Annotated in this window: 60 protein-coding genes and 5 tRNA genes (2 of these 65 cut by a window edge); 38 read left to right on the top strand and 27 right to left on the bottom strand. The window is 33.6% G+C overall.

Annotation, left to right across the window (positions count from 1 at the left end; genetic code table 11):
* The 4 genes from NTHER_RS08185 to NTHER_RS15935 all read left to right on the top strand — a co-directional run.
* On the top strand, positions 1-215 hold the 3' end of the coding sequence (locus NTHER_RS08185) for a glycine betaine ABC transporter substrate-binding protein (protein WP_012448062.1). 667 nt of this gene lie to the left of the window's left edge; only the last 215 of its 882 coding nucleotides appear in the window; its start codon lies off the left edge, out of view; it ends in the stop codon at positions 213-215.
* A gap of 207 nt (positions 216-422) precedes the next feature.
* Entirely contained in the window at positions 423-626 is a 204-nt protein-coding gene (locus NTHER_RS08180) for a hypothetical protein (RefSeq protein ID WP_012448061.1), read from the top strand.
* Between the two features lie 790 nt (positions 627-1,416).
* Positions 1,417-2,685, top strand: coding sequence for a group II intron reverse transcriptase/maturase (gene ltrA / locus NTHER_RS08175; RefSeq protein ID WP_012447437.1), 1,269 nt, complete (start codon positions 1,417-1,419; stop codon positions 2,683-2,685).
* Positions 2,686-2,880: 195 nt separating this feature from the next.
* Positions 2,881-3,054, top strand: coding sequence for a hypothetical protein (locus NTHER_RS15935; RefSeq protein WP_012448060.1), 174 nt, complete (start codon positions 2,881-2,883; stop codon positions 3,052-3,054).
* 79 nt (positions 3,055-3,133) lie between these two features.
* Here NTHER_RS15935 and NTHER_RS15930 read toward each other — a convergent pair whose 3' ends face one another.
* Positions 3,134-3,307, bottom strand: coding sequence for a hypothetical protein (locus tag NTHER_RS15930; protein WP_158438238.1), 174 nt, complete (start codon positions 3,305-3,307; stop codon positions 3,134-3,136).
* Between the two features lie 143 nt (positions 3,308-3,450).
* Between NTHER_RS15930 and NTHER_RS08170 the strand changes: the two genes are divergently transcribed.
* The 7 genes from NTHER_RS08170 (at position 3,451) to NTHER_RS08140 (ending at position 11,846) form a co-directional block, all read left to right on the top strand.
* Positions 3,451-5,043 (top strand): WD40/YVTN/BNR-like repeat-containing protein, encoded by a 1,593-nt coding sequence (locus NTHER_RS08170; protein WP_012448058.1) that lies wholly within the window; start codon positions 3,451-3,453, stop codon positions 5,041-5,043.
* A gap of 132 nt (positions 5,044-5,175) precedes the next feature.
* The gene (pta, locus tag NTHER_RS08165; RefSeq protein ID WP_012448057.1) at positions 5,176-6,174 is read left to right on the top strand and encodes a phosphate acetyltransferase; all 999 of its coding nucleotides are present in this window, start codon (positions 5,176-5,178) and stop codon (positions 6,172-6,174) included.
* 161 nt (positions 6,175-6,335) lie between these two features.
* Complete coding sequence (locus tag NTHER_RS08160) at positions 6,336-7,103, top strand: SurA N-terminal domain-containing protein (protein WP_012448056.1); 768 nt, start codon at positions 6,336-6,338, stop codon at positions 7,101-7,103.
* 166 nt (positions 7,104-7,269) lie between these two features.
* Positions 7,270-7,878 (top strand): hypothetical protein, encoded by a 609-nt coding sequence (locus NTHER_RS08155; RefSeq protein WP_012448055.1) that lies wholly within the window; start codon positions 7,270-7,272, stop codon positions 7,876-7,878.
* Between the two features lie 201 nt (positions 7,879-8,079).
* The gene (locus NTHER_RS08150) at positions 8,080-9,561 is read left to right on the top strand and encodes a spore germination protein (RefSeq protein ID WP_012448054.1); all 1,482 of its coding nucleotides are present in this window, start codon (positions 8,080-8,082) and stop codon (positions 9,559-9,561) included.
* Between the two features lie 141 nt (positions 9,562-9,702).
* Positions 9,703-10,974: an ATP-grasp domain-containing protein gene (locus tag NTHER_RS08145; RefSeq protein ID WP_012448053.1), complete on the top strand. Its 1,272-nt coding sequence runs from the start codon at positions 9,703-9,705 to the stop codon at positions 10,972-10,974.
* Between the two features lie 68 nt (positions 10,975-11,042).
* The gene (locus tag NTHER_RS08140; protein WP_012448052.1) at positions 11,043-11,846 is read left to right on the top strand and encodes a nitrilase-related carbon-nitrogen hydrolase; all 804 of its coding nucleotides are present in this window, start codon (positions 11,043-11,045) and stop codon (positions 11,844-11,846) included.
* A 78-nt stretch (positions 11,847-11,924) separates the two neighbouring features.
* Here NTHER_RS08140 and NTHER_RS08135 read toward each other — a convergent pair.
* Positions 11,925-12,001 (bottom strand) — tRNA-Pro (locus tag NTHER_RS08135).
* A 151-nt stretch (positions 12,002-12,152) separates the two neighbouring features.
* Entirely contained in the window at positions 12,153-13,016 is an 864-nt protein-coding gene (locus tag NTHER_RS08130) for a glycine betaine ABC transporter substrate-binding protein (RefSeq protein ID WP_012448051.1), read from the bottom strand.
* A 343-nt stretch (positions 13,017-13,359) separates the two neighbouring features.
* Here NTHER_RS08130 and NTHER_RS08125 point away from each other — a divergent pair, with 343 nt between their 5' ends.
* From NTHER_RS08125 to NTHER_RS08110, 4 genes are all read left to right on the top strand, one after another.
* Complete coding sequence (locus NTHER_RS08125; RefSeq protein WP_012448050.1) at positions 13,360-14,751, top strand: MATE family efflux transporter; 1,392 nt, start codon at positions 13,360-13,362, stop codon at positions 14,749-14,751.
* Between the two features lie 88 nt (positions 14,752-14,839).
* Entirely contained in the window at positions 14,840-16,375 is a 1,536-nt protein-coding gene (locus NTHER_RS08120) for a phytoene desaturase family protein (protein WP_012448049.1), read from the top strand.
* A gap of 146 nt (positions 16,376-16,521) precedes the next feature.
* Positions 16,522-16,941 carry a nucleoside-diphosphate kinase gene (ndk, locus tag NTHER_RS08115; RefSeq protein WP_012448048.1) on the top strand — a complete coding sequence of 140 codons (420 nt, stop codon included), beginning with the start codon at positions 16,522-16,524 and terminating at the stop codon, positions 16,939-16,941.
* A 45-nt stretch (positions 16,942-16,986) separates the two neighbouring features.
* Positions 16,987-17,769, top strand: a complete 783-nt coding sequence (locus NTHER_RS08110) for a CheR family methyltransferase (RefSeq protein WP_012448047.1) — start codon at positions 16,987-16,989, stop codon at positions 17,767-17,769.
* 84 nt (positions 17,770-17,853) lie between these two features.
* Here the strand turns inward: NTHER_RS08110 and NTHER_RS08105 are convergent.
* The 6 genes from NTHER_RS08105 to NTHER_RS15630 form a co-directional block, all read right to left on the bottom strand.
* Positions 17,854-17,928, bottom strand: a tRNA-Gln gene (locus NTHER_RS08105).
* A 70-nt stretch (positions 17,929-17,998) separates the two neighbouring features.
* Positions 17,999-18,086 (bottom strand) — tRNA-Tyr (locus NTHER_RS08100).
* Between the two features lie 21 nt (positions 18,087-18,107).
* Positions 18,108-18,184 (bottom strand) — tRNA-Thr (locus tag NTHER_RS08095).
* Positions 18,185-18,188: 4 nt separating this feature from the next.
* Positions 18,189-18,265: transfer RNA gene (locus NTHER_RS08090), tRNA-Asp, on the bottom strand.
* Positions 18,266-18,377: 112 nt separating this feature from the next.
* Complete coding sequence (locus NTHER_RS08085) at positions 18,378-20,000, bottom strand: Mur ligase family protein (protein ID WP_012448046.1); 1,623 nt, start codon at positions 19,998-20,000, stop codon at positions 18,378-18,380.
* 36 nt (positions 20,001-20,036) lie between these two features.
* Positions 20,037-20,192 carry a DNA-directed RNA polymerase subunit beta gene (locus NTHER_RS15630; protein WP_012448045.1) on the bottom strand — a complete coding sequence of 52 codons (156 nt, stop codon included), beginning with the start codon at positions 20,190-20,192 and terminating at the stop codon, positions 20,037-20,039.
* A 184-nt stretch (positions 20,193-20,376) separates the two neighbouring features.
* On the opposite strand from NTHER_RS15630, the gene NTHER_RS08080 reads away from it, so the two are divergent.
* The 7 genes from NTHER_RS08080 (at position 20,377) to NTHER_RS08050 (ending at position 28,245) form a co-directional block, all read left to right on the top strand.
* Complete coding sequence (locus NTHER_RS08080; RefSeq protein ID WP_012448044.1) at positions 20,377-21,444, top strand: tetratricopeptide repeat protein; 1,068 nt, start codon at positions 20,377-20,379, stop codon at positions 21,442-21,444.
* A 138-nt stretch (positions 21,445-21,582) separates the two neighbouring features.
* On the top strand, positions 21,583-22,404 hold the full coding sequence (locus NTHER_RS08075) for a ComEC/Rec2 family competence protein (RefSeq protein ID WP_158438236.1): 822 nt from the start codon (positions 21,583-21,585) through the stop codon (positions 22,402-22,404).
* Between the two features lie 72 nt (positions 22,405-22,476).
* Positions 22,477-23,781 carry an amidohydrolase gene (locus NTHER_RS08070; RefSeq protein ID WP_012448042.1) on the top strand — a complete coding sequence of 435 codons (1,305 nt, stop codon included), beginning with the start codon at positions 22,477-22,479 and terminating at the stop codon, positions 23,779-23,781.
* A 32-nt stretch (positions 23,782-23,813) separates the two neighbouring features.
* Positions 23,814-24,593 (top strand): 5'/3'-nucleotidase SurE, encoded by a 780-nt coding sequence (gene surE / locus NTHER_RS08065; protein ID WP_012448041.1) that lies wholly within the window; start codon positions 23,814-23,816, stop codon positions 24,591-24,593.
* A gap of 20 nt (positions 24,594-24,613) precedes the next feature.
* Positions 24,614-25,276 (top strand): deoxyribose-phosphate aldolase, encoded by a 663-nt coding sequence (deoC, locus tag NTHER_RS08060; protein ID WP_012448040.1) that lies wholly within the window; start codon positions 24,614-24,616, stop codon positions 25,274-25,276.
* Between the two features lie 283 nt (positions 25,277-25,559).
* Positions 25,560-27,278 carry an ABC transporter substrate-binding protein gene (locus tag NTHER_RS08055; protein ID WP_012448039.1) on the top strand — a complete coding sequence of 573 codons (1,719 nt, stop codon included), beginning with the start codon at positions 25,560-25,562 and terminating at the stop codon, positions 27,276-27,278.
* A gap of 184 nt (positions 27,279-27,462) precedes the next feature.
* Entirely contained in the window at positions 27,463-28,245 is a 783-nt protein-coding gene (locus NTHER_RS08050; protein WP_012448038.1) for a prolyl oligopeptidase family serine peptidase, read from the top strand.
* 170 nt (positions 28,246-28,415) lie between these two features.
* On the opposite strand, the gene NTHER_RS08045 is transcribed toward NTHER_RS08050, so the two are convergent.
* Positions 28,416-28,787 (bottom strand): hypothetical protein, encoded by a 372-nt coding sequence (locus tag NTHER_RS08045; protein ID WP_012448037.1) that lies wholly within the window; start codon positions 28,785-28,787, stop codon positions 28,416-28,418.
* 303 nt (positions 28,788-29,090) lie between these two features.
* Entirely contained in the window at positions 29,091-29,417 is a 327-nt protein-coding gene (locus NTHER_RS08040) for a phage holin family protein (protein ID WP_012448036.1), read from the bottom strand.
* A 144-nt stretch (positions 29,418-29,561) separates the two neighbouring features.
* On the opposite strand from NTHER_RS08040, the gene NTHER_RS15625 reads away from it, so the two are divergent.
* The 3 genes from NTHER_RS15625 (at position 29,562) to NTHER_RS08015 (ending at position 32,070) form a co-directional block, all read left to right on the top strand.
* A protein-coding gene (locus tag NTHER_RS15625; protein WP_414628104.1) for an IS3 family transposase occupies positions 29,562-30,703 on the top strand; the annotation gives its coding sequence in 2 pieces (ribosomal slippage) (positions 29,562-29,802 and positions 29,802-30,703; 1,143 coding nt in all).
* A gap of 737 nt (positions 30,704-31,440) precedes the next feature.
* The gene (locus NTHER_RS08020) at positions 31,441-31,629 is read left to right on the top strand and encodes a hypothetical protein (RefSeq protein WP_012448034.1); all 189 of its coding nucleotides are present in this window, start codon (positions 31,441-31,443) and stop codon (positions 31,627-31,629) included.
* A 24-nt stretch (positions 31,630-31,653) separates the two neighbouring features.
* Positions 31,654-32,070 carry a magnetosome magnetite crystal formation protein family gene (locus NTHER_RS08015; RefSeq protein WP_012448033.1) on the top strand — a complete coding sequence of 139 codons (417 nt, stop codon included), beginning with the start codon at positions 31,654-31,656 and terminating at the stop codon, positions 32,068-32,070.
* Positions 32,071-32,163: 93 nt separating this feature from the next.
* On the opposite strand, the gene NTHER_RS08010 is transcribed toward NTHER_RS08015, so the two are convergent.
* On the bottom strand, positions 32,164-32,364 hold the full coding sequence (locus NTHER_RS08010) for a cold-shock protein (protein ID WP_012448032.1): 201 nt from the start codon (positions 32,362-32,364) through the stop codon (positions 32,164-32,166).
* Positions 32,365-32,587: 223 nt separating this feature from the next.
* On the opposite strand from NTHER_RS08010, the gene NTHER_RS15925 reads away from it, so the two are divergent.
* Complete coding sequence (locus NTHER_RS15925) at positions 32,588-32,749, top strand: hypothetical protein (RefSeq protein WP_012448031.1); 162 nt, start codon at positions 32,588-32,590, stop codon at positions 32,747-32,749.
* A gap of 71 nt (positions 32,750-32,820) precedes the next feature.
* Here NTHER_RS15925 and NTHER_RS08005 read toward each other — a convergent pair whose 3' ends face one another.
* Positions 32,821-33,045: an alpha/beta-type small acid-soluble spore protein gene (locus NTHER_RS08005; protein ID WP_012448030.1), complete on the bottom strand. Its 225-nt coding sequence runs from the start codon at positions 33,043-33,045 to the stop codon at positions 32,821-32,823.
* A gap of 540 nt (positions 33,046-33,585) precedes the next feature.
* Between NTHER_RS08005 and NTHER_RS08000 the strand changes: the two genes are divergently transcribed.
* On the top strand, positions 33,586-33,789 hold the full coding sequence (locus NTHER_RS08000) for a cold-shock protein (protein WP_012448029.1): 204 nt from the start codon (positions 33,586-33,588) through the stop codon (positions 33,787-33,789).
* 101 nt (positions 33,790-33,890) lie between these two features.
* Here the strand turns inward: NTHER_RS08000 and galU are convergent, their stop codons facing one another.
* Genes galU through NTHER_RS07985 form a run of 3 tightly spaced genes read right to left on the bottom strand, consistent with a single transcriptional unit; the run spans position 33,891 to position 37,040 of the window.
* The gene (gene galU / locus NTHER_RS07995) at positions 33,891-34,757 is read right to left on the bottom strand and encodes a UTP--glucose-1-phosphate uridylyltransferase GalU (protein ID WP_012448028.1); all 867 of its coding nucleotides are present in this window, start codon (positions 34,755-34,757) and stop codon (positions 33,891-33,893) included.
* A gap of 16 nt (positions 34,758-34,773) precedes the next feature.
* Positions 34,774-35,739, bottom strand: a complete 966-nt coding sequence (locus NTHER_RS07990; protein ID WP_012448027.1) for an NAD-dependent epimerase/dehydratase family protein — start codon at positions 35,737-35,739, stop codon at positions 34,774-34,776.
* Positions 35,736-37,040, bottom strand: coding sequence for a UDP-glucose dehydrogenase family protein (locus NTHER_RS07985; protein ID WP_012448026.1), 1,305 nt, complete (start codon positions 37,038-37,040; stop codon positions 35,736-35,738). Before NTHER_RS07985 ends, NTHER_RS07990 begins: the two co-directional genes overlap by 4 nt.
* Positions 37,041-37,188: 148 nt before the next feature.
* On the opposite strand from NTHER_RS07985, the gene NTHER_RS07980 reads away from it, so the two are divergent.
* Entirely contained in the window at positions 37,189-38,151 is a 963-nt protein-coding gene (locus NTHER_RS07980; RefSeq protein ID WP_012448025.1) for a phosphotransferase, read from the top strand.
* A gap of 40 nt (positions 38,152-38,191) precedes the next feature.
* On the opposite strand, the gene NTHER_RS07975 is transcribed toward NTHER_RS07980, so the two are convergent.
* The 6 genes from NTHER_RS07975 to NTHER_RS07950 all read right to left on the bottom strand — a co-directional run bounded on the left by NTHER_RS07975 (position 38,192) and on the right by NTHER_RS07950 (position 44,059).
* A complete protein-coding gene (locus NTHER_RS07975; protein WP_012448024.1) occupies positions 38,192-38,764 on the bottom strand; it encodes an AarF/UbiB family protein in 573 nt (190 codons plus the stop codon).
* 23 nt (positions 38,765-38,787) lie between these two features.
* Complete coding sequence (locus NTHER_RS07970) at positions 38,788-39,798, bottom strand: glycosyltransferase family 2 protein (protein WP_012448023.1); 1,011 nt, start codon at positions 39,796-39,798, stop codon at positions 38,788-38,790.
* 1 nt (position 39,799) lies between these two features.
* On the bottom strand, positions 39,800-41,194 hold the full coding sequence (locus NTHER_RS07965; protein WP_012448022.1) for a YheC/YheD family endospore coat-associated protein: 1,395 nt from the start codon (positions 41,192-41,194) through the stop codon (positions 39,800-39,802).
* Positions 41,195-41,260: 66 nt separating this feature from the next.
* Positions 41,261-42,400, bottom strand: a complete 1,140-nt coding sequence (locus tag NTHER_RS07960; RefSeq protein ID WP_012448021.1) for a YheC/YheD family endospore coat-associated protein — start codon at positions 42,398-42,400, stop codon at positions 41,261-41,263.
* Positions 42,401-43,039, bottom strand: a complete 639-nt coding sequence (locus NTHER_RS07955) for an LbetaH domain-containing protein (RefSeq protein ID WP_012448020.1) — start codon at positions 43,037-43,039, stop codon at positions 42,401-42,403.
* A gap of 48 nt (positions 43,040-43,087) precedes the next feature.
* Positions 43,088-44,059, bottom strand: coding sequence for a DUF2156 domain-containing protein (locus NTHER_RS07950; RefSeq protein WP_012448019.1), 972 nt, complete (start codon positions 44,057-44,059; stop codon positions 43,088-43,090).
* 206 nt (positions 44,060-44,265) lie between these two features.
* Here NTHER_RS07950 and galE point away from each other — a divergent pair, with 206 nt between their 5' ends.
* On the top strand, positions 44,266-45,252 hold the full coding sequence (galE, locus tag NTHER_RS07945) for a UDP-glucose 4-epimerase GalE (protein ID WP_012448018.1): 987 nt from the start codon (positions 44,266-44,268) through the stop codon (positions 45,250-45,252).
* On the opposite strand, the gene NTHER_RS07940 is transcribed toward galE, so the two are convergent.
* Positions 45,233-46,195, bottom strand: a complete 963-nt coding sequence (locus NTHER_RS07940) for a glycosyltransferase family protein (RefSeq protein ID WP_012448017.1) — start codon at positions 46,193-46,195, stop codon at positions 45,233-45,235. The genes galE and NTHER_RS07940 overlap by 20 nt on opposite strands.
* Before the next feature lie 23 nt (positions 46,196-46,218).
* Positions 46,219-47,247, bottom strand: coding sequence for a glycosyltransferase family 2 protein (locus NTHER_RS07935; protein ID WP_012448016.1), 1,029 nt, complete (start codon positions 47,245-47,247; stop codon positions 46,219-46,221).
* Between the two features lie 217 nt (positions 47,248-47,464).
* Here NTHER_RS07935 and NTHER_RS07930 point away from each other — a divergent pair, with 217 nt between their 5' ends.
* The 4 genes from NTHER_RS07930 (at position 47,465) to NTHER_RS07915 (ending at position 50,836) form a co-directional block, all read left to right on the top strand.
* A complete protein-coding gene (locus NTHER_RS07930; protein ID WP_012448015.1) occupies positions 47,465-48,301 on the top strand; it encodes a sensor histidine kinase in 837 nt (278 codons plus the stop codon).
* Between the two features lie 17 nt (positions 48,302-48,318).
* Positions 48,319-49,047, top strand: coding sequence for a LytR/AlgR family response regulator transcription factor (locus NTHER_RS07925; RefSeq protein WP_158438233.1), 729 nt, complete (start codon positions 48,319-48,321; stop codon positions 49,045-49,047).
* Positions 49,048-49,206: 159 nt separating this feature from the next.
* A complete protein-coding gene (locus NTHER_RS07920; protein ID WP_012448013.1) occupies positions 49,207-50,112 on the top strand; it encodes an ABC transporter ATP-binding protein in 906 nt (301 codons plus the stop codon).
* Positions 50,105-50,836 carry an ABC transporter permease gene (locus NTHER_RS07915; protein WP_012448012.1) on the top strand — a complete coding sequence of 244 codons (732 nt, stop codon included), beginning with the start codon at positions 50,105-50,107 and terminating at the stop codon, positions 50,834-50,836. The genes NTHER_RS07920 and NTHER_RS07915 overlap by 8 nt, the downstream gene beginning before the upstream one ends.
* 69 nt (positions 50,837-50,905) lie before the next feature.
* Here the strand turns inward: NTHER_RS07915 and NTHER_RS07910 are convergent, their stop codons facing one another.
* The gene (locus tag NTHER_RS07910) at positions 50,906-51,415 is read right to left on the bottom strand and encodes a hypothetical protein (protein WP_012448011.1); all 510 of its coding nucleotides are present in this window, start codon (positions 51,413-51,415) and stop codon (positions 50,906-50,908) included.
* 306 nt (positions 51,416-51,721) lie between these two features.
* Between NTHER_RS07910 and NTHER_RS07905 the strand changes: the two genes are divergently transcribed.
* The 4 genes from NTHER_RS07905 to NTHER_RS07885 all read left to right on the top strand — a co-directional run bounded on the left by NTHER_RS07905 (position 51,722) and on the right by NTHER_RS07885 (position 54,394).
* Positions 51,722-52,087 carry an InlB B-repeat-containing protein gene (locus tag NTHER_RS07905; protein ID WP_012448010.1) on the top strand — a complete coding sequence of 122 codons (366 nt, stop codon included), beginning with the start codon at positions 51,722-51,724 and terminating at the stop codon, positions 52,085-52,087.
* 377 nt (positions 52,088-52,464) lie between these two features.
* Positions 52,465-52,767, top strand: a complete 303-nt coding sequence (locus NTHER_RS07895; RefSeq protein WP_041367007.1) for an alpha/beta fold hydrolase — start codon at positions 52,465-52,467, stop codon at positions 52,765-52,767.
* Between the two features lie 120 nt (positions 52,768-52,887).
* Entirely contained in the window at positions 52,888-53,511 is a 624-nt protein-coding gene (locus NTHER_RS07890; RefSeq protein WP_041367005.1) for an FMN-binding protein, read from the top strand.
* 262 nt (positions 53,512-53,773) lie between these two features.
* Positions 53,774-54,394 carry a flavodoxin family protein gene (locus tag NTHER_RS07885; protein WP_012448008.1) on the top strand — a complete coding sequence of 207 codons (621 nt, stop codon included), beginning with the start codon at positions 53,774-53,776 and terminating at the stop codon, positions 54,392-54,394.
* 127 nt (positions 54,395-54,521) lie between these two features.
* Here NTHER_RS07885 and NTHER_RS07880 read toward each other — a convergent pair whose 3' ends face one another.
* Positions 54,522-55,940 carry a sodium/glutamate symporter gene (locus NTHER_RS07880; RefSeq protein WP_012448007.1) on the bottom strand — a complete coding sequence of 473 codons (1,419 nt, stop codon included), beginning with the start codon at positions 55,938-55,940 and terminating at the stop codon, positions 54,522-54,524.
* A gap of 245 nt (positions 55,941-56,185) precedes the next feature.
* Positions 56,186-56,767 carry a restriction endonuclease gene (locus NTHER_RS15230; RefSeq protein WP_012448006.1) on the bottom strand — a complete coding sequence of 194 codons (582 nt, stop codon included), beginning with the start codon at positions 56,765-56,767 and terminating at the stop codon, positions 56,186-56,188.
* Positions 56,768-57,074: 307 nt separating this feature from the next.
* Here NTHER_RS15230 and NTHER_RS07870 point away from each other — a divergent pair, with 307 nt between their 5' ends.
* Positions 57,075-57,671: the 5' portion of a nitroreductase family protein gene (locus NTHER_RS07870; RefSeq protein WP_012448005.1), read on the top strand. Its footprint extends 267 nt past the window's final position; 597 of the gene's 864 nt are visible here — the first part of the coding sequence; the start codon lies at positions 57,075-57,077; the stop codon falls past the right edge of the window.

Here is a 57,671-nt window from a genome sequence, read left to right as displayed (position 1 = left end):
ATGTATACGGAGAAGAAGAACATATAGCTGCAGTTGCAAGACAAGGGCTAGAAGATGATGCCCCAGATGTTTACGAATTCCTTGATAACTACATCATGGATGACGATCAGATTGGTGAGGTAATGGGTATGATTGAAGAAACTGATGACCCTGAAGCATCTGCCGAAGAATGGGTTGAAGAGAATCAAGATGTTGTTCAAGAATGGTTAGATTAATCTAATCAAATTAATAAAAAAAGCTGGCCATTAGGCCAGCTTTTTTTATTATAATATTTTATAAATTAATGTGGTTTGAGGTGTTTGAATTTTGATAACTGTAAAATATCAATTACACTCAAATAACAGACTTTAAATTAAAAAGAGGAAATTACTAGTCTTTATAGAATATAGTATAGTAAGTAATAGATTAAAGGCGGTGATAGTATGCCCTATAGTGTAATGGTAATTATATTCTTGGTGATAATCGGTGTTTTTTTATTTTTAAGATTTTCGGCTCATTTCAATGCTTGTCGGAGAGTTTCCGAAAAACATCCCGGAGAAAATATAGAAGGTTGTCCTAATTGGACTTTAATAGACGAATCTGGAGAAAAAACTCAGGAAGAATATGAAGATGAAGATAAGGAATGAAAAACTCCCTGGAATATTAATAAAAGGCTCCATAAACGGGGCCTTTTTTATTTGTTTGCCCGGCATGCCTGCCGCGCCGATGGGTTGAAAGAAACCCTGTCACCTAACCAGCAGGAAGACAACCATAAGGCAAGGGCGTCACCGGTGACGGTGGAGTCTGAAGGAAGCTGAAGGGGGAATTTGGAACATAGTGAGAACAAACCGAGGATGGCCTTTTAGGTGGGTAACCTTGCAAATTATGGGAAAGCCCGAAAGCTGGATAACCTAAAAGGTTAGGACGGATGCGTTCAAATTCAGGCAAGCAGACTTAACCGGGGAGATACCTGTATTGTCTTGTGACGACAAGTAAAGTTAAGACAAGTGGAAACATGAGTTTTAACTAAAGCAGTGCAGGAGGCAGATGAACCCGTAGTAGTGAAGAACTTTCGGCCAAAGAAAGCTGGTAACAGTCTGGAGGATAAAACCGAAAGGACACTACACCTGGTTGTAGTGGTGCATAATGACCGAAAGGGGAATTATGTAGTGTGAAGGGGTGAAAGTAGACCAAAGAGTGTAGCAAGAACTCGAGTAGACACTTTAGGTAGGAAGAAAACTGAAGCTGAAATGCTAAAGGGAACGGAAAGTCAGGTGGTGACGAGCTTACTTGCTTTACCGTCCGCCTAGTGGAAGTAGAGCGTACCCTGATAGGTAAGATTGCCAAAGAGCTAGAGACACCGTTAAGCACGTTCAAAGAAACCACAACTAAAAGTGTAGAAAGAGGGAAGGCACACAGCGAAAGAAGGTGCAATTGATGAAGAAATGGTACAGTTTAATAGACAAGATTTATTCCAAAAAGAATCTAGAAGACGCCTACCGCAGGGTCAGAGCTAACAAAGGTAAACCCGGCATAGACCAGGTAACCGTGGAGGCTTATGGCTCCAACCTAGAAGAAAATCTGGAAACCCTTCATCATGACCTTAAAATTGGCGCATACAAACCACAACCTGTGAGGCGAGTTAAGATACCCAAACCAGATGGAAGTACTCGCCCATTAGGGATTCCAACCGTAAAAGACAGGGTAGTCCAACAAGCAACCTTAAATATACTTCAACCGATTTTTGATCCAGACTTCCACCCGTCAAGCTACGGATACAGGCCTAATCGCTCATGTCACAAAGCAATAGCTAAATCAGAACAGTTCATTAATAAATACAATCTAAGACATGTAGTAGATATGGACCTATCTAAATGCTTTGATAAATTAAACCATGAGTTGATTATCGAAGAAGTAGCCAAGAAAGTTAGTGATGGAAGTGTTCTCAAATTAATAAAGAAGTTTTTGAAGTCCGGAGTAATGGAAGATGGAGCCATAGAAGACACAGAAATAGGGAGCCCTCAAGGTGGAGTGATATCACCACTACTAACCAACATTTACCTAGACAGATTTGATAAAGAAATGAAGAGTCGCAATATCCGAATAGTAAGATATGCCGATGATATTTTAATATTCGCCTACACACCAAGACAAGCGAAAAGATATAAAGATATAGCTACTGAAATATTAGAAGACGAATTAAAACTAACAGTTAATAAAGAGAAAACTCACATAACAAATGACCGCAAAGGTGTTCCCTACCTAGGAGTTATCATAAGGAGTCAAAACATATCCATCCAGCCTGAAAAGATACAGAAATTCAAAGAAAAAGTCAGAACTCTTACACCAAGAAATCATGGTAGAAATCTATCCGAAATCATAAAAGAGCTAAATCCAGTATTAAGAGGATGGGCAAATTACTTCCGAATAGCCAATTGTAAGAAACAATTTGAGAACTTAATGAAATGGATTAGAAGAAGACTTAGGATGAAGAAAATGCGAGAATGGAAAAGTTGGAAACAACTACACAAAACTCTTCGCAGAAAAGGCTACAAAGGGGAATTTGAGAAAATCTCCATGAATAAATGGAGAAACTCATCAAGTCCTCTCATAAGTTTAGCACTACCCAATAAGTGGTTTGACGAGATAGGTCTAATTAATATTAGTACCTATCAAGTTGGTATTTTGCATCACTTTAGAAAGTGATCGAGGTCTACTAGGAGCCGTGTACGTGGCCCGTAAGCACGGTTCTGTGAGAGGAACGAAGCCACAGCTAATTACTGTGGCTTCTACCTACTCGATTAACTTTTTTTATTTTTTGCTTTTTATACTTCTCGAAAAAGCCAATGTATTCATATAATAAATTAACTTAATTTTAGTTTAATCGAGGGGGGAGAAAGGTTGAGTAAAGCGAAATGGGAGTTGGTATTATTAGGACGACTTGGTTCAAGAGAAAGAGTAATTGAATCCGGACTTTCTTACAATAAAGCATGTAAAAAATATAACTTCTTAAAAAGTCGTATCAATAAAAGTGGAACAATTATCGTGAGAAAGCAAAATAATAATGTAGTCTAAATATTTAAATGGGGTGAGTACCGATAAATACTACATTTAATATGTAAGTCCGGGGTTAAAACCCCGGAACCATTGATTTTTAACGCCAAGGTGATCTGGCTTTATCAAGCATACCTAACACAATGTGGGCCAGACCAAATCCTACAAGGCCAGCACCAAGTTTACCGCCCAGTTTTTTACCGACACCTGAAACGATAGAACCTAATGCAATTACAACTTTACTTGTATTCATCATGTTCATCATGGTACTCACCCCTGTTTTTAGTTTAACTCAAAAAACTATATCTAATTACCCCAAATGTTGACATACTTAAACTTGTCAATAAAAGTATATTAATGTAATATTTATTGTGAATTTGCTAATAAATACAATAAATGTAAAAGGAGGTATTAAAATTGGACAAGCCATCTAAATACTTATTTTTTTTATTAGTATCCCTTATTATAACTGTACCTATTAATACAGTTATTTCCACAACAGACACGGAAAATGAAATTAAATCCTATGAAATGGCTAAGTTAACTAATGGAGCTATATCACTATATCAACGACCTTTTTACCGACTTATAACAGGTACAACAAACAGTTTACATAAATGTGATTTCTCTGAGAAAAATATACAAGTAAAGGATAAAAATAATGAAGTATCTTATACTAAAAATCTTGAAGCAAATATCACAGAACAATCATATACAATTGATGAAGAGGAATTCGGTTCTGTTACTATTCAAAACAACGATTTAGAAATACCTGTAGAAATCTCTATAGATGAGAGTTTTATAGATTCAAAGGAGAGTCTGGATAATCAATCAAAGATTTTTGAAATTAAACCTGGGGATGCTATTACAATCAATAATGAACCAGAAAGAATTTATTATCGGTCTTTGGCTGCTACTGTAGATATTCAAATGATTGTTGGAGGAGAAATAGATATTAACAGTACAACAGAACATCAACCTGTTTTTAATGAAATCAGACCTGTACAATTTGATGTTATGGCTGTAGACCGACAATCTTCCAAAGTCTTTGCATCTAGAGGGGATGCAATCTATAAGAATAAGGATAGTGGGGATTATGGTAGTTGGATTAAGAAAGCTACCTTTGAAGATAAACTAGTACAATCTATGTTCTATACAATGGATGGCTCATTATTAATTACAACAAGTGAAGGGAATGTTCTAAGGAGTACTGATGATGGCAAAAGTTTTGAGACAGTATTAACGGATATTGTTAGGTGGCGAGCTTTTGATTCTATTCATCAGAACTCAGAAACTGGTACAATAATTTTTGGTGAATATCCTAGTTTTACTGGTCCAGATGGCGAAATTAGTTTATATAAGTCAACAGATGACGGAAGGAATTGGGAACAAGTTTTGACTAGGACCGGTGATGATATCCGTCATTGGCATTCTGTACAAGTTGACCCTTACAGTGGTAATTGGATTGCCACCACAGGAGACTTGGATAATGAAATTGAGTGGTGGGAATCAACTGATGATGGTGACACATGGGAAGCAATTTTAGGAGCTGATTCACCTAATGAAGGAAATCAAGATTACCGAACGTTAGGATTACTATTTTCACAAGACCAATACATATGGGGATCAGATAATCCTCTTTGGGGCTATGGTCAAAATTTTATTAGCTCCGTAGATAAGGATAACCCAGAAAATATTAGTAAAGATTTTCGTTTACCGGCTCCAGCTTATGTTTATTGGCAGTTTAGCGATATTTGGGGAATTGGCACATTGGCAGAAGGAACTACAATGGAAGACCAAAATGCCAGAATATACACATCCGAAAATCGAGGACAAACTTGGCAAGAAACTATTAGCTGGCCAATTGAGGCCTCAAAAAACTCAGGAGGTTTCACTAGTGTCAGTCACCCTAATGGTGATGGGTATATCTTTGTTAGGTTCAGTAGTGAATTAGTTGGTGCCCATGAAGAACCTTACGACTACCGAACTATGCGTTTAAAGCGACGCTAAAGACAAATATGTGTAAATTTTCTTTAATTAATTAAAAATGTGAAATTAGGTTCATGAGGAAGGATAATAACGACTAATCTAGAAAAATTTATGAGTGACAAAATAAAATGATTAAATAGGAGGGTACTTTAAATGAGTGAATTGTTAACACAAATCAAAAATAAGGCTTCTCAACAAAAGAAAATGATTGCTTTACCTGAGGCAACTGAACCTCGAATGGTAAAAGCAACTCAACAAATTTTACAGGAAGGTTTTGCAGATATCACCTTAATAGGTGATCAAGATGAAATTGAAAAAGTGGCAAATAATGAAGGAGTAGACTTATCTGGAGCCGAAATTTTAAATCCTAAAGAAACTGATAAGAATGATGATTACGCTGAAAAGTTATTTGAGTTAAGACAACATAAAGGAATAACCATGGAAGATGCACAGAAAATTGTAGAAGATCCTCTCTATTTTGCTGCATTGATGGTCAAAGCTGGCGATGCAGATGGATATGTAGGAGGGGCAGTAAATACCACTGGTGATACTTTTAGGCCGGCTTTACAAATTATCAAAACCGCACCAGGAATCTCTGTAGTTTCAAGTAGTTTTATCATGCTAGTTCCTGATTGTGAGTACGGTGATAATGGAGTATTTGTATTTTCTGATTGTGCTTTGAATCCAAATCCTGATAAAAACCAGATGGCTGAAATAGCTATAACAACTGCTGAAACTGCTAAAAATCTAGCTGGAATTGATCCTAAGGTTGGTATGCTATCCTTCTCTACCAAGGGAAGTGCGGATCATGAACTAGCACAAAAGGTCGTTGAAGCAACAAAAATTGCTAAAGATAAAGAGCCAGATATGATGATAGATGGTGAACTACAATTGGATGCTGCTATTATGCCTTCAGTAGGTGAGAAAAAAGCGCCTGGCAGTGAAGTTGCTGGAAATGCTAACACTCTAATATTCCCTGATCTACAATCAGGTAATATTGGATACAAATTAGTTCAAAGGCTTGCAGGTGCTAGAGCGGTTGGTCCAGTAACTCAGGGATTTGCCATGCCCGTAAATGACTTATCAAGAGGTTGTAGTGTTCAAGATATAGTTGACATTGCAGCAATAACTTCAGTGCAAGCTCAAGGTTAAAACTTAAACAAATGTTTACTTTTTGTTGATTGACACCGGCTCAACCTTTCTGTTATTGTAAATCTCGACTACTAATTAAGGGAGGGTTGAAGTCAGCATTTTATATAAGTAACTTGATTTCTACAACAACTATTTTAAATAATATTATGGGAGGTATTTTTTTGAAATTACGAAAATTAATATTGACTGCACTGTCGTTAATCATTCTAGTAACCTTTGCAGCATGTGGAGAAGAAGCACCTAAAGATGAAGCAGAGCCTAAGGAATCTCAAGATGTAGAAGGAGAAATAGAACAGGATGTAGTAGCCGTTGTTAATGGAGAAGAAATTATGTACGAAGAACTTAGCCAAACCAAAGAACAGTTGGCATTTCAAATGCAAATGCCCATTGATCAGCTAGAAGAACAAGACGATGAAATGATGAATGAACTTCGTGATATGGCTATGGAAGAACTTATTGGAGGAACTCTTCTAGCACAAGAAGCTGAAGCAGAAGGTTTAACGCCAGATGAAGAAGAAGTTGAAAAGAACCTTGAACAATATACTGCTCAATTTGGCGAAAGTGAAGAAGAGATTGAAGAAAACTTAGCCCAAGAAGATTTAACAATGGAAGATTTAAGAGAAGATGTAACACAATCTTTAATGATCACAGAAATCATGGATGAGAAGATAGAAGTTGATGAAGATGTAGATGTATCCGAAGAAGAAGTTCGAGAAGTATATCAACAACAACAAGCTCAAATGCAGATGATGATGGGAGAAAAAGAAGAAGATGCCGACTTACCAGACTTCGAAGATTTAGAAGAAGAAGAACGTCAAGAGATGGAAGAAATGGCTGAACAACAAAAAATACAACAACTAGAACACGAAAAATTAATGGAATACATTGACGAATTAAGAGAAGAAGGAGAAGTTGAAGTTAAAATATAATAAAAGAGAACTGAATACGATTAACTTAGAAGAGTTCTATAAGATCGTAAGATTGTAAAAAGCCAGCCTGATCCAGGTTGGCTTTTTTTTATTAACCCCAGTATACGACAGTATATTTTTGGTAACAATAAATTGTAACTTATCAAGATAATAGGAGGTATGAAAATTGAGAAAGATAGGGGTATTAATGATCGCCCTGATCGTTTTGATCACGCCAATTATGATGGGTTGCGAACCAGAAGAAGATGTACCACCTGAAAACGATGCTAATAAAGAGGATTATGCTGGTGTTAATGAAGACGAAGAAGAACAAAACAATGAAGACGAAGCTCTACCTCCTGAACGGAAAGGTGTTTATCCTGATGGTACATATCGCGGTGCCTTTCACGACAGGGGTACATATTTAGGTGATCAAATCGGAATACAGCAAGTGGGCGTTCAATTTACCTTAGAAGATAATGAAATGCAAGACTTGGAATTTAGGGTTTTAGCCTGGGGTGGAGATAACTACATGGTACCAGATGATCCAAATAATGAATGGCCTAAAGAAGATTTAGATGTTTTACGAGAACAGTATGAAGAGGCTTTGGAATATTTAGAAGGTCGACATATTACTGATATAACTGATCTATTTGAACCAGGTGATGTAGCTGAAGATAAGGAAGGTACTGGGGAAATATTAGACACATGGACTGCGGCGACCATGAGGGCTAACAAAATTACTCATGCCATTCGAGATGCTTTAAATAAAGGGGTTTATGTTCCTGAAGATTAATATTATATAAAATTCATTAGGTCCAATCCCGATTACTCAGATAAGTAGTCGGGATTTTTTTAAAATAAATTTTCACATTAACTTTTTAAATGAAATGGCAAAACTTTCTATAAACTAGGAGTAAACTATTGTGATAATAATATGATTAAACTGGGACAATAAAACTAGACAATAAGTCTGTAAATTAAGGAGGAAGGCATTTTGAATGAGTTAAAGGATACCTCAATTCACAAAGATATAGAAAAAAACGTAGACACTCTGAAACAGTATCTGGGTACTGAAGAGAGTTTTGATGTTGTTATAAGAGAGTTTGAAATTGGCGACAATAAAGCAGCTCTTTGTTATATTGATGCCTTCGGAGATGATCAAATAGTAACCTTGATTATGCAAAACCTAGTCAAGGTTGAACGTAAAGAAATTGTTCCTAATACACACGATAAAATTCTTCAAAAAACCATCCCATACACCGAAACAGAAGTTTTAACCGATTTGCAGGATGCAGTTGACGAAATGCTCGCAGGTCAGATGTTGCTGTTTAATGATGGCGAAGATAAAGTGATAGTGTTAGATACAAGATGGTATCCAGCAAGAGACCCAGAAGAACCTGAAGTAGAAAGAATAACAAGAGGGTCTAGAGATGGTTTCGTTGAAACTATCATGTTCAATATAGGCCTTATAAGAAGAAGAATTAGGGATCCAAGACTTAGAGTTAAGCCATACAGGATAGGGCGACGTTCCAAAACAGATATTGCTTTACTGTACATGAACGACATTACTAATCAGGAATTGATAGAGAATATTGAAGATGAGATAAATAGTATTGATATAGACGGTATTCCAATGGCTGAAAAAACCGTAGAGGAATATATTACTCGTGAATTTTTAAATCCGTACCCTCAGGTCCGTTATACAGAAAGAGCGGATGTAGCAGCAATACATCTTATGGAAGGCCATGCGGTTATCTTAGTGGATACTTCACCATCTGCAATTATCGCACCTACAACTTTGTTTTCTCATATGCAACATGCCGAAGAGTATAGACAAAACGCTTTAGTTGGAACTTATCTTAGATGGATTAGATATATCGGAATTTTCATTAGTTTATTTCTTGCACCACTTTGGCTAATGTTTTCACTAGAACCTGATTTATTGCCAGAAGCTCTTGCTTTTATTGGACCAGAAGAAGTGGGACCCATTCCCATAGCAATTCAATTTATTATGGCTCATGTGTTTGTCGATTTAGTAAAACTAGCATCTGTACATACTCCAACACCTTTAGCTACAGCCCTGGGACTGGTAGCGGCAATTTTGATAGGGGAAATTGCAGTAGATGTGCAAGTATTTGTTCCTGAAGTCTTATTGTATATCAGTATTGCCGCTGTTGGTATGTTTTCTACACCAAGTCACGAGTTTCAAATGGCAAACAGAGTTTCACATTTAGTTCTCTTAGTTTTAATAGGATTATTTAGCTATTACGGGCTCCTAATTGGTCTCTTAGGTGGTTTAATTTTCTTGGCAACAACTAAATCTTTCGGAGTCCCTTATTTATGGCCTTTAATTCCTCTGAATTGGGATGCTTTAACAGCGATCCTGTACAGAAAACCAGTACCCATGAGAAATTTTAAACGTCCTCAAGCATTAAAGTCTAAAGACAAATACCGAAAAGACAAAGATAATAATTAAGTTTTAAAATTAAATATATTAAATAGCATTAAAAGCGCCTAAAAGAGGGCGCTTTTATTATTTAAAAAAAAGATTTACTTTTCATCCAAATGCTGCTAAAATTAATATATTAATTAAGCTTTTTTGAGAGGATGAAGTGTAATGACTAATTTTAAAAAAAAGAAAGTGTTGATTTTATGCCAGGAAAGTGAAGTACCTATTGTTGAGGAAAGTTTATCACAAATTGAAGAGTACGAAGTGGAGACAGAAACAACTGAAGATATATTTTTAAGGGGACCAGAAGAGTATTTAAAAGAAATGATAGATACAATCAATGAAGATAAGTCAATATTTGACGGTGTTATAGGAACCAGGGATGTAACTAGTGTTTTTGCCAATGTTATATGTGAGATGACAGGCAAACCTGCAACTTCCATAGAAAGTATGATAAATTGTCAAAACAAATATATATCAAGAACAATCCAAGCTAAATACATACCAAATAGTACGCCTGATTTTTGGCTGGATTCTAATTTTTTGAAAGAATTTCCATTAGTCCCTCCATTTTTTGCAAAGCCTGTTCGTGCAAATGTGTCCTATTCAAGTAAAAAATGTCATGCTTACGATGAATTGAGGGAATTAATCAGATCCAACACAGCACAATTATCAGAATATAATCAATACTATCTAGATTCTTTAGCAGTTTCTTCTCATTTAAAAAATCAGTTGAATCTTGAAACTTATAATAGATTCATCTGTGAAGAAGTTATCGCCGGTGAACAAGCCACAGTTAACGGTTATATTTATAACGGGGAGATAAACTTATACGGTATAGTAAAAGCTGTTTTTCATGAAGATAAAATCAGCTTTAGCCATCATGAATGGCCCTATGAAAATCTCTCAAAAGAAATGGAAGCACAAATCCAAGATACAGTATCGACACTTGTGAAGGGATTACAACTAGATAACACCTTCTTTAATGTAGAACTAAGAATAGAAGAAGATTTAGAAAAAATCAATATTATTGAGGTGAACAGTAGAGCAGCCTTTCAATTTGCGAAAATGACCGAAGCGATTATGGGAATTAATTATATTCAGTGGCTCTGTGATCTGGCAGTAGGAAAACAACCTCGAAATATTAAAGAAGGAGAGAATTTAACCTACAAACATTGTTACAATTTTGAACTGCGCGAATTTAGCGATAAAGAAATTGTCAGAGTCCCAATGACATCAGACTTAGAACAACTTAAAAGAATGTATCCTGAAGTTACAATAAAAAACCTTGTAAATGCTAACACCAGGCTTTCAGATTATAAACAGAACCTAGAAAGCTATAGATACTGTATTTTAGACATACCTGGCAATAGTCAAAAAGAAGTATTAGAAAAATATGAAGAGGTAACCAGCCAACTAGGCTATGAATTTAGAGATTAACTCCTTTAAGAATCTAAGAGACTATGATACCATTGATGAGAGTATTGGGGTTCAAGGAGGTGCATAATATGTTCCAAGTAGCTGCTATTCAAATGACTCCCATTATGAATGATGTAGACGGAAATATAAAAAGAGGAGTACATTTGGCAAAAAATGCGATTGCAGAGGAAGCTGATTTAATCGTATTTCCAGAACTATGGACTACTGGATATCATCTTTCGAGAGAATCATTTCGTGCCTTGGCCGAAAAACCTGATGGTAAAACAGTATCAACTTTTCAAGAAATCGCCAAGCAGGGAGAAGTATCAATAGTATGTCCCTTCGTTGAGGAAGCAGGGGATAAAATTTATATAGCTGCTGCTGTAATAGATACAGAAGGGGAAACTAGAGGAATAGTCCGTAAAAGTTTACTTTGGGGAAGAGAACAACAAATATTTAATGCTGGTGTAATGGAGTATCCGACTTTCGACTCCAAAGTTGGCAAAATAGGTATCCTAATCTGTTATGAAATGGAATTCCCTGAAACAAGTCGTTTATTAGCACTAGAAGGGGCTGAAGTAATAGTTTGTCCGTCAGTATGGAGTATGTCTGCTGCCCATAGATGGGAAATTCAACTACCGGCAAGGGCTCTAGATAATACAGTTTTTGTCCTGGGTGTTAATACAGTAGGAAACAATAGCTGTGGTAAAAGTAAATTATTAAGCCCAATGGGAGATGTTTTGGCAGAAGCTTCCGGCAGAAAAGAAGAAATTTTAATAAGGGCTATCGACAAAGAAGCACTACTATGGGCGAGAGACGAAGTTTCTTATTTAGAAGATTACAAAACAAAGCTAACTCCCGGAGGAGAGGAAATACCCACTCCGATATGGTAGCTTATACTTTTCAAAAAAGAAAAGTATTATATTAAAAAACCGCTGGTTAGAAACCAGCGGTTTTTTATGGTTGTTGTATGGTCGGAGCGGCGAGATTTGAACTCGCGACCTCTACACCCCCAGTGTAGCGCGCTACCAAGCTGCGCCACGCCCCGACGTGCATTTTGTATTATACACTATCACAACTGACTTTTCAAGGGTTTAGATAAACTTTTACATACTATTATTTAAAAAGCCCCTTTAACCAATGTGTACTTCGGTTAAAGGGGAAATTCTACTAATCTATATAAAATTCATCTAACTGAATTAGGGAATCCACTGTGAAACTTGATCTTCGTATTTTTCCATCCATTCTTTTACTGAACCTGCTTCATCACCTGATTCAGAAATCATTCCCATTAGTTCACCTAATTCTTCATCAGTTAAAAACATATTTTCTAATAATTCAACTACTTCTGGCATATCCTCTTCTAGATCTGTTCGTGCCATGACACGAATATCTTCAGCTTCACCGTAAATACCTTCTGGGTCATCCAAGAATTTTAAATCCCATTCTGCAAATTTCCAGTGAGGTGTCCAGCCTGTAACTACAACCCAATCTTCATTTTGAATAGATCTTCTTAGTTCAGCTGTCATTCCAGAATCACTGCTGGTAATGAGTGAATAATCTTCTAGACTCTCATAAGCTTCTTGGGCGTTTTCTGTAGCTTCCATAATTCCTGCGCCAGAATCAATTCCAATAATTTCACCATCAAATTCAGCAATGTATTCTTTCAATTCATCAATTGAGTCGATGTCAACGTAATCAGGTACAACTAACCCTATTCTTGCGCCTTCAAAGATAGCACCTAAATCTGATAAGTTCTCTCCATGTTCCTCGTAATAACTACCATGAGTTACTGGTAACCAGGCTGCTACATAAAAATCTTGATTTCCTCTTGCTAGGTCTGTATAAACTACTCCAGGGTCTGCCATAGTTAATTCTACTTCATATCCCATCTCTTCTAAGATACCAGCTACTAAATGTGTTTTAGCTGAAGCACAAGCCCAGTCTACGTACGGTATCTTAACTTCTTGAACTTCTTCTGCCTCACCTTCACTACATGCTACAATCACCAACAAGCCAATAATCATAACAGCTACTAACATAAAACCTAATTTTGTTTTCAAAACTTTCCCCTCCTATAAATCGTAATTATTTTTTGTTTCGAAAGTGTAGATTTTTGCTTATTTAGCTAGAAATCACTAGTTTAACGAACTAGTGTTTTAAAAAAATTAGTTTTCAAGTAAGACTATTATATACTTGATAGCAATAAAAAGCAATTTCTGGAAAACTCCTTTAACCTGATTAAACAAGATTAGAAAGAGTTTACTCTTGTTTAATAACTATTTCAATGTGATTAAAAAATAACAATTATGGTTTTTAAATAAGTATAATATGGAAAATTAATAAATAATGATAGTTTTAGAAAGTGAGGAATTAGAAAAAATAGGTTTAATGGGAGAGGCGTAAATGAGATTTGATTTAGGCGAACAAAAGAGAAGAAATTTAATCTTGGAAGGCAATCTATTAAAAGTACTTTGGTTTCTTTCATGGCCTGTAACTATCCAATTAGTAGTGAACAATGTTGTTAGAGTTACGGGTACTAAAATGGTAGGTGTCTTAGGGTCTGATGCAATTGCTGCAGTAGGAATTGCACAACAAGTCCTTATGGGTGTATCTGTACCAGCTATGGGGTTATCTATGAGTGCTACTGCAGTTGTTGCAAATTATTTCGGAGAAAAAAATTACACAGGAACTTTATATGCAATTGGACAAATTATATTAATAGCTCTATTATTATCTGGTTTTACAACTTTTATCGGTTTAAAATACGGTGACAATATTTTATTATTACTCGGAGCAGAAGAACAATTATTACAATTAAGCCATAACTATTTAAAAATTTTGTTTGCAGCTTCCTTTGTTCTAATAACCAAGTTTCCACTTTGGGGGATTTTTCAAGGATTAGGTGATACAAGGATTCCGATGAAAATGGATCTTTTTTCTAATGCTTTGAATGTATCAGGAAATTATACTTTTATTTTTGGCCTTGGTCCAATCCCTTCTCTGGGATTAACGGGTGCTGCAGTTGGTAGTGTATTGGCTGATGCGGTTATACTTGTGAGAGCTATAGGAGAATTAGCCAAAAAAATCTCGGGATTAGTTCTCAGCTTTTATGATTTATTTAAGATACGTTTGGCAATTATGAAGAAAATAATTAAAATTGGTGTACCAGCTACTTTACATGGTTTTATTCAGATGAGTAGCAATATTTTACTTATCATGATGATGACTCGTATCCCGGGAGGTACTGATGTGGTGTCTGCATATTCAGTAGGAATGGTTGTATTTGGCTTAACTACATTTCCTGCAGCTTCAATAGCAACTGTAGCAGCTTCAATGGTAGGTGTTAATTTGGGGAATTCAGATCAAAACAGGGCTATCTCTAGTGGTTTTACCTGTGCAATTACCGGTGCAATGGTTATTACTTTCACAGCTATTCTTACACGAGTTTTCGCACCTGAACTATTAAAGTTTTTCGTTAAAGATTTATCTGTAATTAAAATCGGTGACTCATTATTAAAAACACTTTCTCTTGTTATGCCTGTTCATGCTTTGGGAATTGTCTTTTCAAGAGGAATGCAAGGAGCCGGGGACGCAAAAACACCTTTTATAATTGCTGCATTAACAGGAGTAGGAGCTAGAGTGCCTCTGGCATACATTTTTACTTTCAGTATGGGGATGCAAAGTAAAGGTATTTGGTTAGCCATTGCAGTTACACAAGTTATCTCAGCTGTTATTCTGACTTATAAATTTAAAACTGTAGTGAGGAAAAGAGCCGAAAATATTAAAAATTACTAGCATAAGTGGTATAATTTAACTTGAGATGTCATTGACATTTTTAATGATTATTGTATCAAGTGTTAAAAATTATGGAGGAGAGATTTCTTTGCGTGTTGGTATTGTTGGAGCAGGTCCAAGCGGTTTAGCTGCCGGAATGTTATTAGCTTCAAAAGGTTTTCAAGTATCTATCTATGAAAAAAATACTCAGATTGGTGGAAAATGTAGTGTTATGAATGACCAAGACGGAAAATTCACCTTTGATTTAGGCCCAACTTATTTTATAATGCCTTTTGTTCTTGAAGATATTTTTTGGCAGTGCAATAAAAATCTGCATAATTATGTAGATTTAAAGTTATTAGAACCTTTTTATCAGATAATATATCAAGATGGTTCCAGGTTATATCCTCGCAGAAACTATAAGCGATTAAAAGAAAATATTCATCAGTTTAGCAGTGCCGATGTTTCCGGACTGGATAAATTCTTAGATGACAATAGTAAAAAATATGAAAATCTTTTTTATGCTCTCAGAGCTGGTTACTCTAATTTTAAAAACTTACCAAAATGGAATTTAATTAGTAATTTTGCACATCTCAAACCATTCACTAATTTTTGGAAAGATTTAGAACAGTATTTTGAGAATGACAAGGTAAAATTTGGTTTTACATTTCAGACTAAATATGTTGGTAGATCCTTTCATAAATGCCCTTCATTATATAGCATTCTCTCATATCTTGAATATAGTATGGGTGTTTTTCATGTGATGGGAGGGCTAAATAAATTATCAAAAGCTATGGGAAAGGTCATTGAAGAGTTGGGAGGGCAAATTTATTTAAATTGTGAAGTAAAACAAATAAACACAAGTGACAATCAAGCTAAGGAAATTGTTTTAAAAGACGGTTCGTCCAAAGAGCTCGATGAAGTGATATGTGCTACAAACGATTTGAATCATATAATGAAGTTAGTCAATAAGTCGGAAAGAAAAAAGGATCTGAAAGTGTCTAGTGATGTAAACTATTCATACTCAAAAATGGTTATGTACCTGGGATTATCAAAAACTTTCTATAATCTCATGCATCACAGCATAATTGTCCCTGAAAATTTCTGGGATACCTTTGAAGAACTTAATAAAGGTGAGATACCAGAAGATCCTATTATATCCGTCCAAAACCCTTGTGTAACAGATCCTAGTTTGGCAGAGGGCGATAGGTCTGTAATGCAGTTGTCCGTCGCTGTACCTAATTTGAACACTAATATTAACTGGAATGAAATATTGATTAAAAAATTACAAACTAAGATAATTAACTGTGTTGAAAAACATTTAGAAATCAAAGACATTGAAAAGTATATTGAGTTTCAAGATATTAAGTCTCCCCAAGATTGGTACGAAAACTTTAATAGCCCCTATGGGGCATGTTTCGGTAAAATTTCAAATTTAAAAGAAATACTTGGTATAAATGTGAATAATAACCTCACGTTTTGGAACAATTTATGGATAACAGGCTCTTTAGCTATATCTGGAAATAACCTGGCTTTAACTTACGAAGCTGGTCGAAGTGTAGCGCACGAAATAATAAAAAAATATGGGATTGAACCACCTGAACTAGTAAATCCACCGGTTTCACATTTCCAAGAAGAAGATTAAAAAAGACAATGGTGATTAAGAATATTTGCAGGTACATAAAAAATGAGTTACAATTTAATGAAACACTATTGGTTATAATTATTAAAAAGACAGCGAGACACAATTTTAAACACTAATCCTACATAACAGTTAAGGAGGTTTTTTGAATGTCATCACAAAATGAACAAACCTTTGTTATGGTTAAACCCGATGGGGTAGAGAGGGGATTAGTCGGAGAGATAATTTCTCGACTAGAGAATAAGAGATTGAACTTAAGGAAGATAACCATGTTAGAAGTCTCTAAAGAGTTAGCCCAAACCCATTATCAAGAACATAGGGACAAACCCTTTTTTAACGATTTAATCAATTACATAACAAGTGGACCAGTGGTTGCTATGGTATGGGAGGGAGATAATGTCATTGAGGTTGTTCGTAAGTTGATAGGGGATACGGACCCTAAAAAAGCTGCACCAGGTACCATTAGAGGTGATTTAGCTTTAGATATAACTTATAACTTAGTTCACGGGTCTGATAGTGAAGATACTGCAAAAAGAGAAATTAATTTATTTTTTCGACCGACGAACTAATGCATAGAACTGAGTATGATCAGTAGGGAGAGGAGAGATTCATAATTGACTGATACAGCTTTTGAAACATTTAAATCTAAAGTTTATCAAAAAACAGGAATTGATCTTAATCAATATAAACAAAAACAGATGAAAAGGCGATTAACAACATTAATGAGTAAACGAGGATACTCATCTTATGATGACTATTGGTTGGCATTACAAAGGGACGAAAAACTTTATAGAGAATTTTTAGATCGGATTACAATTAACGTATCAGAATTTTTTAGGAATCCCCAAAGATGGAATGTATTAGAAGAAACTATCTTACCTAAAATAATTAAACAAAAGGGGAAGGATGAGAAATTAAAAATTTGGAGTGCTGCATGTTCGACAGGAGAAGAGCCATATTCTCTGGCGATGGTTCTAAAAGAGTTTTTTCCACCATCACAATTTGATATTTTAGCTACTGACCTAGATGAAACTGTTTTGAATCAAGCACGTAAAGGAGTTTATTCAGAAGAAAGAATTAAAGAGGTGAACTCTGACAGATTATTTAAATATTTTAATCAAGAAGATAAACTATATCACGTTAAGGACGAAATAAAAAAATGTGTCAATTTTAAAAAACACAATCTCTTAAAAGACCCATATGATAAAAACTTCGATCTCATACTTTGTCGTAATGTTATGATCTACTTCACGGAAGAAGCAAAAAGCATTCTATATAAAAATTTCTACCAAGCTTTAGCTCCCGGGGGAGTCTTATTTGTAGGGAGTACTGAACAAATATTTAACGCCAGTAAATTAGGATTTCAATCAATAGCCACATTTTTCTATCAAAAATAAGTTTTGAATTCACTACTAAAAATAATATTTAAACATAAAAAAATAGCCCGGTAATCGGGCTATTTTACGTTTAGTATAATTAATTGGCTGGGGCGGCAGGGATCGAACCTGCGAGTCCGGGGACCAAAACCCCGTGCCTTACCACTTGGCTACGCCCCAACGATTTAGTATACATTAGATATTATAATCTATATTTTTAATTTTATACTTTTGTTAGTAATTAAATTAATGGTGGAGAGGGGAGGATTCGAACCTCCGAAGGCTTGCGCCAGCAGATTTACAGTCTGCCCCCTTTGGCCAAACTCGGGTACCTCTCCAAATAAATTTAAAATAAAAAATGGAGCTGACGGTGGGACTCGAACCCACAACCTGCTGATTACAAGTCAGCTGCTCTAGCCAATTGAGCCACGTCAGCTTGTTGGCGGGGCTGACGGGATTCGAACCCGCGGTCTCCGGCGTGACAGGCCGGCGTGTTGAGCCACTTCACTACAGCCCCATATTGTTGTTGTCTTGCCGCAGAATTATTTTATCCCGCCGCGACATTTATTAGTATAACTCATGCAATAAATATAGTCAAGGGATTTATTGAATCAAAAATTTTAAAAAAATTATATCGGCTTAGAAATATTACAATTCATACCTGCGACCCTATGCTTTAAAGGCGCTAAGATCTCGTCACCCCAGTATTTTTGCTGATTTTTGGTTAGTCTATTGTATATTAAATTTAAAACTAGTCTAGCACCCGGATCCATACCTTGACATCCAGCTAGTAAGAGAACATCGCCAGTTTGTAAATGTCTTTCAATAATAACAGACTTAATAGCTGATCTTAGTTGAGAGAAATATCTAACCCTTATTCCAGCTGATTTCAAAAGAGAAAGGGTGGTATCTCTTTCTGTCATCGTAACTTTATTCTCAATTCCCACTATTTCATCACTTGATGTTACATAAACTTCTTGAAGGTTTAATTTTTTTAGCCATTTAATTAAAGCCTTAGTATTTTCCTCATTAACAGTCTTACCTCTACCACCTCTAATGGCATATAAAATTTTTAGGTTATTAAAATCCATCTTTCCTAGGGTTTCCATGGTGACTTCAATATTTCCGGGATTGGCAAAGTGATCATCTATAATTTTGAATTTTTTGTCAAATATCAGTTGGAATCTGCGTTCTACACCTGAAAATTTAGCCAGCTCTGACTGTATCCGAGTTATAGGTTCATCCAATAATAATGTCGATATAGCAGCAGAAGTAGCATTATAGACATTATGAAGGCCCAATACTTTTAATTTGATTTTAAATCGACCTGGTTTTATCCATTTGCCCGATAGAGTAGAGAAACCTCTATTGATAACTAGATCAAAACTGGCACTTCCTGATGATAAATCCAGATTGTCAATTCCAATTGTAGCATCTATGCCTTTTACACTATAAGTTATAACTTTCGCTTTAGTGTAATTAATCATTTTACAGGCATTTTCACAATCAACATTAATAACAGCCCTTTTATCTTCCTGAATTTCTTCTACTAAACGCTGTTTAGCTGCAAAATAGTTTTCGAAAGAGCCGTGTTGGTCAATATGGTCCCTCGAGATGTTATTAATTATAGCGATATCATAGTCCACGGCAGAAACCCGTTCCAGTTCTAATCCTGAAGAAGATACTTCCATAGTACAATAATTGATATTTTTTCTTTTCATAGAAGCTAAGTATCTTTGGAGATCTAAAGATTCAGGGGTGGTTAAATCCGATTCCTTTGTCTCTTCTCCTAATTTTACTATAACAGTTCCCAATAAGCCCGTGGGTTTGTTGCTGCTAAGAATTTGATCAATCATGTAAGTGGTAGTTGTTTTACCATTAGTAGAAGTAATTCCTATCATATTCATAGACTTGGAAGGATGTTGATAAAACTTAGCACTAAGATGAGAAAGGGCTCGTCTTGAATTTTCAACTACTACTTGCAAGAGAGGAATATGGGGGATTTCTCGCTCAACTATTAATGCAACTGCCCCTTTGTTGTAGGCTTTTTCTGCAAAAGCATGGCCATCGTATTGATGGCCCGTTAAACAAAAAAATAACTCATTTTGGGAAACATTTTGGGAATGATAATTTAAACCGGATATTTTGATATCGTCTAGGGCTTGCTTAATATTTCCAGAATTACCAGGCATGACTATGCTTTTTATAGGATAATTTTCTATTAAAGCCCTTAAACTAACATTATCAGGCATATTATTCACCTCAGAGTATAATAATCTTCGTTGAGTTTAAAAAGATCTCAACCTATGAATAAAAGTTCTCCAGGTTTCAGGGTCAAAAAGCCCTGCTGGACTATCTCCAATGTAACTAAAACCGACTAGAAAACCTATACCAAAAGCAGCTACTATTAAAATTAAGACTATAATCAAATTTGAAATTTTCATTTGCATCACTCCAATAACAAATATCCCTGGCTACTGATAAATGTAAATATTATTAGATACTTTCAAATCGTAATTGAATTTTTTAGTATTAATTGTTCTTTGATTTATCACGATTATATAAGATTTAAAGAGTAAAATCAATTAAGAAGTATGTAGTATATATTGACAAATAGGGGGATTAGGATTGTTTGAATTTGAACATGAGTTTGAAAAGATTTTCGATGAGTTATCAAAAATAGAAGAGCATATAGAACAGGATCCCGAGAAAAAGGATGATAATGATATTACTGAGCGGTTGTTAAAATTAAGAAGAGAAATAGATAAGTGTATAGGGTACTGGTTACAATTTGAAGAAAAACTTTGGTATCTACAAGACGAATACGGGATTGATATTCCTGATCAACTGGATGATAGTTTGATTTCAGCATATTTAGGTATTTCTAATGAAGAGGTTTCTAACTTAGAGTTATTAAATTCCTTTTCTAAAAGTACCGAAGAATATGATGAGGAACTGGTTGATAAATTGTCAAGTATGAAAGAGGCTTATAGAAATAAAGACCACGAGAAAAATCATTCCAATGAAGTTAATTCTGAGCAAAATAAAGATAATAAAAGTATTCATTCTTTTAGAAAAGGTCTTGGTTATTTTAATTTAGCCATGTTAGAAGAGGCCAAAAACGAATTTGAACAAGTAGTATCCGAAGAACCAAATATGATTATGGGTCATTATTTCTTAGGATTAGCGTATTTTTATAAGAGTGAATATGATAAAGCCTTAAAAAAATTTCGCCTAGTTGTTGAATTGGTAGAGGATGAGGAAATCCTAGCATTAGCCTATAACGCCATAGGTAACATATATGTGGATAAAGAAGAACAAGAGAAAGCACTTACTAATTACCTTAGGGCATGTGACTATACTGAGAGTTTTCCGGATATCTATTTTAATTGTGGTGCTATTTATTTTAATCTTGGAGACTTTCTTCAAAGTGTAAAATACTTTCAAAAAGCTTTACAGATAACGTCAAATAATAGCGATTGGGAACTTCACTTATATATAGGAAAAGCATACACCTACTTAGGGGATCTAGATAAAGCATTAAAACATCTTAAAAAGGCTTTAAGAATAGAACCCAAAAATGAAGAAATTCACTTTGAATTAGGTCTCATTTATCAACTCAAACAGGAGCAATATCTAGCCGCAAAAGAGTACGAAAGGGCAAAACAACTATCCCAGAAAAAATCTGAGCAATAAATTTTTAAAGAAAAGTTATTAAAGTCAAAGCACATTTCAAAAATATTATAGAACAAAGATATACAGGGGTGTGATAAGTTGTTATTAATAACGTCAGGGATTAGGTACTTTTTCTTGTTTATAACCATGATAATATCGATGCTAATTATTTTTTCTTCACCGCTTAAAGCTAGTTGTGAAGACAATTTCATTGAAAGATTCGAAAAACGAGAAGAAGTTATGGAAGTTCATTTCCCAGATGTAAAAAATGGAGAAGTTAGCATAATTAGATTACCTAAAAGTGATAAAGTTTTTGTAATCGATACTGGCTCACCAGAAGAAAATAAAACAATAGTAGACTATTTAGAGGAAATTGATGTAAACACCATTGATGCGTTAATTATTACTAATCCCTATTCAAATTATATTGGGGGAGCACCTAAGATAATTGATAGATTTGATGTTAAAAAAACAATCGATAGCGGGACTGCTTTAAAAACAAATTATTTTAGAAAATATTTAACAGCTGCTACAAAGGAGACGGACTTTCACATTGCCAGAAGGGGAGATGAATTATATCAATCTGAAATAGCCAAACTTGAAATTATATATCCAGAAAAAATCTTATTTAATGATCCCAGAGAAAATTCTTTAGTTTTACATCTACAATATGGTCAAATAAATTTTCTTTTTACTGGTGGTTTAGGTTTAAAAGGAGAACAAAGACTAAATTTTGACCAGAACATTGATATTTTGAAAATAGCTCGTATGGGGGATACCAGTGGAACATCAGGAATGTTTTTAGAATCTATAGAGCCCGAAGTGGGAGTGATATTAGGAGGTTCAGACAATAAACGCAATCTTCCTAAACAGGAATTACTTGAGAAACTTGACGAAAAAAATATTCATATAGAGAGAACTGGCCAATCAGGCACGATAATTTTTAGAACTAATGGTCAAAAAATCAATTGGAATTTATGACAAAAAAGGAATTTTATATTTAATAACGAAGTTATATAAACAGCTTGCATTTAAAAAGGGGGAAGATAGTTAATGACTAAAGTTACATTAATTGAAAATGCAGTTGTCATTACTATGGACAAGGAGGATATTTTAAACCCGGGATATATTCTCATTGAAGGCGACAAAATAAAAAAAGTCAGTTCTGAACCCTTTGATGAAGAAACCAAGAAAACTGCTCACGAAATTATTGATGCCCAAGGAAACTTCGTTTTACCAGGACTAATAAACACCCACACACATGCAGGAATGAGTTTATTAAGAAGTTACGCGGATGATATGTCATTGATGGATTGGCTAGAAAATAAAATTTGGCCTGCAGAAGGAAACTTAACAAGTGAAAGTATTTACTGGGGTACATTACTATCTATAGTAGAAATGATTAAAAGTGGAACCACTACCTTTGCTGATATGTACTTTTTTATGGATGATGTGGCTAGAGCCGTTCAAGAAAGTGGTATGAGAGCTTCACTATCCAGAGGGATGATTGGATTTAAAGGTGATGACAGCTTATATGAGGCTAAAGAATTTGTTAAGAAATGGCATAATGGCGCAGAAGGAAGAATAACTTGTATGCTAGGACCTCATGCTCCGTATACATGTCCTCCTGAATTTTTGAACAAAACTTTGTCAATGGCTCATGAACTTGAAATGCCTATACATATCCACCTTTCAGAAACGGAAGGTGAAGTTACAGATAACTATAAAGAATATAATAAATCACCAGTAGAGCATCTTAATGAGTTAGGAATATTTGATGTTCCAACTTTAGCTGCTCACTGCGTACATGTTAACGATGAAGATATCAGGATATTAGCGGATAATAACGTCTCTGTCAGTCACAACATTGGCAGTAATTTAAAATTGGGATCTGGAATTGCACCAATTGATAAAATGTTATCAGAAAATGTAACAGTTTCTTTAGGGACCGATGGAGCTTCATCCAATAATAATCTCGACCTTTTAGAAGAAGTTAGACTAAGTTCTTTGGTACAAAAAGGATTTCATGAAAATCCAACTTTAATTAATGCTTACACTGCTTTAGAAATGGCAACAATAAAAGGAGGAGAAACTCTAAAATTACCAGAGGTAGGTAAGTTAGCTCCCGAATATAAGGCAGATATTATTGTAATTGATAAGAACTCAGCCGAGTTATATCCAAGACACGATCCTATCGCTAATATTGTTTATTCATGTAATTCTAATAATGTTTCAACTGTAATAATTGATGGGAAAATAGTAATGAAAGACGGAAATTTACAAACTATCGATGAAGAAAAAGTTTATCATGAAGCTGATAAACATGCAAAAATGATTACTGATCAAGATAAGAATTAAATTGATTCAGACTTGGAACTGGAGGGAAGACTATGAAAGTTTTACTTACTAATGACGATGGAATTTATGCACCTGGTATATTTGCAATGGCTAAAGAAATAGCTTCAAGGGATGAGTTTGAGGCTGTTGTAGTAGCTCCTGACCGAGAGCAAAGTGCTACTGGTCATGCTATTACTGTTCATAAACCATTAAGGGTGAATAATGTTAAAAAACTTGGAGAGAAACTGGAAATACCATTTTATTCGGTTAATGGAACGCCGTCCGACTGTGTCAAACTTGCTGTAGAATCTGTCATGGATGAAAAACCTGATTTGGTTATTTCTGGCATTAATCGAGGGGCAAATCTGGGGACTGATGTGCTTTATTCTGGTACTGTATCTGGCGCCATGGAAGCTGCTATTTTGAATATTAAATCCATCGCTGTTTCACTAGTAGATTACGATTACGAGGATTATTCTACTGCTGCATCTTATACAGCATACATTGCCAATATTATAAAGGATAATCCTGAGGAGTTTGAAAATGGTACTTTATTAAATGTTAATGTACCAGCAGTAGAAGCAAATCAATTAAAAGGAGTAAAAATTACCAGGCAAGGATTTAGACAGTATGAAAATATTTTTGAAAAAAGATTTGACCCCCGAGGAAAAGCTTACTACTGGATGGCAGGAAAAGTAATTGAAGATACATCAGATATTAAGACAGATGTTGCATCTGTAAAAGAAAATTATGTATCTGTAACACCAATTAAATATGATCTGACCGATTACAATCTATATAATAGCCTGTCTAATTGGGAATTTGATGACTAATAATAAGGAGGCAAGTTTTGATGACTATTAATAATATTAATTCTTTTATTGATCATACTCAATTAAAGCCCGAAGCAACACCAGGTCAAATTGAAAAATTATGTCAAGAAGCTATTGATTATAAGTTTAAAGCTGTATGTGTAAACCCTGTTCATGTTAATTTAGCTGCCAATCTTTTAAAGGACTCAGAAGTCGAAATTGCTTCTGTAGTAGGGTTTCCCCTGGGGGCTAGTGCTACCGATGTCAAAGAATATGAGGCCAAAAAAGCTGTAGAACATGGTGCTAGTGAAATTGATATGGTAATCAATATAGGATTATTAAAAAATGAACAGGACATGGAAGTGATTGAAGATATATCCAGCGTTGTTAACACCGTTCCAGTTGGCATTGTAGTAAAGGTTATTATCGAAACCTGTTTATTATCAGATGAAGAAAAAATCAAAGCCTGTGAACTGGCTAAAAGAGCTGGTGCCCATTATGTGAAAACCTCCACTGGTTTCAGTAGCAGTGGAGCTACAGTAGAGGATGTCAAGATAATGAAAAAAACAGTTGGTGAAAAACTCGGTGTGAAAGCTTCAGGCGGAATAAGGGACTTAGAAACCGCTCAAAAGATGATTGAAGCTGGGGCTACTAGAATTGGGGCAAGCAAGAGTGTTGAAATAGTTAAAAGCCAGAGTAATTAAGCTCTAACAAAATAAAAATTATAGATGATCATAAACAAGCCTTCACAATAAAGAAGGCTTGTTTTTTTATGACAAAAAATCAGATAAATATCAAAATTATTGTAGAATTTTTTTAAGTATTGAATACAATAAAGCAAATAGTAAATATTCAAAAAAAGATACTATCAATTAATGATATAAAAAAAGGGAGGTGATAGTAAAATATCTGATAAATTCATTATTGAACATGATTGTAGTCTTGAAAGGAGTGGGTTAGATTATTTTAGGAGGGGGAAACCTTATAATGTCAAGTCGAAAAATATTTGTTTTGTTTATTGCTTTTCTCCTTACAATGGGAGTGGCTTTGAGTGCTTGTGCACCTCCAGAAGAGGCTAAAGATGAAGAAGTGGAAGAAAAAGAAGACGAAGAACCCGTAGTTGAAAACCCTGCAGTTGAACGTCCTAATGAATTAATTATCGGAGGAACTGATTTAGATGGAATTTTTAATCCAGTTCTTTACTCTACGGCATATGATGCTTGGGTTATAGGAATGATGTATGATACATTGCTTACAGTAGACGAAAATGGTGAATTAACGACGGATCAGAGATCCATAGCTAAAGACTATGAAATTTCCGACGATGGTTTAGAATACACTTTTTATCTTAGAGAAGGATGGAAATTTCACGATGGAGTAGAAGTAACTGCGGAAGATGTTGCATTTACCCTTGAAGTAACTGCTCATCCAGATTACGATGGGCCACGTGCCAGCTGGTCAGATAATATTGTAGGTGTTGATGAATACAGAGCAGGAGAAACTGATGAATTAGAAGGTGTTATTGTTGAAGATGATTATACTCTCACTGTAAAATCCCAAGAACCCGATGCCGGTGATATATTTGATTACTCAACTTATGCTCTTCCAAAGCATTATTATGAATTTGATGACTACGAAGAAATTCACGATTTAACAAATGATCCTATGGGAAGTGGACCTTTTCAATTAGTAGAGTATAGCCCGGATGAACACGCTATTTTAGAACCTTTCGAGGATTATTATCATGGTGAACCCGAGTTAGATCGTATAATTTACGAAGAAATTGAAACGGAACAGCAGATCCCTATGGTTGAAACGGCAGAAGCAGATATTGTGGCAGTATCATCAACTCCCGAAAATTATGAGATGCTACAAGAAGAAGATCATCAAGAAACAATTACTTTCTTAGATAACTCTTATTCCTATATCGGACTTAACCATCAAAATGAACATTTACAACATCAAGAAGTCAGGCAAGCCTTGGCTTATGCCATAGATATTGAATCATTCATTGAAGGAATGTACGGGGAAGAACTGGCAAGACCTATGGCAACGCCATTTTCACCTGTATCTTGGGCTTATCCTAATGAAGACCAATTAAATTTTTATGAATATGATCCGGATAAAGCCAATGAATTGCTTGAGGAAGCAGGATATGAATGGGATGAAAATGAAGAATATCGCTACAATGAAGATGGTGAACGCTTAAGTATTGTGTGGGAAACCTTAGCAGATAATGAATGGTCTGAGCATTTAACAACCCTTGCCTTAGAACAGTGGCCACAAATAGGTGTGGATTTGGAACTAGAGTCGTATGAATTTAATACTTTAGTGGATAGAGTAAATGTAGAAAAACGTGGAGAAGTAGATATGTGGAATATGGCATGGAGTTTAGCTACTGACCCAGATCCTAGCAATATATTCAGTGTTCAATATGCAGATGACGGATGGAATATGGGCTACTATCACAATGAAGAGGCAGAAGAGTTAATGGAGGAAGGGATTAGAACCTTTGATCAGGATGATCGAGCAGAAGTATATAATGAATTAGCTTTATTATTAAATAAAGATTTACCATATATCTTCGTTTACAGCTCCAAAGATTTATGGTCTGTTAACAATAGAGTAGAAAACTTCGAACCTTCAGCTTGGCAAGCATTTTCGTGGAACATTCATGAATGGGAGATTACCGAATATCAAGAATAGGCAATGCAATGTCACCACCACTGACTTACAAATCAAATAAGAGTTCCAAGATAATTAGGGGTGCATTAAGCACCCCTAACTTTATACAGAAATTAGGAGGAAATTGAAAATTTATGAAGTATATATACCTACGAGAATAATTGAAAACACAATAATATGTACATTGATGAGAGGTGGTGATTAAATGTTAAGTAAACAGGGAGACTTTATTACTTGTTATAGAAGGGAACTCGCTCAAATCCCTTGTGTTTTTATTGAACCAAAATTTACTGATAAAAATCTTCCTACAGTTTTTATTTTTCATGGTTGGTCATCTAAGAAAGAAAATTATAATTTTATGGGGAAAATTATTGCTGCCCACGGTTTTAATGTCTTGATACCGGATGCGATGAAACACGGCGATAGGGGTGAACTTAAATATAATGATTTACAAATAATGGAACAATACTTCTGGCAAGTTGTGTTAAATAGTCTAAACGAATTTGAACCAATATTAACTGAACTTAAAGCAACATTTAACATTGATCCAGATAATATCTCTGTTATGGGAAGTTCAATGGGTGGAATTACAGCCAGTGGTATTTTTGCGATGTATCAAAATATCACTAGTCTTATAGTTATGAATGGAGCATGTGCATGGCAAGATGCTGAAAATAGAATTATGAATGCACATAATATAGAACCAAAATATAATAATGATACCGAGGATATTCAAAAATATGATCCGTTAATTAATAAGGAGTCTCTTTATCCAAGACCTATATTAATGCAACATGGTGAAGATGATGATTCAGTGCCTCTTGAGACACAAAGGTACTTTTACAGTGAAATTAAAAATTTATACAAAGATAGACCAGATAGCATAAAGTTAACCATTCATCCTAATTTGAATCACCATAAAACTGTAGCCATGTTAGAAGAAGCTGTTAATTGGCTTCAAAGTCATCATGGACATCTAAATTATTAAAACTTATTTCATTTAATTAAAATAAAAGATAGAGATAAAAGTGGAGTGGGGTAACTTACTATTAACCGATAAACAGTAGCAGAAAGTTGTGAATATGTCAACTATCTAGAATATTAAAAATAGAAAAATAGCTACCCCACCCATAATTATCACCCTACATTGGACACACTTTAGTAAACTTTCTGATATTTTTTTAATATCTTTGAGCGCCGTTTTTGTTCCGAACTTGGAATAGCTGGTCCTACATATTTTTTTAAAAAATCTTCCCAACCACAAGAATTATTCCAAAGTTCTTTAATGGTTTCTACTGCTAAATACATTGATAGTTCATCATCTTCCAAAATTACTTTAGTAAACTCATGTTCATCCTCTATATTAGTAGGCTTGGTTGGAATCTTTCTTCCTAGCAATTCTGCTACTTTTTTCAACTTATTATAATGCCATTTAAGCCATACCTGACCGTAACCAAAAGCACGTCCGTTATCTCCTGTGATATTTTTTCCTTTACTTTCAGCTTCAATTGTGGCAAAAACAATATCCAATCTGTTAAAGTTTAAGTCTCTGCATGCCTGCTTTGCAAGTTTTTGCCATTTTTTTTGTTTTATAAAAACCTCCTCCTTTCTTGGGGTTTTAAACAGTTTTATAGTTTTTTAAAGGTTTTCTGTAAATAAGTTAATATATAAGTATGTCCAGAATAGTCAATAGTTTATATATAATCCACAAATATTGATAAAAAGTAAATAATACTTATGTATTTTATTTAAAAGAAATACATAAAAAAACACCAAAACCTCTATAATAAGGTTTTGGTGAGATTGAATTAACTAAATTAAAAATATTAAATTTTATCGCAATGTAGTTGGAATGAATAAATCAACTATACCGATGACAATAGCTGCTAAAGCAGCACCCAGGATGGAAACTGACATATCCGGTACTAAAAATTGTGCTACATAGATCACTACAGCTGCTATTACAAAAGAAATTACACCTCTTCCATTAGGTGAAGCATTTTCTCCCAGGAAGTATTCTGCTCCATAACCTAAAAGCGCAATTACTACTGCAGCTAGTAAAGCTCCACCAAATCCTACTACGGCAAATCCTGGTAATATAAAACTAAGAACCATTAGCACCAGGGCTGATACTACGAAGCGAATTGCTAAACGTACCAAAATAATACCTCCCCTTTAGTTTTAATTATATATATTTAGTTTGACCAACTATAGTGCAGAAATATGTATGGTGTTAGTATAAATTCTTGGACACATCATGGTTAAGTCACTTACAATATTAATAACGAAAGGATGTGTCCAGTAATGAGTAATAAGAGATATAATGAAGACTTCAAAAGAACAATTGTAGATTTATATAATTCAGGTAGTTCTGTGAAGGATTTGTCTAGCGAATATGGTGTGACAGAGGTTACTATTTATAAATGGATCAAAGATTTCTCTCCAAACCAACAATCTGGCAGTGAGGGAGCCACTTCAAAAGATGTGGAAGAAATGCAAAAAGAAATGGCTCGCTTGAAAGAGGAGAATGAAATCTTAAAAAAGGCTATGACCATATTCGCCAAAAAGTAGACAATACAGAGCTTACTGAATTTATAAAAGAACAAAAGGACGAGCATACTATCAAAGCTATTTGTGATGCTCTAGACTTTCCGAGAAGTACTTATTACGAAACAATAAATCGAGTTGAATCTAATCGTGACAAAGAAAACAGAGAACTATTAGATCAAATAACTCAAATTCATAAAAACAGTAAAAAGCGATATGGTGCACCAAAGATCCACGCTGTGCTAATCAATAAAGGATACAAAGTCAGCTTAAAAAGAGTCCAACGATTAATGAGAAAAGAGGGTATCAAATCAATTGTCAGGAAAAAATATCGGCCTTATCCTAATAGAGAAAAAGTAGTCGAACGAGAGAATCTCCTAAAACAAGACTTTTCAACTACATTTGTCAATCAAAAGTGGGTTACTGATATTACATACATTGATACTGTTAAAGACGGCTGGTGCTACTTAGCCTCTGTAATGGATTTACACACCCATAAAATTGTTGGATACTCTTTTAGCAAGACCATGACAACAGATTTAGTTATTAAAGCTGTTAAAAATGCTTATGATACACAGAAACCTGGCAATGGACTTATTCTACATAGTGATCTAGGTACCCAGTACACTAGCGATGACTTTAAGCGTTTTTTAAGGTACAAAGGGATCAAGCAATCATTTAGCAGAAAAGGCTGCCCTTATGACAATGCACATATCGAATCATTTCATGCTACTTTGAAAAAGGAAGAAGTTAACCATGTTAAGTACTTAGACTTCAAATCGGCTGAAATTGCTCTATTTAGGTTCATTGAGAGCTGGTACAACAGAACAAGAATCCATGGAAGTTTGGAGTTTTTAACTCCTCAACATGTTGAGGATCTAGCAAAGCAATCTGCTTAATACTTAACTTTTTGGTGTCCAAAATTTTGACCTAAGTCCATATTTTATGTAACGTTTAGTGGTTATAAAAATTATGACAAATGAAAATTTAAACTGAAAAATTAAAAGGGTAAAAATAAAGTTGAATAGAAAATGTTTGTTAGAGATTAATAAATTCAAGTTTATTTTTTAAGGAGGATATTTGTTTGTGGATTATACATTTTATACTGCAAAGGGATTAAAATATAAAAACGGAATTTTATAGGAATATATTCTATATTTGACCTATTAACTAAAATTGCATTTGAACTGGAAAATATACAAACTGATTTTAAAATGTATCCAAGTCTTAAGTCTAAGAATATCTTATATGGAGATAAAAAAAAGATTAAAAATGTCGAAATAACAAATACTGTATTTCAAAAATGTGAACAAATTAAAATGGTTATTAATCTAAGAAATGAAATCATACACAATTGTTTATGGGAACCATTTCAAAAAATATATTATAATATTAGCAATTGCGAAATTATAGAGAGGTTTTTGTTACAACCTGATTTAACCGAGGGTACTTTAGATTCTTATAAAAACAGGAAAAGATTTTTTTACGAAGAAAAAAAGATCAACGAAGAGTTGCCAAATTTGTATCTATATTTACTTACTAAAATTCTTAATACTATTAATAACTTAAATGACTTATATCAGACTAGTTGATAAAAGTAAGAAAAAAATAAACGATTAAAGTGAAGGTGTATATTATGACTACTATAGATCCAAAAAAAATAGTACTTGAGTGGATAGAGGAAAACTTTGAAAAAAGCAGTATAGAGCTCGTGGATTATCCCATGATGCTTGGAGGCACACTGATCCGTGACAAAAAAGGTAATGAAATGATTGTTTATTATGAATTTATGAGAAATCAAGTTAACCATATAATATTAGATTAGGATAAGTAGGAGGTAGATATCAAAATGAATATTCAAAATGAAAATAATTTAATAGCTGGTTTAATTCATCTGACAATTTTTCTAAATATTATAGGACTTTTTATAGCGTCAATCATTTTTGTATTTAAAAAAGAAGATTCTCATTTCATTGCTCATCATGCTAAACAAGCAATTGGATATCAAGTTATTATTCTCTTAATTGGAGCTATAATGGGAGTATCTTTGTTCATCTTTGGCGGCATATTTGGTGGAATAGTTGGATTTGGAAGTATTATACCCAATAGTTTATTGGGACTAATGACGCCTATCTTTTTCTTTGGTATTTTCAGTACTATCATTGCAATTATAATTCATGGATATGCCATTTTTGCTTGTATCGCAGCATTTCAGGGAAAATGGTTTAAATATATAGTAATAGGCAATATTGTTAATAGATTATAGCAGTCCCATTCTCAACTACTAAATATAACAGCTCCATAAAATAAAAAAACTGCCCTATGCAGGGCAGTTTTTATGTAGAAAAGTCATCTTAATCTATAACTTAACTACTTCAGCAGCTTGAGGTCCACGTTGTCCTTCAACTACGTTAAATTCAACCTGTTGACCTTCATCAAGAGTTTTGAATCCTTCTTCTTGAATAGCTGAGAAGTGAACGAATACATCGTCTTCACCTTCTACTTGGATAAATCCGTAACCTTTGTCTGAGTTAAACCACTTTACAATACCTTTAGTCATTTAAAAAAACCTCCAATTAAGTTAAAAAATATTATATTGTCTTACCGACAACGATACAATCATACCATTAATAGGTAGGGTTGTCAATTAATTTCGCTAATAAATTAAAATTAATTTATAATAAAATCAGAGTAATTAAGAAGGTATTTCTAAAGTTTTTGAAATCTTTGGGTAAGCAAATTTGTTAAATAAACATCACAAAAAGGGAGGGGAGACTGAGTTATTGAATATGTATATTTTTATATTAATATTTACAATCTTTGTAATTGCGCTCTTCATAACCTGGCTTAAAGGTTATTTAGATGATATTAAAGACCAAAATCAAAAAATAATCGATTTGCTTGAAAAAAAAGTGCGTGAATGTGATCAACAAGATAAAGATTAGTTTAATAAATTATGTGAATATTAAAAGGGGCTTATCAAATGATAAGCCCCTCTGAATATGTTGATCGAAGGTTATTGCTGCTGTTGTTGAGAAGCTAGCTGGTTTTCATAAGCTTCAATCATCTTTCTAACCATGTTTCCACCAACAGCTCCACAATCTCTAGAAGTTAGGTTACCCCAATAATCGCTTTGAGGTGGCTGAATACCAAGTTCATTGGCTACTTCATACTTGAATTGATATAAGCCTTTTTCAGCCCCTTCTACTAAAGCTTTGTTTTGTTTTTGTCCTTGGCCCATGGTTTATCCCTCCTTATAAGATGTTCTATTTTTAGTATTTAATAGTTTGCTCAAATAATTCGAGATAAATATTTCAATGCTAACAATATAGTGGTAAAATAATAAGCTTTTGGAATTACCCAAGTTGCATAGTATTTTCAAAGTTGTTTTGATAATTGAAATTATTTTTAGGCTATTTTAAAATAAAATGTATGAATTGTTATATAATAAGATAAAAGGCTTCAATTTAGCAAAATAGAGAAAGGAATAAAATTTCTAATAGTTGGTTTATTACATCAATTTTTATATATAGTATTAAATTTTGTTGCAAGCAGTTTCATTTACTTTTTGCATTTTTCAATTTTATTATTTGCACCAATCATAGTTTATATATACTTTACTGTATTTATACTTTATTATCATTTACGTGACAATCAGCAGTCAGCTTATACGAAGCTTTCAAGGAATACAAATCTGACAAGATAAATTCTTTATAGACCTTGATTTTTTCGTTTTTATATGAGAAAATGCAAAAAACAAGATTTTAGGAGGTAGTTTTAGTTGACAACAGGTACAGTAAAATGGTTTGATTCTAAGAAAGGTTACGGATTCATTGAAAGAGAATCCGGAGAAGGAGATGTTTTCGTACACTTCAGTGCTATCAACGAGGAAGGATTTAAATCTTTAGAAGATGGCCAAGAGGTTGAATTTGAAGTGGTTGAGGCAGATCGCGGACCACAAGCAGCAAATGTTAATAAGTTATAAGAATTAAATGTGAACGATTAACATAGTGCCATCAAACACCCCGGGATTACATCCCGGGGTTAAATTATTTGTATATGAATGAGCAAAATAAAGTAAAGCCCCTAAAAGAAAAGGGGCTTTACTTTATTTTTTAAATTATTTTTTAATTCATTGTTTTGTAAGGCAAATTCAATATTTGCGATTAAATAACCTAATTTATCACCTGTATCGTATCTAGTTCCTTCAAAGCTGTAAGAATAGATATTTTGATTGTAATTAAGTGCTTTTAAAGCATCTGTTAACTGAATTTCTCCACCTGCACCAGGACCGATAACTTCTAATACATCGAAAATATCACTATGAATAATATATCTACCTAGAATGGCTAAATTAGAAGGAGTATTTTCCTTGTCTGGCTTTTCGACTAAGTCACTTACTTTGACTAATTTATTATTTATTCTTTTCCCATTTACAATACCATATTTACTTACTTCTTCGTCGGGAACACTCTGAACGCCAATAATATTAGATCGATATTTCCTGTAGACATCTATCAATTGTGCTATACATGGCTTTTTTGCTCTAACTATATCATCACCGAGTAAAACTGCAAATGATTCATCTTTATCTATAAATTTGCGACCACAATATATTGCATGCCCAAGACCAAGAGCGCTATCCTGAGCTACGTAATTGATATTAGCCTGATTTGATATATTTTTGATCTGTTCTAACAAATCTTCTTTACCCGTTTTAATTAGATGTTCTTCCAGCTCCTGAGATCTATTGAAATAATCTTCAATGTTTTTTCTTTTCTGACCTGTAATAATTATAATCTCTTCAATACCTGAAGCCACAGCTTCTTCAACCAGGTAATGTATCACTGGTTTATCCACGATAGGTAACATTGTTTTAGGGATGGCTTTGGTAATAGGTAAAAGTCTAGTACCAAAGCCTGCGACAGGTATGATTGCTTTTTTAATGTTCAAAATTACTCACTCCTAATCATACTCTGTCTTTATACCAATTTAAGGTTTTTTTGAGCCCATCTTCAAGAGTTATTTCAGGATCGTAATCAAGGATTTTTCTTGCTTCTGATAAATCTGGAACTCTTCTAGTAATGTCCTCATAACTATTACCATAAAATTCTTTATATGGTTGAAAAACTATGTCACCATTTATTCCAGAAACTTTTAAAATGGTTTCAGCAAGTTCAAGAATGGAAGTTTCACGATGATGTCCAAGATTGAATACTTTTCCTTCTGCCTCAGGCCGACTACCAGCTTCAATTGTTCCTTTTATTATATCGTCGATATAGGTGAAGCAGCGTGTTTGACTACCGTCATTGTGAACAGTCATTGGTTTATTAGTTAAAAGTTGATTTACGAATCGAGTAACCACACCACCATATGCCGAGGTATCTGCATATGGTCCATAAACATTAAAATATCGTATTATTACAGCCTTAAGTCCTTTTTTAACATAACCCAAACAAAGGTGTTCAGCTGCACTCTTTGATATTGCATAAGACCATCTATCTGTAGTGGAGGGGCCGTAAATGCGATTATCATCTTCACTAAAGGGAATACTATTGTTTTTTCCATAGACTTCTGATGTTGAAGCAAATATTACCTTTTTATCCAATTGATACGCAAGTTCAAACAACCGTGAAGTGAAGCGTACATTTACGTCAATTACTCTCTCCGGTTTTTCTACATATCGTTTTACCCCAACAACTGCAGCCATATGATATATAATATCAACTTTATTAATAAGTTCTTCCAAAACTTCATCGTCAGATATACAGCTATCTATGAATTGAAAATCTGGGTGGTCCTCAAGTTCCTGTAATCTTTCTATTTTTCCCTGACTAAGATTATCTAGTCCCCATACTTTGTTTCCACGAGTGACCAGCTCTTTACAAAGATGGGAACCTATAAAGCCAGCAGCACCTGTTACTAAATATTTCATATACCTACCCCCACATAAACAATGCCATGGGATTCCATTTCTTCACGATTAAATAGGTTTCTTCCGTCTACGACTAGTGGTTTTTTCATTTCAGCACAAAGTTTTTTGTAGTCCAAATTTTCATATTCCTGCCAGGCAGTTTGTAGTAATACTGCGTCTTTGTCTTTTGCAGCTCTGTAAGGAGAAGAGATCCATTCAACCCCGGCTACTTCGGCCTCTGAAATCCTACCCTGCTCCGGACTTTTAACCCATGGATCATTAACAGTTATATTTGCACCAAGGGATAGAAGCTTACGGATAATAGGTAAACTATGGGAACTTCTTACATCATCTGTTTCAGCCTTAAAAGCCATACCGAAAACGGCAATATCTTTATCTCTTAAATTTTCTAGATGTTTTTGTAGTTTTTCTACTACACTGGCACGTTGTTGTTCGTTTACTTGTAAAGCAGATTCTAATATGAGTGGTTTCTTTTGTTTTTCTTTAAATTGGTTTATTAAGGAGTTTAAATCTTTGTCTAAGCAAGGACCACTAAAACCAATTCCCGCTTGTAGGAAATGGGGGTTGATTCTAGGATCGAGTCCAATTCCTTTACTTATTACTCTTATATCGGCTCCAACATCTTCACAAAGTTGAGATATTTCATTAATAAATGAAATTTTAGTTGCTAAAAATGCATTACTTGCGTATTTGATTAATTCTGAGTTCTCCCAAGTGGTGTTTATTACAGGAACTTCTGATGGTGAATATAATTGTTTGACTTTATTAGCAGCTTCTTTACTTTCTGCGCCTATAACTATTCTATCAGGTTCCCAAAAGTCTTTAACTCCTGTACCTTCTCGAAGGAACTCAGGGTTTGATACCATAGTAACTTTATCTGATAAATTGTTATCCTTGAGATACTCGGTAAGTTTACGAGAAGTTCCTATTGGTACAGTACTTTTAACTGCTGCTATACAATTCTTTTTACGATTTCGAGCAATTTGATCTACTGCTGAATAAACATGAGATAAATCTGATTTTCCATTGGGTAAAGCAGGTGTTCCTACACAGATAAAAACAATTTCTGCTTCTGCTAAATCGCTAATTTCTGATGTAAACGAAAGAGTATTATTATTTAAACCTTCTGTAACTAATTCTGTTAGCCCCTGTTCTTGAAAAGGCATTTCACCTTTCATAATTGTTTTAACCTTTTCCATGTCGATATCGTATGCTATAACTTTATACCCCAGCTTAGCCAGACAAGCTGATTGGATTAAACCTACATGACCTAAACCGCCAACAATACCTATATTAGTCATGGTTAACACCTCTCATCTAAACACTAAATATAATTAATGTCTGTTTATAGCTGGTACATCATATTCTGTAGCTATGGTGTCGTTACCGTTATAGGACTAGTTGTGGGACATATAATTAATCAAGGAAATGATTCAGGGGAGGTATAAGATGACAAATATAAAAGATAAAAAAGGTCAAATTATTACAGTAGATGAAATTAAGTGGCTATGTGAAGAACATGATCTAGGCAGGTTTAAAAGCATTATTAGGGTACTAAATAGTAGTGCCAATACTAACATTTTAGTTGCAACCGACTTAGGAAAGTTTGTTTTGAGATTTATAACAGATCCAGCTCCAAATATAAAGGAACGAATGAATTATATTGAAAACACTGTATCAATACTCAAACAGGCATCTTTACCTGTGTTAAATGCTGTGAGAAATAAATTTGGAGATTTATTCTCCCAGGTTAACAATAGGGTGGTTCAAGTTCACCCTTATATAGATGCAAATAAATTTAATTTTGATGATATTCAAATAAAGTCAAGTGCAAAAATACTTAAAAAATTTCATACTGTTTTAAAATCGCAAAAACCAGGACCTTTACCCAGTTATTCAATTCATCCCTCACCGGAAAACCTTCAGACAAAATTTAAGCATCTTTATAAAAATCATCACTTAAAGTCAAAATCTTCATTGTCAAGAATTAAAAACCTTTATTCGAGAATCTCTAAGCAGTGGGAGGGAGTAGATAAAAACTCCTTAGTTGAAACAATTATACACGATGACTGGCATCCTAATAATCAACTATATCACTCAGATGGAACAGTTGCTTGTATCTTAGATTTTGACGGGATACAACGGGAAAAGAGGATATACGATGTGGGATATGCTGTTTATACTTTATATTCTATGTCTCATCATAAAAAAGGGACTAAAAGTTCAAAAATTTTTTTAAACGCATATGGAGAGCTTACGTATGAAGAACAAAAACATCTATCACTTGTAGTTGCAAGTGTAGCATTATTTTTTATTATCTTATTTCCCGATAAAGCAGAAAAAAGGTTAAGAAGGAGGGGACTACTTATTAATCATTTACTCAGTGAAAAGGGGAGTGAATTCTTTCGGTGATTTTCAAGTAAGTCTGTGAACTATTAATGCTTATTCTTTTCTATTTCTTGCACCATTTACGATATAAGTTCGGATTAATTCTGTTCAATTGATTCAAAAAGGGCTTTAATAAGCCTATGGCTTTGAGATCATTCATAAGATCTTTAGGGACATTACGCTGTTTAAAATGTGCATTTACATGGTCCAAGACTTTCATATTCATATGTTTAGTGATAATTACATCACGTAATTTTATATCTAACCGTTTGAAATTCAACTGTTCCATTTCGCTTAATAACATTAATATATTCTCGGTCATTTCTTTTGAAATAAATCCCTTTAAAGAAAGATATTTATCTAAAGGAGTTCCGTTAATATATTCCATGACTATATATTTATAACCAATCTCATAAATTTTGGGAATAATAGGGGAGTGTTGTGAATTACTCAATACATCACTTTCCCTGCTAGCATGAATAGACCTTCCATACACTTTGACACATTTATTTGACGATATTAGAAAAACAGCTCCCTGAAAGCCTTTGCCTATAAGTGGGTATGAGTAAGGGTTTCGGATAACCTTTACTGATTGATATTTTCTGGGCACAACCACAATTGATTTATAAGTTTTCATATTAGTCGCCCCTTTATGGAAAATTATTTAAGAATATTGAAAACAGTGAAATAATCTCTATTAGAAGTTAATCCAGCTGTTTTCAAAATATGATGGTACTTTTGTTTAGGAGAACGACCAAGCATTATAATTCCATCTATTTGACCTTTGTGATATTTTTTAATAATTTTTGAAATTTCTTTTTTAGAATTTTTGGTTATTGTACTGATAACTTGTAAACCGCTAGTAGGTGCAATATTGCACTCATAATTTTCACAAGCTTTTTGAGGGCCAATAACAACTACTTTTGGTTGTATAGTCTGTTTATTATGAATTAATAATCTACAAATTGCCTTGGAAGATGCAATTTGAATTTCATTAACTGTCTTATACCTGTTTTTTCTAGAAAGTGAATCCTGGTGAACGCGATATTTTAACAATACTTTAGGAACTTTTGCTATATTTCCTTCTTCCAAAAGTCTTAGCCATAAATCATAGTCATAAAGGATATTAAATTCTGGGTTATAACCGCCCACTACCCAAAATAGTTCCTTTGAGAACATCATTGAACTATGAGTCAGATAGCATATATAATATTTAGATTTGTTTATCTGTTCTGCCGATATTACAGATTTATTGATTTTTACTAATCTTTTAAGCAGTTTTTGTGTTACATTAGGACTACCTGCTATATATTCCACTAATGTCCCAACTCCTACTAGTTGAGGGTTTTGTTTAATGTACTTTACCTGTTCTTCGATTTTTGTAGGATAACTGATGTCATCTGCATCGTGTATTGATATCCAATTTCCACTTGCTTGTTCAATTCCAATATTTAGTGCGTTTGCGGCACCTTGATTTTCTTCTAGGTGTATTACAGTGACTCGTTGGTCATTTAGATTGTCTAATATCGTCTTGGTTGAATCAGTAGATCCATCATTAACGACAATTAGATCAGTAGAGGGATAGGTTTGGGACAAGGCACTATCTATGGCTTGTTGAAGGAATTTCTCTTCATTGTAAACAGCCATTACGATGGAGACTGCCACAGTCATGCTAATACCCTCCAGATTCTTGATATGCCTTAATATATTGTTTTTTGATCAGATATTTGGCATAATCCAAAGGTAAGCCAAATATATCACGTAGAACTTCCTTGGAAGCCGCTTCTCTATACCCTCTGCTGCTTGGTTGACTATTAGCCTCTATCAGCCAAATTTTTCCGTTTGTATCCAACCCTATATCTAAACCTAATTCTCCTAAAGGACCATAATATTTTTCTAGAGCTGACAAGGTTTTGTTAGTAAAATTTTCTAATGATTTCAGAGAAAGACCAGAACCAAGTGGATTTTCTCCAGGTGGCACGCAAATTTCTTTTGCACCGGCAGCACAATTAGTGATCACAGCATTTTTATCAGCAACTCGAAAACTTAAGGCTGAAATAACCCAATTCCCTTCAATATTCTTTTGTACTAAAACCCTAATATCAAAGGGATTATCATTTAAGCGTGCTAAGGAGATGCCTTTTTGAATAATTAGGTCTTTTCCCAATTGATCTTGTAAAAATTCATAAAGATTTTCAAGGTTAGTGAATCGCCAGTTTCTTATCTTTTTTCCTCCGGTACTACAGATAAAATCACTTTTGGATTTTTCGACTTTTAAAACCTGTCTGCCACCTCTACCGTAGATATTCTTGACATAACAACGACTATATCTATCAATAAACTGTTTTAAAGTAGATTTAGTCAGTAGTTGGGAGGGAGGTTGGAATTCAACTGCATCTTCAGACTTTGCCAATGCTTTATAAACATTCCACTTGTCAAAATATATAGTGTTATTAATCTTTTCGATATTTTGATTTAACCAAATTCTATTATAAACGTTATCGCTATTTGTATCTTCAAAATCTTTTTTAAAAGGGAAAGTAGATCTGTGGTATAAAACCTGAGGATAGGGAAGATACTTTTTTTTCCATTGATAAGTTTTAGGGTTTAAAATGTAGGCTTTAACTAAATTATTTTCTAGGTCTATTTTGTTGTAGTGAAAGCAATAAAAAAAGAGTCCTTTTTCTAGAGCTAATATTGCCCTCTTCTTAATAGCATAGATTTTATCTATTTTTCTCCAAGTGTTCCAAGATACCGTGATTCCTATTGTTGGGCCAAAAATAAGCTTGGAATTAGAGCTAAAAGTCAAGCTCATGGATTCGCCTTTATAATGCCAAAGGCCATTATATGCTTCAGGGGATAAATAAAGTTTAGTATTATCCGAATCTATATTTTGTTTGGAAACTTTTACTTTCTGTGAAGTAAACCCAATTTTGAGAAATAATTTTTGTCCATCATTGAGGCCAAAGCTGTCTAGTTGAAAATTATTTAGATATAATATCTTTTCTGTTGATTTTTGCCCCATGATTTCAAGTCGATAAAGCTTTTCCCGACTATCTACTTGCATTTTAATTTACCCTCCATCAGTATAAATTCAAAATATAAAAACAGATGTAGATAGACATTTAAATCACTAATAATCTATCTGTTGTTTGTAAAGAAATTTTGAATACTCAAAAATATTTAAGTAAGATTTTAATTTAGTTTCCTGATCTGCAGCCTTAAAAAATGATACTTTAGTTGATCTAGAATTACCCTCGATAAACCACAATTTCCCACTCTTATCAATAGCAAAATCGATGCCTATCTCGCCATAAGGGCCATAAGCACCTTCTATGGTCTCGTATATTTGAGTAAGGACATTCTCAGCTTTACTTTTAAGTTCTCCAATTGTCTCTTGATTGTAGTTCATAAAACTAGAAAAGAAATCATTAAACCGATAACTTGATGAATGTTGCGTTATTGGTGAATTTGGTTGACTAACCCGCACTAAAATTTCTAATAACTCTAGCTCGCCAGTACCTGTTCTCTGTAATTCAGCTCTCATATCGTAAATCTTATTATCTATTCTAGGTAAGGAAATTGTTTTTTGTATAATGAGTTTCTTTTTTCCAAAAAACTTTCTGATTACAGTACAGAGAGCTTTAAAATTCACTGTATCTTTACTTAAACGATTGTTGACGTAAAAACTATATTCATATAATCCATCGGACGTCTCTTTGATGCGCATAACTTGCTTTCCTTTTCTACCTATTACTGCTTTTACATAGACGTCTTTATATTCGGCTATCATTTTATTTAAATCTTCTTTTGTTTCATAGATTACAGTGGGAGGTAAGTGGTGGAACAGATTGTTATTTTCTTTTAAAACCTTTAGTACATGCCATTTATTAAAGGTTGGCCCGGAATTTAATTTTTTAACATTCATTTCTCTCAACTGCTCTTGGAATTGATAAAATTTGGATTTCGGTCTTACTGGTCCACCTCGTACATATAAAATATCAGGATAAGGAAATTTTCCATAAGTCCAATAATCTGTCTTTTCGTCATAATAAGTCCCATTAACTGATTTATCTTCTAAATTAACATCTGTTAAAGAAAAGAAGTATAAGGTAATCCTAGCTTTTTTTAATGCTTCAATTATAAAATCTAATTGCTTTGAGGTGATTTGACTATGCAAATTTCGCACTAAACCAGTTCTTACATAGAAACCAACTATTGGTCTGTTGTAAACTTCAAGGAAGCTGTTATAAAAATCTGGGGAGGAAGGCATTTAATCACTCCCATTTCTCTTTATTGGTTTAGCAGGAACCCCTGCAACCACGGTTCCCGGTGCCACATCCTTCGTGACAACTGCTCCAGCACCTACTACACTATCTTCACCGATGATATTATCACCCATAATTACTGCTCCTTGGCCAATGAAACATCTGTCCTTTAGAATTACATTACTGCCCACATTGGCACCAGGACCAACAAAAGCAAAGTCTTCAATCCTCACATCATGGCTAATGTGACATTTGGTGCGAAATGTTACAAAGCTCCCTACTTTTGAAAAAGCACCAAATGTACAACCTTCATCAATCATACCCCCTGTACCAATATCTACATAAGCTAAATCAGTTGAGGGATGGGCAAGAGTGGCAATATTGCAGTTACATGAAGTGAGTAAATTAGCGGCCTTTTTATTTCGGGGCTTATTATTGAAGAAATAATTATCCTTATCTTTAGCTAACTCTCTAATAGTTCCTTTTCCCGCATAAAAAGGATAACCTAAAGGTGCTTCACCTCGAAAAAATTTTTTAATATCAACAAATCCTGCAATATTCCAGCTAAGTTCATTTCTGTTAATTGAATTTAACAATTTAAAAATATTTGTGTTGTTAACACCCAATATATATAAGTTTTTCAACTTAAGCCCTCCGTTTTAAAGAAATCTACATTCTAAAATAATGAATTTCTAAATCATGAATTTATGGAAAATCCTGTACCTTTCTATACTAAAAGCAGGTCTAAATTTTCTTTTATAATTTCTAAGGCCCGAAATACCCATATCACTACCTACATTAAGGTATTGAACGCTGTTATCTATTTTTATGAGTTCCTTGATATACTCTAAAATAATGGCTTCATTTAATCCCACAATTTCTGCGTTTGTCTTACATATACATCCCCATGCATCGCCAGTAGGTAGTAATGCACCAGCATTGACACCGACTATTTCGTCATTTAATTCAGCAACTAATATCTCCATATCAAGCTGTTCATTATATTCAAAAACACTTTTGAAATAACTTTTATCTATTAGCTCACGATACTTGTTTCCAGAAGTTTTTTCCCAGTTCTTATTAAAGCGAAGGATTTTTTCGTAATCTTCAGGTTGATATTTTCTAAAATTTATATTTGGGTACTCGCGATAGTGTTTATTTACAGTTTTTCTAAGGGATTGATATTTCTTACCCTCTAATACTAACAGTTCTTCCGTACTATAGTGATGTTCAATTCCCCGCAATTCTTTTAACTTGAATAGCTTATTAAATTTATTTGATGTTTGAAGATAATCTAATTGAAATTTATTAATCGTTCTAACCCTTGTTTTATATCTCCTTACTTTTGTCCATTCCGCACAATATCTCAAAGCATCGTTAAGAACATTTATTAGTTTATCGACACTGCCATTACCAAATGGTAGACAAAGTAAAGATAATTTTCTGTTTCTAGTTAATATAAAGACTACTAGCATGTCATCTATAATTTTCCAAAGGATTTTCCTTCTTGGAGACCTAGAGTATAACCAAATAAAGGGAAAGTTTGCAGACCAAAGATTTACCGGATGGTTTGATTCTTTTATGAACTCATTAAAAAGTTCTTTATCTTCGAGCTTAACTTCGTGGAAACTCCATTTTCCGACCTGAAGATCCGGCTTTCTCACTTAATTTACCTCCTATAGTGAAACTGTTAGACCTATTGTATTCCGTAGTACAACGGTATGTTATCTAAATTAAACTAGTGGAGGTGAATAAAACAGTATGAATCGTAATTGATTACATATTTGTGAATATTTATCAAACAAAGAATTTAGTAATTTAGATTGGTTTAAAAGTTATTCAAAAGACCAGGAGGGGGGAGCAGATCAGTATGATACTGGTGACTGGAGGAGCGGGTTATATAGGGAGTCATATGGTAAAGTCTCTTCTTGATCAAAGTTATGAAGTCATTGTGTTAGATAATCTTTCTACAGGTCATAAATCGGCAGTTGATCAGAGAGCAGTCTTTATAAAAGGGGATGTAATCGAAGAAGACAAATTAGATGAAATTTTTGAGCGCTATTCTATTGAATGTGTCATGCATTTTGCCGCTAATTGTTATGTTGGTGAATCTATCATTAAACCACTAAAATATTATAAAAATAATGTTAATTCCTCTATTTGTTTATTAAATAAGATGTTAGAACATAAGGTTACTAAAATTGTGTTTTCATCATCATGTGCAACATACGGAACACCTAATGTAGAAAAGATAGACGAAAGCTGTCACACCAATCCTATAAATCCTTATGGTAGATCGAAATTAATGACAGAACAGATTGTAAAAGATATATCCAAAGCACATCAATTTGACTTTATTTTTTTACGTTATTTTAATGTGGCTGGAGCAGATCCTTCTGGTAAAATTGGAGAACATCATGATCCAGAAACTCATTTAATACCAAATATCTTACTCCATCTATTAGGGAAAAAAGATAGGATAGTCATTCATGGGGATAATTACCCCACAGAAGATGGTACTTGCATAAGGGATTTCATCCATATAAGTGATTTAGTTGAAGCTCATCTTCTATCACTTGAAAGCTTAATTAATAATAATCACAGAAATGAAATTTACAATGTTGGAAGTAATCACGGCTATTCAATCAAAGAAGTGATAAAAATGTGCGAAGAAGTTACCGGTAAACAAGTTAATGTTGTACATGGTGATAGAAGAGAAGGGGATCCACCTAAACTGGTTGCTTCTAATCAAAAAATATATCGTCATTTGGGATGGAAACCCAAATATCCTTTACGGGATATAATAAAGACGGCCTGGAACTGGCATTTTAATAATCCTAATGGCTATCAAGGATAAATAAATTCCTGTTTATCTTTAATCCTCTCTTTTTAAGATAACTGATAGCATAGTCTCTATGGGCAAAATCATTGAGAATTATCACTCCAGTTAACTGTTTATTTCTGAGTTGTTTTTTAATCATACTCAAATAATCTAATTCATTTTTGTATATAAATTTTATAGGTTTTAAGCTTTTTTGTGTTCGTTTAAATAAAACTATGGATGGTTTTTTATTTTTAAGGTGTTTACTATTTAGCTTTTTAACAAATTCGGAAACTTGAATTACATTGAGAAAATTTTTATATTGCTTTTTCATTTTTTTAATTCGAATATGAAGGGGAACAAACACAAAATGCATGATAGCAGGATTTTCTGCTACATCTGACTCGGTTGGCCTACTATTCCACTTTAGATCTAGGGGGCCTACCCACGAACTATATTTAGTTGGCCCGTAAAAGTGAACTTTTCTTTTTCCTGTATATCCTGCCTTATAACCTAGTAGTTTTAACAGTGCACCTTGTTCCCACCAAGGATGGTTTATAAAATTGGTTTGAGCCCAAATTTCTTCCAAAAGTTCAAAAGATCGCGGATCCTGTTGGATAAGCCAAATGCCACAGTTAGGGAAGAGGGGTTTGATACCAAAGTGGGTGACAAGTTGCATAGGAAAGTCATGGTTAATGTCTTTTCGGATGTCATGATTTGGATTACAAATAATTGCATCGGCATCAATCCACATTACTGTTTTATAATACTTTAGCAAATGCCGCATAAGAATTAACTTATCCCATGAAGGTGGGCGCGAAGAGTCAAACCGGCTGGTCTGTCCGTTAATAAAGTAATCGATATTATGCTTGTTTGCGTAGTATTTTACAGTTGGTGCCATAATTTTTAACATAGAGTGATAAGTTTCCCCAATGGCGGAAGTACAGATAACCATGTCATACTTGGGTTCTATAGACAATGATAATGAAGGAATAATTAGAATTACTCCTTTACAGCAAACTTATTATAAAAATTAATGGCCATGTATTTCCACTTATTTTGTAACTGACGGACTTCACGAAATCTTTTGTTATCTTGCTTTATTTTAAAAAGCCTGAGACTATCTTTATATTTTTTAATATTTTTCCAAGGCCAATATACGGCGAACAGATTAAACTCAGGTATTGAAAAATCGTACTTATCGTATATCAGACAAAGGTTGCGAAATTCATTTTGTCGAGCTCTTAGTGGATGTTCTTGGTGATAACCTAAAACTTTAGGAATGCTAATAAAGTCTATTCCAATATTACTTAGTCGATAACCCAACTCCCAGTCTTCTAGTCCATTTTTAGGAAAACTAGCGTCAAATCCGCCTAATTCTTCAACGTATTTCTTGTTAACTAAAACACATCTTGTAACAAATAATAACCAGGAAGCCACATCAGTTTTTTGAAACTGTTTTTTGATATTTCTTTTTAAATTTGGTGATGCAAGGCGTTTGATTTTATTAAAATTGTTGTAAATATCTTGGGGTTTGATAATTTGAACAATCTTCTTCGATTTCGCTAATTCATTTTTTTGTCTATCTGAATAGTTATGGGAGTGATATAGCTTTTGTTTCTGTCTAGCAGTGAAGTCGGGGTAAAAATAAGTATAAATTTTATTCCAACACTCAGGAAAACCTGAAATTACCGACCCGGGATTTTTATCAATATATTTGTTAAAGATTTCTATAAATTCAGGAATTACTATAAAATCAGCATCACAAAAAATGAGATATTTTCCGCTAGCCCAAGAGATGCCTTTATTTCTAGCCATTGCTGCACTACCAGCATTTTCAATCAATTTATAAGTCAATGGATAGGATGCCTCAAAGTTTTCAACTAGGTCTTTTGTATTATCGGTTGAACCATCATCAACCACAACGACTTCAAAGTTATTCATAGTTTGTATATTAAAAGAGGTTAAAGTTAGCGATAATTGTTCGGACCTATTATGGGTAGGTATTATCACACTAAACTTGATATCCACTTTAAGATCCCCCTTAATAACCATTCCAAAAAATTGATATTGCCTAAGTGGGGAGTAGAATATTACTTTTGATTATTAATAATATATTCTGTATTTATAAAGTTGTTAATTTAATTCCACACATCATGTTTAATATACTAGTAAACATTGGAAGGGTTTTTTAGAAAAATTTCGAAGTATATATTAAATATATTAATATCGGGGTCTGATGTGGCTTATGAATCATAAAAAATTTATTACCATATCTTTAATTCAAACTATGATAATTGTGGTTATTACTGTTATATTAATTTCATCTGAACTCTTTAAACTTGAACAAAATTGGCTTTGGCTTTATTTTTTGATTATGACTGTTGTGATAATTGGAGCACTAAATATATATTTCTTATTTAGAATAGAACGATCAATGAGTAAAGAAAAAGAGCTAGCTATGTTACGAACAGATCTTAAAAATACTGAATCCTTAATTAACCTGTTAAGACAACAAGGTCACGATCATATTAATCATATCCAAACGGTAACATCTATGCTGATTTTAGAGGAATATGATACGGCTAAAGATTACTTACAAGGTATAGTTCAGAACTATCGTTTTACTGGAGATTTTTTGAGATTAGGAAATCCAACATTAACTGCCCTAGTAAATACTAAAAAAGAACTGGCCAATAAAAATGGGCTTGAATTTATAGTAGAAAAATATTGTAGAGTTAAGCTAAACAAGATAAAACCCTGGGATATTTCAAGTATTGTAGGGAATTTAATAGAAAATGCCATGGAACATGTGTTAAGTAATAAAGATCTACCGCAAAAAATTTATTTCAATTTAGAGCACACCGAGAATATGAAAGGGTATCGGTTTAAAATAAGCAATCCTTACAATGGGGAATTGAATGAAATCAAGAACTTTTTTGCACAAGGGTTTTCTAGTAAAAAAGCAAGTGGTAGGGGGTATGGATTAAGTATAGTGAAAAATATAGTTGATTCTTATAATGGTAAAATAGATGTGTTTAAAGAAAACGGCAATATTACATTTCTCGTGGAGTTAATGGAATAAAAGATCTAAACAGAAGAGTGGTGTTGTTAACAATGATTAATGTATTAATTTGTGATGATGATTTATACACATCAAAAGTATTAAAAAAAGTTATTGAGGAAAATGATGAAGTCAAAGAAATATATTTAGCTGAAAACGGAGAAGAGGCAGTAGATGCTGTTAAAAACAACGATATAGACCTTGCCTTTATGGACATAGACATGCCAAAGTTAGATGGATTAGAAGCTGCTAAAATGATGATAAGTTTAGATAGTGATTTAAAGGTAGTGTTTATTACCGCTTTTCCGGAATATGCATGTGACTCCTATGATCTTAGGGCCTTGGACTATATATTAAAACCTATAGATTTTCACAGGGTTAATGAAAATATTGAGCGGCTAATACAACAATCTCATGGAGAAAAATTTCATGATTCGTTAAAGGAAAATAATATCTTGATGATTAAGGACAAACAAGAATATTATTTCATAAAAATGGAAGATATAAATTACATAGAAAAACAAGACAAACAGTTAATAATTCATACTAAAGATAAAGAATATTCAACTCGAATGGGTTTAAATGAAATCGAAGAAAAATTAAACCAGAATTTTTTCCGAGCCCATAAATCTTATATAGTAAATCTGAAAAATATTGAAAAAATTGAACCTTATGGTGATTCGTCGTATATTATCTATTTTGAAAACACTGATAAAGTTAAGAATGCACTGATAACCAAAAACAATATTCACATATTGAGAGAATGATCTGCCAGAAAAATGACTTGGCAGATTTTTTTCTTAAAAATCTCTTATAAAGGCATGAATTTTCCATTTGACGGAATATAAAATATTCCAAAAAAATTAACTTAATGATATCCTAGATGAAAATCCATAATAATTACCTCTCTAAGGGGGCATTGGTCAATGAATGAACTTATTAATGTCAATCAAATATCTAAGAACTTCAATGATAAAGAAGCTTTAAAGAACATTAATTTAACAGTAAATCGTGGTGAAATCATAGGAATAGTAGGTCACAACGGTGCCGGGAAAACCACTTTAGTCAACTGTATGACAGGAATTTATGAACCAGACAAAGGTACTATAGATTATATCTTTGATTATAAAAGTTTATATGACCATATTGGTGTTCAAATGCAAGAACAATATTATGAATGGAAATCGAAAGTTTTTGAGGTATGTCAATTATACAAACAAATCACTAGAAGTGATATTAATTTGGAAGAAATGTTGGAAGAATTTGAATTGACTAGTGAAGCGAATAATTATATCAATCAATTATCGGGAGGAAATAGACAAAAGCTGGCTATTTTACTGACATTGATTAATCAACCTGAGATTATTTTCCTGGATGAACTAACCACTGGACTAGACCCTGTTGCAAAAAGAAAAGTGTGGGATCTATTAAAAGATATTAACGAAACAAAAGAAGTGACTATTATTTTGACAAGTCACAATTTGGATGAAGTAGAATATTTGGCAGATAGAATTATGATCTTGTATAAAGGTGAAGTAGTTTATTTAGGAGGGATGACTTCAGCAGTAGAGGAATACTCTGAGGGAGAAAAAATTATTGAATTTCAAATTAAAAATGAGCTAGCAAGTTTTAAACTCATGAAGTATAATGCTGAGACTTTAACAGATGGGAGATATCAAATCAGAACTAAAAATGATGAACAAGTGTTAAAAGAATTGATTGACGATGTTGGGATTAAAAATGTGGTTGTTAAATCTCCTGGTTTGGAGGATGTATTTTTAAAAATTGCTGGGTATCGGCTTGATAAAGAAGGGAGAATTATTAATGGATAAAATAATGGCACTAACATTATTTCAATTTAAAATAAAATTGAGACAATATACCGATCTGTTTTATAAGATAATTTTTCCTGTTCTTTTGTATTTGACTTTCATTAGTGGAACTCCTGAAGAAAATCATGATAACCTGTTACCTTTATTTATTGTAATTGTGATTCTTATTAATATAATTTTACATTACGGAAGTGAATTCGTGAGATATAGAGATCTAAATTTTTTCGTCAAGTACAAATTGCTCGGTTTTAAACCCTTAGGTGTAGCCATGGCTTTGTATCTAAATACATTAATATTTCAGTTAATTGGGATAGCAATATTATCGATAATTGCCATTATAGTTTTTGAAGTTAGTTTCCCTCTGTTAAACCTTCATAACATTTTGATAATTTTTTTGATTATTAACTTCTTTCAGTTCTCCATTACTTTTTTGCTTAGCAGTGTTTTTGACGAAATGGAAAAATATAGTCCGGCTTCCCAGGTAGTTTTCTACTATCAGTTTTTTTTGGGGATTTTTGGAATAGATATTTTTACGGGAACGTCCAGAATACTATTGGATATTTTTAATCCCATTGTGCATGGTTTAGAAGCTATGCTAGGGGCTTGGACTTTGGAAAAGAGTATTTTACATTTTCCAATGGAAATAAGTATCCTGTTGGGTTTGAGTTTAGTTTTTTGCATCATTGCTTCGAGAAACTTCCAATGGTTTAAATTAAAACAGTGATTATAACAAGGAGTGATGGTAATATTGATTCATTCCGTTAATTGGAGAACAGACTATATCATGGAGAATTCATTCTTTTTTTCTATTTAATATATTAAAAGAGTGAGCTAACATATTCTCTTTTGCTCCCAGCGCATCTATCTTATATAAATACTTGAGAAAGTAAAGCAAAATCACATGAGAAAATACTGCAAACATAAATGTTTCAGCAGCACTCCAGTTTAAAAAATAAACTTGATCATTGTTATGGCTTATATAGTTGTTTAAAGAAGTAAACAAAACAAATATTATTAAAATGATAACCTGATATGATGGATATCGCATCAAAAAATACCCGTATAATTTAGTTACTGCAAACCATGATATAACAAAAAAAATAGGTACACCGTATACAGAAAATAATGTAGATTTATAAGTCCATAAATCAAGTATGTTAATAGCAGTGTATTGAACAATTATTGTATATATGATGCCACCAATAATAGAAAAAGGGGCCAATTTTCTAATATAATTTACAGGTATAAAAAATGTCGCAATAGCTACAAATGAGGCGGCTTGTATTAACCAATATAAATTCATTTTAGAACCTCCAAAAAACATAGTTCTAATTATATTTTCTTAATAAACTATCAACATTATACATCTCAGGCTTTAGTAACTGCCAATTTTTAATGATGGAAATATATATAATTTGATACAATAATAGCGTTAGCTGCTTGTTGTGTTAGTGAAAGTGATTGCAATGGGGGAAATCCTACGCCTATCAAAGTGAAAGTAGTCAGATAGTAACTTTTTCATTTAATCAGTGATTTATAAGCTCAAATATTTTATAAAAAACTTCGGTTTGAGTTTGAATTTTTAAAATTGTAAGGAGAGATGGTCTGAATGTTAAGAAGGAAATTAGTTTTTTTAATAATAGGAATGAGCTTAACAGTTTTAATGGCTTTTACCACGGGTTGCTCTCCTGAAGAATACGAAGTAGAGGTACGAGCTGAGCCTGAAGGAACAGGAAGAATTTCGGGTGAAGGTGTTTATGAAGAAGGGGAAGAGGTTACGGTAAAAGCCGAACCAGAAGAGGGGTATGAATTTTTAGGCTGGGCAGTTGACGGTGATACAGTAAGTGAAGATAAAAATTATACTTTTGAGATAAACGATGATAAACAATTGGAAGCTGTATTTGAACAGAAGCACGCTATTGAAACTGAAGGAGTTGAATTAGATAAAGTTTCAAAACTACCACAGTCACACTGACTAGGAGGAATTGGTCTTTCCCCGGATGGACCATCCTTATTTAGTACTACGTGATTCTAGAGGGGCTTTCCTGCCCTTCTATAAATAACTATAACAGACAAGGGGGGAATAGGTATGATTTTTATCTTTTATCTTATTGCATGGCTCTCATTGGGGTATGTAATAACTATAATAAATATTATAATGGCCGATTTATTGTCAATTACAAGTACTGAAGGGGTAATCTTGCTGTCCATTTCAATATTAACGGCCACGTTATTGGTTTGCACTTATGGTTTATGTGAAACGATAAAAAATAAGCAAAACGATCGAGGAGTTAATGAATAAAAAGATAACCTTAAAATTCTGTTTTATTCTAAACTAAAGGAGATGGAACCATGTATATAAAACTGAATATGGTGATATCTACTATGAAGTATATGGTCCACAAGGTGCACCTGCTATTATTTTTACTCATGGATGGTGCAGTTAAACACCCCCTTTTAATTATCAATGGAGAAAAAGAATTTAGTCCAATTAAAAGACTAGCTCGGAAATGGCATCAAAGAAGTCCAGCTAGTAAGTATTTGGTTATCCCTAATGCAGGTCATGTTTGCAATCAGGATAATCCTGATCAAGTAAATGAAGAACTAGAAACTTTTATAAAAAATGTTGGCTTCACATCTGAACAATTTGAATAATGTTGCATAATGAAGGATCAAAACTCAATTCCCAGGGGATGCTTTTGCATATTATGCGCAGTTTAAGGAAAATTTAACTATTAGGTGAAATAAAAACTAGTCTTAAAGGGGGTTTATAAAATGAAAAAAGTAGGGATATTACTGCTCACCTTAGTTTTCATAATAGGTGTAACTGTATTTGTGGGCTGTGAAGAAGATGAAATTGAGGAACCAGAAAATGAAGTTGAAAATCAAGCAGGAAATGAAGCGGAAAATGAAAATGAGGCTAGAGTTGGGTTAACATATTGGACTGAAGGAGAACTTTTAGACGGTGATTACAGAGGCGCTTACGTTGATGACCACAGAAACGCAGTGGTTGTCCAGTTTACAGTTGAAGACGGAACAGTAGTTGAAACTGGTTTTAGAGACATCACATATGATGACGTAATTTATGACACAGAAGACCCGGAAATACCAGAAGATTCTCCATGGATGGATTATGCTGGAGAAGATGGAATAAAAGAATTAACAGAACAATATATTTCAGCTTTTGAATATCTAGAAGGTGCAGAAAGCTTCGAGGAAATCAAAGAAATCACAAAGGAAATGGAAGGGAATCCAGGAGAAGATACTGAATTGTATGAGTTCATTGAACCAAAAGAGGTAGAAGGTGAAGAAATCGATACCTTTTCTGCTGCAACTATTAGATCTGATAAAATTGGATCCGCTGTTCGTGATGCTATTAATCGAGGAACATATAGATAATAAACACAGATAATTCAGTAAACAAAAAATTGATCATTATTGAGCAGTGAAGGGCTGAATCAAAACGATATGTTCCCCTTATGGTAGACAGGTTAAAAATAAAATCTGTCACCAAAGGGGAATATTTTTATGTTTGCGTTTGTCCTGAAAAGAAGGTAAAAAAATAATACTAGCGAAGTTATACGACATTGATAAATCTTTTAGGAAACTTGAACAGATATTGATAAATAATAAAAATTAATAATTATAGGAGGCATATAAAGTGAAGATTTTAGGTGTAGTTGGTAGTAAGAGGAAAAATGGTAATACTTCTATTTTAGTACAAGAAGCATTAAAACCCTTTGAATCAGAAGATATTGAAACTGAGTTAATTTATATAGACAATTATAATTTCAGAGGTTGTAATGGATGTGAAGGGTGCCAAGATACATATAAATGTGTGATAGATGATGATATGCAAAAAATATATCCAAAAATCACAGCTTCAGATGCGATTATCTTAGGTTCGCCTGCATATTTTTATAACGTATCAGGAGACATGAAAACTTTTATTGATCGGTTATATTGTTTTGAGGCTTTTTCTAAAGATGACCGTTCAGTTTGGATGAGTATTAACGAAGTACTTGGGGTGAAATATGCTGCTGTAGTGGCGGTTTGTGAACAAAAAAAGGTAGAGGATATGGGATATACTGCTGAAGTTTTAGAAAAATCATTAGAAGCACTTAGCTATAGGGTGGTTAGCTCAGTTAAAGCAATTAATCTTTTTTCAACAGGAGAAGCCTCTAAAGATGAAAAAGCCTTAAAAGAAGCAAAAGTAGCTGGAGAAAAGCTACTAAAAACCTTAGAATTAAGACAAAAGATAGCTAAACAACTAAATAATTAAAGTGAGGTGTTAATTATTGTTAAGGGGAAACTATGTAGATTATGTAGATGATATCTGAGTCATCATCCATAGGACTTCGCATAGGAGGGTTTGTATATAATGACCTGAATTATCAAAAATTGCGAAATCATCCTTTATTTTTTCTTCCAAAATAAAATATACCTATAAGCAACCATGCTATAGTTACAATTCCGGCTATGATTAGAACTGTAACTGGTCCTAACTGGGCTATGAGTGGTGTAGATGCTGCTGTAAATAAACCACCCCCTACTAGGGGTTCAAATAATATTTGTTTATAACCGAATCCTTCTAATGAAGTGGTATTTGACTGAGGATCAGCTATCCTGATTAATAATAATCCAGTAGCAGAAATACCAGTGGCCTGACCAAAGTCACCAATCCCTCTTTCAAACCAGTTTGTAGGAATCATTTTAGGGGCCAAATAAAGAAAGGCCAGAACATTCCAAATTAGTCCAGCTGCTCCTAGAATTATGAAGGGAACAAAATTATCGCCTATGGCGGTAATTGATACAGTACCTAAAGCGCTTACTATTAAAATATCTAGAGAAAATCCGCTTATACGATTTATCATACCTCTGTCTATGATATTATACTTATCAAATAAATTAGATAATATTTGGACAATTATACTTCCAACCATAGCTAATGGAAACAGAGGAACATGTACCATAAGTTCTATATCAGTCCATGCTCCCCAGGTGAATTGTTCTAACTGAACAAGCCCTTCCAATAAAATAGCTCCCACTCCAATGGCAATACCTATATAAGCAAAATGTATAGAAAGAGCTTCTACCGACTCAGGTTTAGTTGTGAGCTGAGCGGCAGGTTCTCTATCATCAAATTCAATAATTCCTGTTTCTTCTTCCATTTTAATACCTTGATTTTCACTTATTTCCTGAGCTTTACCAGTTCTTGCTCCCCAGTTAATAAATATAATACCTATTATAACACCACTTAAAACTCCTACTGTTGCTAATCCTAAGGCCAAATCAGTACCTTCCTCAAGTCCTAATTCATTAAAAGTACCGGCCAGTCCAGCTGCTGTACCATGACCTCCCACAAAGCTTATTTCTATAAGTCCTGCAACTAATGGATTAACATCAAAAATAGGAGTCAAAATGAAAATAACTAAGACCAGTCCAATAACATATTGTCCCCAAGATAATAATTGCCCCATAACTACTTGGGCTCCTCCTATATCCCACATCTTGCGAATTGAAGGCAAATCCTTTCCAATGAATAAAGAAGCGAAGACTATATTTATAAATAACCCTGGAAGTTCTTCCCAGGCTAATAAAACCTCTTCAGGGATAAATCCTTGTTGTAAAACAAAGTCTTCAGAAGTAAATAAATCAAATATCTGTCCTAAAACTTCTGGTCCTACTATTAGAGCTAATAAACCTGCAATCAGTGAAGAAGGTAAAAATAATCGTTGAAAAAGAGGAATTAAAACACGAAGCCATTTTCCAATAAATAAAAATATCCCTAATATAATAAAACTCAATCCTACCATATCAGCTTCCATAAAAACCACTCTCCATTATGAAGTCAACTTATTGCTATTAAGCAAGATAGTTTTGTTTTCTTCACTTTTATTTTTTCAAAATCAACAAATTATATAATTTTTGTAAACTTGATCGAATTTGGGGAAAAGAGTTATAAAAAAATCTGATTTAATGCCGTTATTCTCAAAAAGAAGGAGCTCACCCCTGAGTCAACTAAAATTTTTGAAAGGAGTGAGCTCCATTTATATTTTTAATAAATAACCATTTAAGTTTCCAAAGGAATAGTGTCAACGGCTTGTTCCTTTGATTCTTCCATAGACTTTAACCAAATGTTTACCAAATCATCGCCTTCGATTAAATCAATATTCAAGTTAGACGCATACCTTTTAGCATTTTCGCTAAATTCGGAAGTTGTGACAATAAAACCGCCTTTTGCCTTTTTCTTAATCATTTGAGAATGTATAATAGCTATGGGGTTAAAATCTACCTTATTTTCAGCTTGATAACATTTAACCTGTCCTAGATACAAGTTTTCTCCTTTATAATGTTCTATATCGATTCCGCCATCTCCTGATTCTTCAGTAACGATGGCATTCCCACCATAATAGTTTTGAAATAAATCTGAAACAAATTTTTCAAAATCTAACGGGCTTTCTTCACCTTCTTCCGTATTAAACCGATATATAAGACCTTTTAATAATGTCTTTTTCAATGCTCGATTAGTCATATTATAGTTTATTAGCTGTTCCTTAAGTGATTTAGACGAAGTATAATATACATAAGCATTATAAAATCCTAATATGCAAACAACTATTCCTAGCACCAACAAATAATCTAGACTTTGCAATTCATTCACTCCCTTTCCGCTGGGTATATCATACTTTTAATAACTAAAGATTCTCGAAAGGTATGATATCCAAATTTTAGTGACTATATACTAGCAGCAGATTGAATCTTTTATTGAAACATTAACTTAAGCATATCATCAAGAAATCGGTGAATAATTAAATAAAAATTATTTAACAATCGATTTTTTGGAGGCTTTGAAGTGTTGTAACCAACTGGATGGAAATGGTAAAAAAATGATAAAATTAATTAATAATAATTACCTGATAATTAATTTGGACTGAAACTCATTATTAGGAGGGTATAATTTGAATGATATTCTTTATCAAATCCCAATCAACGATTTAATTAAAAAACGCACTTCTGTAAGAACTTATAAGCCAGCTGCTATATCAGAGGAGTTAGAAAATAAGCTAAAAATTTATTCAGATAATTTGCACGACCCTTTTTCTTCCTCTGTGCGATTTGTTTTTATAAATGATGCTACTTTTGTTAAAGAAACAGGTGGGAAAATTGGTACATATGGGCTTATTAAAGGTGCCAAAAATTTTATAGCAGTATTAGTTGAAAAGAACTTAAATCATAATTTAGAGAAAGTAGGGTATACCCTTGAAAAATTAATTTTGTATGCCACTTATCTTGGCCTAGGAACCTGCTGGTTAGGTGGGACTTTTAATTTGAAAGGGTTAGATAAGGCAACTATGATAACTGAACAAGAAATTCTACCAATCATAACTCCCGTTGGTTATCCCCATGAAAAGAAAAGCATTGCTGATAAGATGATAAAAGCTGCCGCAGGATCTAAAAAACGAAAACCTTGGAATAAGTTATTCTTTAATAAATCCCTTGATACTCCTATAACCGAAAAAGAAGCCGGCTCTTTTGCTGCTCCTTTAGAAATGGTT

It is taken from the genome of Natranaerobius thermophilus JW/NM-WN-LF (genome assembly GCF_000020005.1).
Classification (GTDB): domain Bacteria; phylum Bacillota; class Natranaerobiia; order Natranaerobiales; family Natranaerobiaceae; genus Natranaerobius; species Natranaerobius thermophilus.
This window is presented reverse-complemented; position numbering and strand designations above follow the sequence as displayed.

Coding starts and splice junctions, on each gene's coding strand:
- NTHER_RS07905 (WP_012448010.1), top strand. CDS start 51,722: ATGTTAAGAAGGAAATTAGTTTTTTTAATAATAGGAATGAGCTTAACA.
- NTHER_RS08125 (WP_012448050.1), top strand. CDS start 13,360: ATGAGATTTGATTTAGGCGAACAAAAGAGAAGAAATTTAATCTTGGAA.
- NTHER_RS08020 (WP_012448034.1), top strand. CDS start 31,441: ATGACTACTATAGATCCAAAAAAAATAGTACTTGAGTGGATAGAGGAA.
- NTHER_RS08010 (WP_012448032.1), bottom strand. CDS start 32,364: ATGACTAAAGGTATTGTAAAGTGGTTTAACTCAGACAAAGGTTACGGA.
- deoC (WP_012448040.1), top strand. CDS start 24,614: ATGACTATTAATAATATTAATTCTTTTATTGATCATACTCAATTAAAG.
- NTHER_RS08005 (WP_012448030.1), bottom strand. CDS start 33,045: ATGGGCCAAGGACAAAAACAAAACAAAGCTTTAGTAGAAGGGGCTGAA.
- NTHER_RS08140 (WP_012448052.1), top strand. CDS start 11,043: ATGTTCCAAGTAGCTGCTATTCAAATGACTCCCATTATGAATGATGTA.
- ltrA (WP_012447437.1), top strand. CDS start 1,417: ATGAAGAAATGGTACAGTTTAATAGACAAGATTTATTCCAAAAAGAAT.
- NTHER_RS07980 (WP_012448025.1), top strand. CDS start 37,189: ATGACAAATATAAAAGATAAAAAAGGTCAAATTATTACAGTAGATGAA.
- NTHER_RS08180 (WP_012448061.1), top strand. CDS start 423: ATGCCCTATAGTGTAATGGTAATTATATTCTTGGTGATAATCGGTGTT.
- NTHER_RS07985 (WP_012448026.1), bottom strand. CDS start 37,040: ATGACTAATATAGGTATTGTTGGCGGTTTAGGTCATGTAGGTTTAATC.
- NTHER_RS08085 (WP_012448046.1), bottom strand. CDS start 20,000: ATGCCTGATAATGTTAGTTTAAGGGCTTTAATAGAAAATTATCCTATA.
- NTHER_RS07930 (WP_012448015.1), top strand. CDS start 47,465: ATGAATCATAAAAAATTTATTACCATATCTTTAATTCAAACTATGATA.
- NTHER_RS07970 (WP_012448023.1), bottom strand. CDS start 39,798: ATGACTGTGGCAGTCTCCATCGTAATGGCTGTTTACAATGAAGAGAAA.
- NTHER_RS08070 (WP_012448042.1), top strand. CDS start 22,477: ATGACTAAAGTTACATTAATTGAAAATGCAGTTGTCATTACTATGGAC.
- galE (WP_012448018.1), top strand. CDS start 44,266: ATGATACTGGTGACTGGAGGAGCGGGTTATATAGGGAGTCATATGGTA.
- surE (WP_012448041.1), top strand. CDS start 23,814: ATGAAAGTTTTACTTACTAATGACGATGGAATTTATGCACCTGGTATA.
- NTHER_RS07960 (WP_012448021.1), bottom strand. CDS start 42,400: ATGCCTTCCTCCCCAGATTTTTATAACAGCTTCCTTGAAGTTTACAAC.
- NTHER_RS08015 (WP_012448033.1), top strand. CDS start 31,654: ATGAATATTCAAAATGAAAATAATTTAATAGCTGGTTTAATTCATCTG.
- NTHER_RS08050 (WP_012448038.1), top strand. CDS start 27,463: ATGTTAAGTAAACAGGGAGACTTTATTACTTGTTATAGAAGGGAACTC.
- NTHER_RS07965 (WP_012448022.1), bottom strand. CDS start 41,194: ATGCAAGTAGATAGTCGGGAAAAGCTTTATCGACTTGAAATCATGGGG.
- pta (WP_012448057.1), top strand. CDS start 5,176: ATGAGTGAATTGTTAACACAAATCAAAAATAAGGCTTCTCAACAAAAG.
- NTHER_RS08075 (WP_158438236.1), top strand. CDS start 21,583: ATGCTAATTATTTTTTCTTCACCGCTTAAAGCTAGTTGTGAAGACAAT.
- NTHER_RS08145 (WP_012448053.1), top strand. CDS start 9,703: ATGACTAATTTTAAAAAAAAGAAAGTGTTGATTTTATGCCAGGAAAGT.
- NTHER_RS07990 (WP_012448027.1), bottom strand. CDS start 35,739: ATGAAATATTTAGTAACAGGTGCTGCTGGCTTTATAGGTTCCCATCTT.
- ndk (WP_012448048.1), top strand. CDS start 16,522: ATGTCATCACAAAATGAACAAACCTTTGTTATGGTTAAACCCGATGGG.
- NTHER_RS07895 (WP_041367007.1), top strand. CDS start 52,465: ATGTATATAAAACTGAATATGGTGATATCTACTATGAAGTATATGGTC.
- NTHER_RS08055 (WP_012448039.1), top strand. CDS start 25,560: ATGTCAAGTCGAAAAATATTTGTTTTGTTTATTGCTTTTCTCCTTACA.
- NTHER_RS15630 (WP_012448045.1), bottom strand. CDS start 20,192: ATGAAAATTTCAAATTTGATTATAGTCTTAATTTTAATAGTAGCTGCT.
- NTHER_RS07890 (WP_041367005.1), top strand. CDS start 52,888: ATGAAAAAAGTAGGGATATTACTGCTCACCTTAGTTTTCATAATAGGT.
- NTHER_RS07975 (WP_012448024.1), bottom strand. CDS start 38,764: ATGAAAACTTATAAATCAATTGTGGTTGTGCCCAGAAAATATCAATCA.
- NTHER_RS07880 (WP_012448007.1), bottom strand. CDS start 55,940: ATGGAAGCTGATATGGTAGGATTGAGTTTTATTATATTAGGGATATTT.
- NTHER_RS07920 (WP_012448013.1), top strand. CDS start 49,207: ATGAATGAACTTATTAATGTCAATCAAATATCTAAGAACTTCAATGAT.
- NTHER_RS07915 (WP_012448012.1), top strand. CDS start 50,105: ATGGATAAAATAATGGCACTAACATTATTTCAATTTAAAATAAAATTG.
- NTHER_RS07910 (WP_012448011.1), bottom strand. CDS start 51,415: ATGAATTTATATTGGTTAATACAAGCCGCCTCATTTGTAGCTATTGCG.